Origin of the sequence: Bradyrhizobium sp. SZCCHNRI20481, from assembly GCF_032485055.1 — a bacterium.
Lineage (GTDB): Bacteria > Pseudomonadota > Alphaproteobacteria > Rhizobiales > Xanthobacteraceae > Bradyrhizobium.
Window position 1 is genome coordinate 56,915 of sequence record NZ_JAUEUE010000017.1, and the last position, 57,491, is coordinate 114,405.

Annotated in this window: 47 protein-coding genes and 1 pseudogene (2 of these 48 running past the window's edge); 16 read left to right on the plus strand and 32 right to left on the minus strand. The window is 65.6% G+C overall.

Features of this window, described 5'->3' with window-relative positions:
- From QX132_RS25690 to QX132_RS25710, 5 genes are all read right to left on the minus strand, one after another.
- Positions 1-9,171, minus strand: partial view of a LysM domain-containing protein gene (locus QX132_RS25690; RefSeq protein WP_316163205.1) — the 5' portion only. Its footprint begins 1,374 nt before the window's first position; 9,171 of the gene's 10,545 nt are visible here — the first part of the coding sequence; the start codon lies at positions 9,169-9,171; its stop codon lies off the left edge, out of view.
- 14 nt (positions 9,172-9,185) lie between these two features.
- Positions 9,186-10,601 carry a hypothetical protein gene (locus tag QX132_RS25695; protein WP_315737657.1) on the minus strand — a complete coding sequence of 472 codons (1,416 nt, stop codon included), beginning with the start codon at positions 10,599-10,601 and terminating at the stop codon, positions 9,186-9,188.
- Entirely contained in the window at positions 10,598-14,221 is a 3,624-nt protein-coding gene (locus tag QX132_RS25700) for a hypothetical protein (RefSeq protein ID WP_316163206.1), read from the minus strand. Before QX132_RS25700 ends, QX132_RS25695 begins: the two co-directional genes overlap by 4 nt.
- Before the next feature lie 7 nt (positions 14,222-14,228).
- On the minus strand, positions 14,229-14,981 hold the full coding sequence (locus QX132_RS25705) for a hypothetical protein (RefSeq protein WP_315737655.1): 753 nt from the start codon (positions 14,979-14,981) through the stop codon (positions 14,229-14,231).
- A gap of 224 nt (positions 14,982-15,205) precedes the next feature.
- Entirely contained in the window at positions 15,206-15,601 is a 396-nt protein-coding gene (locus tag QX132_RS25710) for a hypothetical protein (protein ID WP_315737654.1), read from the minus strand.
- 315 nt (positions 15,602-15,916) lie between these two features.
- Here QX132_RS25710 and QX132_RS25715 point away from each other — a divergent pair, with 315 nt between their 5' ends.
- The gene (locus QX132_RS25715) at positions 15,917-17,374 is read left to right on the plus strand and encodes an acyltransferase (protein ID WP_316163207.1); all 1,458 of its coding nucleotides are present in this window, start codon (positions 15,917-15,919) and stop codon (positions 17,372-17,374) included.
- 205 nt (positions 17,375-17,579) lie between these two features.
- Here the strand turns inward: QX132_RS25715 and QX132_RS33080 are convergent, their stop codons facing one another.
- On the minus strand, positions 17,580-17,819 hold the full coding sequence (locus QX132_RS33080) for a hypothetical protein (RefSeq protein ID WP_409997750.1): 240 nt from the start codon (positions 17,817-17,819) through the stop codon (positions 17,580-17,582).
- A gap of 472 nt (positions 17,820-18,291) precedes the next feature.
- Here QX132_RS33080 and QX132_RS25720 point away from each other — a divergent pair, with 472 nt between their 5' ends.
- On the plus strand, positions 18,292-18,474 hold the full coding sequence (locus QX132_RS25720; protein ID WP_315771202.1) for a hypothetical protein: 183 nt from the start codon (positions 18,292-18,294) through the stop codon (positions 18,472-18,474).
- A gap of 163 nt (positions 18,475-18,637) precedes the next feature.
- Entirely contained in the window at positions 18,638-18,832 is a 195-nt protein-coding gene (locus tag QX132_RS25725) for a hypothetical protein (protein ID WP_315737652.1), read from the plus strand.
- A gap of 63 nt (positions 18,833-18,895) precedes the next feature.
- Here QX132_RS25725 and QX132_RS25730 read toward each other — a convergent pair whose 3' ends face one another.
- The 4 genes from QX132_RS25730 to QX132_RS25745 form a co-directional block, all read right to left on the minus strand.
- Positions 18,896-19,342, minus strand: coding sequence for a host attachment protein (locus QX132_RS25730; protein ID WP_315737651.1), 447 nt, complete (start codon positions 19,340-19,342; stop codon positions 18,896-18,898).
- A 67-nt stretch (positions 19,343-19,409) separates the two neighbouring features.
- Positions 19,410-19,823 (minus strand): DUF3775 domain-containing protein, encoded by a 414-nt coding sequence (locus QX132_RS25735; RefSeq protein ID WP_315737650.1) that lies wholly within the window; start codon positions 19,821-19,823, stop codon positions 19,410-19,412.
- 204 nt (positions 19,824-20,027) lie between these two features.
- Positions 20,028-20,480, minus strand: coding sequence for a hypothetical protein (locus tag QX132_RS25740; RefSeq protein ID WP_315776591.1), 453 nt, complete (start codon positions 20,478-20,480; stop codon positions 20,028-20,030).
- 114 nt (positions 20,481-20,594) lie between these two features.
- The gene (locus QX132_RS25745) at positions 20,595-21,299 is read right to left on the minus strand and encodes a hypothetical protein (protein ID WP_316163208.1); all 705 of its coding nucleotides are present in this window, start codon (positions 21,297-21,299) and stop codon (positions 20,595-20,597) included.
- Positions 21,300-21,520: 221 nt separating this feature from the next.
- On the opposite strand from QX132_RS25745, the gene QX132_RS25750 reads away from it, so the two are divergent.
- Positions 21,521-21,904 (plus strand): VOC family protein, encoded by a 384-nt coding sequence (locus QX132_RS25750; RefSeq protein WP_316163209.1) that lies wholly within the window; start codon positions 21,521-21,523, stop codon positions 21,902-21,904.
- Positions 21,905-21,920: 16 nt separating this feature from the next.
- Here QX132_RS25750 and QX132_RS25755 read toward each other — a convergent pair whose 3' ends face one another.
- The 9 genes from QX132_RS25755 to QX132_RS25795 all read right to left on the minus strand — a co-directional run bounded on the left by QX132_RS25755 (position 21,921) and on the right by QX132_RS25795 (position 32,218).
- Positions 21,921-22,382, minus strand: a complete 462-nt coding sequence (locus QX132_RS25755; protein WP_409997751.1) for a hypothetical protein — start codon at positions 22,380-22,382, stop codon at positions 21,921-21,923.
- A 145-nt stretch (positions 22,383-22,527) separates the two neighbouring features.
- Positions 22,528-25,209, minus strand: coding sequence for a PAS domain-containing protein (locus tag QX132_RS25760; protein WP_315754293.1), 2,682 nt, complete (start codon positions 25,207-25,209; stop codon positions 22,528-22,530).
- A gap of 113 nt (positions 25,210-25,322) precedes the next feature.
- Positions 25,323-26,126 carry an NUDIX hydrolase gene (locus QX132_RS25765; RefSeq protein WP_316163210.1) on the minus strand — a complete coding sequence of 268 codons (804 nt, stop codon included), beginning with the start codon at positions 26,124-26,126 and terminating at the stop codon, positions 25,323-25,325.
- A 2-nt stretch (positions 26,127-26,128) separates the two neighbouring features.
- Positions 26,129-27,082 (minus strand): dihydrodipicolinate synthase family protein, encoded by a 954-nt coding sequence (locus QX132_RS25770; protein WP_316163211.1) that lies wholly within the window; start codon positions 27,080-27,082, stop codon positions 26,129-26,131.
- A 75-nt stretch (positions 27,083-27,157) separates the two neighbouring features.
- A complete protein-coding gene (locus QX132_RS25775; protein ID WP_315811460.1) occupies positions 27,158-28,036 on the minus strand; it encodes an SDR family oxidoreductase in 879 nt (292 codons plus the stop codon).
- A gap of 140 nt (positions 28,037-28,176) precedes the next feature.
- Positions 28,177-29,037 (minus strand): MaoC family dehydratase, encoded by an 861-nt coding sequence (locus tag QX132_RS25780; protein WP_315771176.1) that lies wholly within the window; start codon positions 29,035-29,037, stop codon positions 28,177-28,179.
- A 324-nt stretch (positions 29,038-29,361) separates the two neighbouring features.
- Entirely contained in the window at positions 29,362-29,751 is a 390-nt protein-coding gene (locus tag QX132_RS25785; RefSeq protein WP_316163212.1) for a Zn-ribbon domain-containing OB-fold protein, read from the minus strand.
- Positions 29,751-30,899: a thiolase domain-containing protein gene (locus tag QX132_RS25790; protein WP_316163213.1), complete on the minus strand. Its 1,149-nt coding sequence runs from the start codon at positions 30,897-30,899 to the stop codon at positions 29,751-29,753. The genes QX132_RS25785 and QX132_RS25790 overlap by 1 nt, the downstream gene beginning before the upstream one ends.
- Positions 30,900-31,714: 815 nt before the next feature.
- Positions 31,715-32,218, minus strand: coding sequence for a DUF4262 domain-containing protein (locus QX132_RS25795; protein ID WP_316163214.1), 504 nt, complete (start codon positions 32,216-32,218; stop codon positions 31,715-31,717).
- Between the two features lie 181 nt (positions 32,219-32,399).
- Between QX132_RS25795 and QX132_RS25800 the strand changes: the two genes are divergently transcribed.
- Both QX132_RS25800 and QX132_RS25805 read left to right on the plus strand, forming a co-directional pair.
- Entirely contained in the window at positions 32,400-33,452 is a 1,053-nt protein-coding gene (locus QX132_RS25800) for an alpha/beta hydrolase (RefSeq protein WP_316163215.1), read from the plus strand.
- A gap of 102 nt (positions 33,453-33,554) precedes the next feature.
- Positions 33,555-34,532 (plus strand): sensor histidine kinase, encoded by a 978-nt coding sequence (locus QX132_RS25805; protein WP_316163216.1) that lies wholly within the window; start codon positions 33,555-33,557, stop codon positions 34,530-34,532.
- A gap of 61 nt (positions 34,533-34,593) precedes the next feature.
- Here QX132_RS25805 and QX132_RS25810 read toward each other — a convergent pair whose 3' ends face one another.
- From QX132_RS25810 to QX132_RS25820, 3 genes are all read right to left on the minus strand, one after another.
- Entirely contained in the window at positions 34,594-34,788 is a 195-nt protein-coding gene (locus tag QX132_RS25810; RefSeq protein ID WP_316163217.1) for a hypothetical protein, read from the minus strand.
- Between the two features lie 76 nt (positions 34,789-34,864).
- Positions 34,865-38,356, minus strand: coding sequence for an indolepyruvate ferredoxin oxidoreductase family protein (locus QX132_RS25815; RefSeq protein ID WP_316163218.1), 3,492 nt, complete (start codon positions 38,354-38,356; stop codon positions 34,865-34,867).
- 317 nt (positions 38,357-38,673) lie between these two features.
- Entirely contained in the window at positions 38,674-39,318 is a 645-nt protein-coding gene (locus tag QX132_RS25820; RefSeq protein ID WP_315737635.1) for a trimeric intracellular cation channel family protein, read from the minus strand.
- A 155-nt stretch (positions 39,319-39,473) separates the two neighbouring features.
- On the opposite strand from QX132_RS25820, the gene QX132_RS25825 reads away from it, so the two are divergent.
- Together QX132_RS25825 and QX132_RS25830 are read left to right on the plus strand one after the other, a co-directional pair.
- A complete protein-coding gene (locus QX132_RS25825; RefSeq protein ID WP_316163219.1) occupies positions 39,474-39,878 on the plus strand; it encodes a hypothetical protein in 405 nt (134 codons plus the stop codon).
- Between the two features lie 172 nt (positions 39,879-40,050).
- Positions 40,051-40,368, plus strand: a complete 318-nt coding sequence (locus tag QX132_RS25830; RefSeq protein ID WP_315714522.1) for a hypothetical protein — start codon at positions 40,051-40,053, stop codon at positions 40,366-40,368.
- A gap of 103 nt (positions 40,369-40,471) precedes the next feature.
- On the opposite strand, the gene QX132_RS25835 is transcribed toward QX132_RS25830, so the two are convergent.
- Entirely contained in the window at positions 40,472-41,290 is an 819-nt protein-coding gene (locus QX132_RS25835; RefSeq protein WP_316163220.1) for an isocitrate lyase/phosphoenolpyruvate mutase family protein, read from the minus strand.
- A 48-nt stretch (positions 41,291-41,338) separates the two neighbouring features.
- Positions 41,339-41,653, minus strand: coding sequence for an NIPSNAP family protein (locus tag QX132_RS25840; protein ID WP_315780857.1), 315 nt, complete (start codon positions 41,651-41,653; stop codon positions 41,339-41,341).
- A 75-nt stretch (positions 41,654-41,728) separates the two neighbouring features.
- On the opposite strand from QX132_RS25840, the gene QX132_RS25845 reads away from it, so the two are divergent.
- Entirely contained in the window at positions 41,729-42,427 is a 699-nt protein-coding gene (locus tag QX132_RS25845) for a winged helix-turn-helix domain-containing protein (protein ID WP_315737631.1), read from the plus strand.
- A 124-nt stretch (positions 42,428-42,551) separates the two neighbouring features.
- Positions 42,552-42,678: pseudogene (locus tag QX132_RS25850) on the plus strand (alpha/beta hydrolase); the annotation flags it as partial.
- A 62-nt stretch (positions 42,679-42,740) separates the two neighbouring features.
- On the opposite strand, the gene QX132_RS25855 reads toward QX132_RS25850, so the two are convergent.
- The 3 genes from QX132_RS25855 to QX132_RS25865 form a co-directional block, all read right to left on the minus strand.
- On the minus strand, positions 42,741-43,100 hold the full coding sequence (locus QX132_RS25855; protein WP_315780855.1) for a twin-arginine translocation signal domain-containing protein: 360 nt from the start codon (positions 43,098-43,100) through the stop codon (positions 42,741-42,743).
- A gap of 448 nt (positions 43,101-43,548) precedes the next feature.
- Positions 43,549-44,013 carry a hypothetical protein gene (locus tag QX132_RS25860; protein ID WP_315780852.1) on the minus strand — a complete coding sequence of 155 codons (465 nt, stop codon included), beginning with the start codon at positions 44,011-44,013 and terminating at the stop codon, positions 43,549-43,551.
- Positions 44,014-44,244: 231 nt separating this feature from the next.
- Positions 44,245-45,777 carry an acyl-CoA carboxylase subunit beta gene (locus QX132_RS25865; protein WP_315776609.1) on the minus strand — a complete coding sequence of 511 codons (1,533 nt, stop codon included), beginning with the start codon at positions 45,775-45,777 and terminating at the stop codon, positions 44,245-44,247.
- 125 nt (positions 45,778-45,902) lie between these two features.
- On the opposite strand from QX132_RS25865, the gene QX132_RS25870 reads away from it, so the two are divergent.
- Together QX132_RS25870 and QX132_RS25875 are read left to right on the plus strand one after the other, a co-directional pair.
- Complete coding sequence (locus QX132_RS25870; RefSeq protein WP_315780850.1) at positions 45,903-46,340, plus strand: DUF4260 domain-containing protein; 438 nt, start codon at positions 45,903-45,905, stop codon at positions 46,338-46,340.
- Positions 46,341-46,382: 42 nt separating this feature from the next.
- Complete coding sequence (locus tag QX132_RS25875; RefSeq protein WP_315780848.1) at positions 46,383-47,984, plus strand: alkaline phosphatase D family protein; 1,602 nt, start codon at positions 46,383-46,385, stop codon at positions 47,982-47,984.
- Between the two features lie 630 nt (positions 47,985-48,614).
- Here QX132_RS25875 and QX132_RS25880 read toward each other — a convergent pair.
- On the minus strand, positions 48,615-50,231 hold the full coding sequence (locus QX132_RS25880) for an IS1182 family transposase (RefSeq protein ID WP_316160100.1): 1,617 nt from the start codon (positions 50,229-50,231) through the stop codon (positions 48,615-48,617).
- A 290-nt stretch (positions 50,232-50,521) separates the two neighbouring features.
- Here QX132_RS25880 and QX132_RS25885 point away from each other — a divergent pair, with 290 nt between their 5' ends.
- The 3 genes from QX132_RS25885 to QX132_RS25895 all read left to right on the plus strand — a co-directional run bounded on the left by QX132_RS25885 (position 50,522) and on the right by QX132_RS25895 (position 53,181).
- On the plus strand, positions 50,522-51,361 hold the full coding sequence (locus QX132_RS25885; RefSeq protein ID WP_315771166.1) for a DUF3883 domain-containing protein: 840 nt from the start codon (positions 50,522-50,524) through the stop codon (positions 51,359-51,361).
- A 211-nt stretch (positions 51,362-51,572) separates the two neighbouring features.
- On the plus strand, positions 51,573-52,595 hold the full coding sequence (locus QX132_RS25890; protein ID WP_409997752.1) for a dienelactone hydrolase family protein: 1,023 nt from the start codon (positions 51,573-51,575) through the stop codon (positions 52,593-52,595).
- Positions 52,596-52,695: 100 nt separating this feature from the next.
- Positions 52,696-53,181, plus strand: coding sequence for a hypothetical protein (locus tag QX132_RS25895; protein ID WP_315811469.1), 486 nt, complete (start codon positions 52,696-52,698; stop codon positions 53,179-53,181).
- A gap of 158 nt (positions 53,182-53,339) precedes the next feature.
- Here QX132_RS25895 and blaOXA read toward each other — a convergent pair whose 3' ends face one another.
- The 4 genes from blaOXA to QX132_RS25915 form a co-directional block, all read right to left on the minus strand.
- The gene (gene blaOXA, locus QX132_RS25900) at positions 53,340-54,158 is read right to left on the minus strand and encodes an OXA-1091 family oxacillin-hydrolyzing class D beta-lactamase (protein ID WP_315771164.1); all 819 of its coding nucleotides are present in this window, start codon (positions 54,156-54,158) and stop codon (positions 53,340-53,342) included.
- A gap of 79 nt (positions 54,159-54,237) precedes the next feature.
- Entirely contained in the window at positions 54,238-54,519 is a 282-nt protein-coding gene (locus tag QX132_RS25905; RefSeq protein ID WP_315714536.1) for an EscU/YscU/HrcU family type III secretion system export apparatus switch protein, read from the minus strand.
- Positions 54,516-56,165, minus strand: coding sequence for a flagellar hook-length control protein FliK (locus QX132_RS25910; protein WP_316163221.1), 1,650 nt, complete (start codon positions 56,163-56,165; stop codon positions 54,516-54,518). The genes QX132_RS25905 and QX132_RS25910 overlap by 4 nt, the downstream gene beginning before the upstream one ends.
- A gap of 61 nt (positions 56,166-56,226) precedes the next feature.
- Entirely contained in the window at positions 56,227-57,009 is a 783-nt protein-coding gene (locus tag QX132_RS25915) for an ATP12 family chaperone protein (RefSeq protein WP_315780838.1), read from the minus strand.
- Between the two features lie 89 nt (positions 57,010-57,098).
- On the opposite strand from QX132_RS25915, the gene QX132_RS25920 reads away from it, so the two are divergent.
- Positions 57,099-57,491 carry the 5' portion of a hypothetical protein gene (locus tag QX132_RS25920; protein ID WP_315776614.1) on the plus strand. 48 nt of this gene lie beyond the right edge of the window, so the window shows 393 of its 441 coding nt (coding positions 1-393); the start codon lies at positions 57,099-57,101; its stop codon lies off the right edge, out of view.

A 57,491-nucleotide genomic window follows, 5' to 3' on the forward strand; every position in this document is an offset into this window, starting at 1 on the left:
GCTGAACGGCCCATTGACGAAGGCGAGCCATCGCGAATCGACATAGCCGTCGATACCGGGGACAGTCCGCCGCTCGAACTCGAGATGGGTGAGCGAGAGCGTGAGCTCGAGCGGCACATAGGCCTGGTCGACGACATTCTTGGTGGCGAACACGAAGGCCAGCCGCGGATCGTACCAGGTCTTGCTGGCGGAATCGTACACCTCGCCGAGCGGAATGCGCGTCGGGGTGAGCGTGAAATTCTGATTGTCCGCGACGCCCTTGATGCTGCCGCCCGGCTGACCGTAGAGGTTCGGCGGACCGGCCGGGTTGCTGTCGCCTCCGCCGGTCACCTCGGTCAATCCGAACACGACGGCCGCACCGGCGCGATAGGCTGCGCCGAGCTGATTGAGCAGCTGCTGGCGCAGCTTCTCGCTGGCGGCGAATCCGGTTGAAGGATCGCCCGCGCTGGTCGACAGCACCGGCAGCGTCTTCAGGCCGATCGTATCGGCCAGGGATTCCTTGGCCGACAGCACGCTTCCCAGCGAACCGTCCTTGAGCGGATCGGTCACGCCGTCAATCCGGTCGAGGATGAAGGCGTGCGGCGCGTAGTCGGCCGACAGGAACTGATCGATTGCATCCAGCGCGCTCTGGAACCACTGGTTCAGGTCGACGCCGTCGAGATGCAGCGTGTCGGTGTCGCCGCTGTCATAGCGCGTGATCGTCGCATCGCCGCTGGCCAGCGCCTTGGCGATCGGCTTCGGCGCGAAATAGCTCGGTGACGTGCCGAGCTTGAAATGGATGCCCTGCCCTGTGGCCTTGCCGAAGCGCACCGCCCAGAGCTGCTGAGCGCCGTCGGCCGCATCCTCGCCGTCGCGGGACAGCCCCTGCCCGACCTTGAGATACCAGTCGGCAGTGGCGAACACGGCCTCGACCGCTTTGCTGAACACGGTATAGGACACATTGCCGTCGCCATCGGCGCGCGGCAGGATCGCCGCGGCCACGCCGCTGCCGCCCTGCAACGCCGCCACCGCCGGATCGACCAGCAGCGGATTGCGGCTGAACGCGAGCGTGACATCCAGCTCGAGGATGTTGCCGGCGGCGATCGCATTGACGTCGACCTGAAGCGACAGGGTCACAGCCGGGGCTGCGGGCACCTGGCCGCGCGTCACGAGCTTCAGATACAGCACGCAGGCACGCACATAGCCGCGAATGATGTCCGCCTGCGGGTCGCTGAGGTCCACATCGGGCTTGGCCATCAGCGAATTCGATAGCCGCATTGCCACCGCGTTGCCGGAGACGCCCGGCACATGCACGGCGACATCGGCCGAATAGTCCTGATGCAGCTGATAATAGATCCGGGTGTAGAGCGAGAGATCGTCGGCGGCCCGGGCCGCGCCGTCCGGCCCAGCATAGGCGGCGGCGTTGAGGGACAGAACGAGCTTGAACGCGGCACCGGCCGTGCCGTCATAGCTGTAGCTGGCGTTGGTATTGATCCAGGACCCCAGCCCGATCAGCTCGTCGCGATACAGCATCGGCACCGCCGCACCGTTGAGCGCGCCGCGGTACCCTTGCGGCGGTGCCTCGAACGGCGTCACCGTGGTGTTGCCGAAGATGTCGCGCCATTGCAGCGCGACCTGCGCCATGGTGCCGACGCCGAGATAGGGGTTGGCTGCCTTCGGCGGCAGATCCGGATCAGACGGGTCCGGCGCGGCGTTGACCAGCGCGAACTGCGCGCCGATGCCGATCGATTGGCGATAGTCGAAATCGGCGAGGGCAACCTGCGCCAACCGGTTGCCGCGCGTCCGCGCCGAGCGCGCATGGCTCTCGAACGCGCCGGACTGATCGTCGTCATGGTCCTGAGGACCGAACGGCATGCCCAGCGGAGTAGCCTTGTAGAAGACGTTGCCCGCGAGCCCCGCGGCCAGCGAGGTGTAGAGCTGATACATTGTCTTCTTGGCAAAGTCCGGCGCCGCTGGATCGTCCGGCGGCAGGCCGAGATTGTCGCGCGTCAACGAGAACCCGATGTTCTGCGGCGGCAGCTGGTCGCGCAGCGAGAACAGCTGCGGGTCGAGATCGAGCACGGCATTGACCGGGAACAGTCCGGGCGCTGCGCTGGCGCCACGGGCGATCAGGTCGACATCCAACCCGTAATAGGCGGCCATGCTGGCAAAGCTCATCCCGGGCGCGGCGGAGGAACTGACCTGATAGGTCAGCGGCGGGATGTAGAAGACGGCCGCGAGCGCAACAGCGACTTGCGGATTGAACGCGGCGATGTCCTGGCCGCTGATGGAGTGGATGGCGCCGGCAGAGAACAGCCTGGCGAGCTTGTCGAGGGTGGCCTGCGCGTCGATGGACCCGCCGGCACCGCGGACCAGATCCGCGTCGGTCAGTTGGCGCACCGCGCCCACGATCGGCACCAGCGCGCCCGCGGCGAGCGGCTTGGTCGCGTTGACCTCGGCGATCCGCCCGGGCCCAGGGCCGTAGATCGCCGCGAGCGCATCGAGCGATGCCCCCGCCGCAACCGGCGCCGTCTGGTCTGTCGAGGCGAGCGACACCGTCTGTACCAGATCGCTCTGCGGATCGACGGCGTCGGTCGTCACGAAGGCGTTGACGAAATCGGGAAGCGTGGTGCCGAACGACTCGCTGCCCTGCGTCGCGAACGTCACGACCACCGTCACTACGCCCGAGCCGGAGGAATCGAAGACGGCGGCCGGCAAGCCCTCGCCGCTTTCGACGTTCTCGTAATAGAGATAGTAGCCGCCGCTGCGGACCGTGCTGAGCTCCCACATCAGGCGGATGAACTGCGCCGGGGAGTTGGCAATGCCGCGCGGCGGAGCGTCCTCGGTAGCCAGCGTCAGCCGGAGCGCCGCCGCCGGATTGGTCTCGGTCGAGAGGTTGGTCTGGGTGATGAAGGCGAGGAAGTTGGCATCCGCAGGTGTCACCAGCATCGGCGCGCCAGGTCCGGACTGGTTGTAGAGCAGGAAGACGGCGGAGGCGATGCCTTCGCCCAGGGCGTCCATGGCGGTCAGGATGCGCTGCAGTCGCACCGCATCCTCCGAGCTGGGGCCAACCAACTCATAGACGAACGGCAGCGACGGCGCGGACGCCGGACCGCTCGGCAGATCGCCTGCGCCCACGCCCTGCGCGGCCAGCGCCGCCGCGTCGGGCAGACGCTTGATCTGAACGTCGAGCCGCGTGCACCAGGCCCAACGTGCGATGTCGGCATAGTCGGTGCGTCCCGTAGCAGGATTGCTGCGGCCGGTCTGCGGCTGGAATTTCGGCAGCAGCGCGTAGGTCGAACGAAGATCCGGCATGACGGCGCGGATCGACTGCTCCCGCGTGGCGACCAGATTGGTCTGCGCCGGCGGCAGGCTCCACAGCGTCGGCTGCACCTGCGCGCCGGCATCGGCCGCCGCGGCCACGCCGCTGCGGTTCGTCAGGGCCAACAGGCTCGCGACGGAGCCGCTCGACCAGCGGGCGTAGCCGCTGGCGGTAAACGGCCGCGGCTGGCGCTCGGCGAGCGGCAGCGCCGCGAATGTCGGGCTCGGGACGAAATTGCCCGGCCCCCTGGCCCAGCTGACGACCACATCGAGCGCCGCATAGGCCTGGCTCAGATCAACCTCCATGCTGAGGTCGGTGCCGTCGTTCAGCAAGATGAAATCGAGCGGGACGCCGTGGCTCTGAGTCTCGCGTGCGAAGCCGACCTTGTAGCTCGTGGCAGAACTGGGTGTTGGAAACTGCTGGCCGGTGAGCTGATAGACTCCATAGGCCGACTGCGTCCTCGGATAGAGGAACGCATTGGACAGCGTCAATCCGTCCTGGACCGGCAGCCGCAACCCATAGACCAGGAAGCGCGAGACCATGCCGGCGGTCTGCCCGACCTGACCCGTGGCCGCGATGGCCGACCACAGCGCGCCAACCGACAGGGCCTGAAGATTGGCGACCGTGAGCAGGCCGCGCTCCGCCTGCACGGAGAACAGGCCGGCGACGCCGCGATTGGCGTCCGCAACCGCAACGGCGGTGGTCTGGAAGAGGCTCGCCACCGTCGCCAGCGTATCGGATGACGGGCCGGATGTCCCTGCGGTCTTGTAGGCGATCGGCCAGATCGCGAGCGGCAAGGTCGGCTGCAGCAGACCGGCGACGCCGTAGAGCACGCTCTGCGCAGCGAGCGCGTCGATCGAGATCGCGCCGAGTTGCAGCGCGACATCGTCGAAACTGTCGCCCTGCCGCGTCACATAGATCTGCTCCTGACCCTGGCTGTTGGTGAGCAGCAGGACGACGCCGCCCTGCAGCATGTGGCGGGACCGGTTGGCCACGATCAGGCGGTCCGGCGTCGTGGTCCAGCGCGGAGGCGACGCCGCATCGGAATAGCGGCCAGCGATGCCTTGCAGCGTGTCCCCGCTTTGCACCACATATTCGAGGCCGTCGACATGCAGCGACAGCCCGGCCCCCAAGGCATGATCGACGTTGGGCTGTACGATATCGGCAATCGTCAAGGAATTGCCGGCGATCCCGTTCAGCTCATCCAGGATACCACCGACGTTGCTCGTCGGTGTCAACGGATAGGCATAGCTCTGCAGCGCGTCGGCCGCGGCCTGGAGCAATTGGCGTGCGATCAGGGTGAAGGTGTCGACGAACACCAGGGCCGCCATCGACTCCGCCGAGCTGGTGTCGTCCTCCGCGGCAAGCCGGCGCGTTTCCTTGTTCTGGGCCTCGATGTTCGCGGCGACCTGCGCGAATATCTTGCTGACCGCGCTCGCGTAGCCGGGCGTGGCCGTGGTGTAGGTCTCGAACGCGATCGGCGAGGTCTGGCCACCGGACATGCCGGGGACCTGCAGCTTCAATCCGTCGAACACCGGAAACAGCACCGAACCGGCATCGAGCTTGGTCTTCAGCCCCGACGATTGCGCCGTCGCCGGATTGAAGATGTCGAGCGTGAATCCGTCGGCCAGGAACTGCAGCAGGCCCTTGATCGACAGGAACGGATCGGCCGTGTCGGCGAGACGCGCGACATAGGCCTCGAGCTGGGTGAGCGTCACCGACATGGCCAGCGTCTCGCCGAGCTCGGCCGCATCCCCGCTCTCGTTCCCCAGTGCGTCGATGATCCAGGGGAAGTAGACCTCGGCCAGCACGTCGAAGGACGTCTTGGTGGCGGACGGCGCGCTCGCCGCGGCATCCGGCGCGTCCATTGCGAGCAGGAGCACAAATGCCCCCTGGTTCGAGGCTGCGTCGGTGGCTGCCTCCGGAGCAAGCACGGTGTACTGCGCGCCCGCCATCAGCGACAGCTTCGGCTTGTTGCCATCTGCGGCGGCAAGGCCCATCCGGCGAGCGGTAGCGGGCCCGAGCCGCTTCGGTCGCGGCTTCAGGCTGCGCGCCAGCCGCATGGCCGCGTCCGGTCCGCGTGCGTGGGCCCGCTGCATCAGCAAGGCATCCGCGCGCGCCCCCTGGACCTCCCACGGCGCCGTGCTGGTCTGTCCGATCACGAAGGTCGCGGAGACCTGAGCCGAGAACGACAGGCTGATCGAAATCGAGAACAGGCCGAGGTTGATCTTGACCTTGAGGCTGATCGTCACGCTCGCGCTGGCGATCACTGGAATCTCGCGATAGCTCTCATAGGTGAGCTGGATCGACAGCACAATCTTGACATTGACCGAGGCCGAAATGATCGCGAAATCGACGCTGCCGTACAGCAGGCCGATGATGCCGACCGTTCCCGACAGCTTGAAGTAATAGTCGCTCTGCAGCGCACCGCTGCTGGCGCGCGATGCCAGCGTGCGCGCGGGATTGTAGGGATGCCACGGCGCCACGACGCCTTCGACGATGCCGAACACCGTGAGCGCGAAGCCCGCCTTCAGAGGCCCCTTCTCGAAATTGTAGCCCAGGCCGAGCTGCAGCCCGATGCCGAACTCGATGACGGGATCGAAAGTGCCGAGGTTGGTCTTCGGGATCTTGGTCGATGTCGCATTGGAGAGCTTGCCGATGTAGAAGCCACCGGCGCCCAGCACCGGCACGCCGTACACGATCACCGAGATCGAGAAGGAGCGGCGGAAATCGAGATTGTACGGGAAGCCGATGTCGATGAAGAAATCGCCGTTGGTGTAGACCTTGATCCCGAGCTGCGGCAGCGTGATCGACACCGCGCCGAAATTGAGGTTGCGAATGATGTCCGGGAAGGTGAAATCGATCTGGTAGACGCCGATATCGTCGGTGATCTTCTTGTAGAGGATGTCGACGACGAGATTGGCGAGCCCGCCCATCTTCTCGCCGGCAAGCGCCAGCCGCAAGCCGTAGAGATTGGGGTCGTTGAACACCAGCATGGCATCGATCGACCAGGCGCCGGCCACTTTCATCAGGCCGAGATGCCCGGCAATGAGCCAGTTGTTGGACTGGTCGTAATAGGGCAGGCCCGGCGCGCCGCCCTCGTCCGCATTTGGATCCACCGGATTCATCTTGCCCGTCGTGCTTGGGACGGACTGCAGCGCGCAGATCACTTCCTTGGTGCTGTTGAAGCTGGAATGGCCGGTGATGCCGATGCGCTGTCCGAGCACCAGCAGGAACAGCTTGAACCATTCCTCGCCCCGGCCGGGCACCGACGGCAGGTTCTGCACGTCCTGCCCCTTGGCGGGATCGAGCAGATTCTTGAATGCCGGATCATCGGCGACGAGCGGGCTCGAGCCCTCGATGGCGAGGGTCACCTTGCCGTCGGTGCCGCGGCGGAAGGTCAGCGCCGTGATGCTGATGAAGCCGAGATTGATCGGGCTCGACAGCTCGTAGCTGGCCGAAAGGCGTTGCGAGAAGCTCTCGCCGCTCTTGAGCGAGACGTTGACACGGAGCGCATCGAGCGAAATCTGGTTGAGCAGGTCCCATGGCGAATCCAGCGTGAAGTAGGGATTGCCGAGCGTACGCACCAGCGCCTGCACCAGCGACCCGATGCTCCAGCCCTTGAGGCTGAAGGTGACCAGCTCCTTGCCGCTCTCCCAATCCGCGCGGAATCCTTCCCACTCGACGAACAGAATGTTGTTGGAGCCCGCCTCCGTCGTCTTGAACTCATAGCCCATCGTGAGCTTGAGGTTGATCGCCGAGTAGACCCAGGTTCCCTGCGCGAAGCCTGAGAACTGTTGCTGGGCCGGCTTCTGGCCGTCATAGCTGACGCCGAGCCGCGCCGGATCGATGCCGACGGTCTGATCGCCGAAGGTGAACGTCCAGCTGAAGCCGACGGTGATGTCGTAGCTCGTCTTCAGCTCGCCCTGCTCGGCCGGAATGGTCGCGGTGATCGCAAATTCGGAGATGATGAGATCTCCGGGCAGGAAGCTGGGGAATCCATAGGCGCTGCCGGGCGAAAAGAACTGGTTGATCAGTTCCGAGACCTCGAGCGGCTCCTCCAGCGAGGCGGCGAGGTCCCACCGCTTCGGCGTTTCGAACCCGTCATAGGTCACGCTGACCTTGGTGTGCAACGGCCCGACATCGAGGAAACCTCCGACGCTCGACTTCCATTGCGTCTGCGAGGCGGTCTGCAGCGCGACCACTCGCGAGGTCCAGAGCATCGGCAGCGGCGCCGCCCGCAACAGCGTCGTCGCATTGCCCCCGTCTGGCGTCTGCGTCGGAGTCTGCGCCGCGATTGAGACCGTTCCCTCCCGCACGGCAAGGATCGGCTGGTTGTTGATCTTGAGCAGATTGAGCGTCAGGCTGAAGCCAGCATCGAATTGAAAGCTCTGCGCGCTGTAATCGACCGCGACCGCGATGTCGCCAAGTTCGAAATCGCCGACATTCTCGACGTCGAGCACGACGGCACCGCCGGACAGGGCCGTCAGGAAGTCGCTCAGCTTCGCGGTCCCGGCGAAGGACGCGAAGAACTGCTTCGCGGAGGTGAACTGGACGGTGAACACGCCGTCGCCCTCGCCGTCCGGCCCCTTGAAGACGCTGGGCGCCAGTACGAACTCGGTCGTGAAGTCGTAGGTCTGCTGCCGCTTCGTGCCGTCGAACGGATAGGCCATCGACCATTGCAGCGCGAAGCTCGTGATCTTGAAGTCGAGGACGCCGGTCGGCGGCAGGACCTGCCAGCTCGTATCCTTCGAGCTGCCGATCTCGATCGAGACCGCCGTGATCGTCGGCGAGCGGCCGAGCGTGCCGGCGATCGAGAAGCCGTTGAGACCGACGAAGGCAAGGAACTGCTGCAGCACGTCCGGGGTCGCGGCGAGATAGCCGCCGTTGCCGCCCATCACCTCGATCACCGTGGCCGGCGTCAGCGGCGCGCCGCCTTCGACGACCGCGAGCGCCACCGAATAGCTGGTGTCCGCGCCGGGCGTGATCTCGACGTCGAGCTGATAGGAGCCGGTGCTGCCGACGTCGAACTGCGAGGAGATCGCGAGCGTCGGCGCCTGATCGCCGGCATCCGGATCGGCGGGATCGGCCAGCACCAGCACGCCATCGACCTCGTCCGCGCCATCGGGCGCGGGAATGGTCAGAGCCAAGCTCGGATCCTTGACCGTGAACTGCGACGCGAGCTTGAACGTGCCGTCCTGGATCGCGGCCCGCAACTGCCCCGGCGGGAACAGCACGGTCTCGCCGTTGAAGATGCCCATGTTGAGCGCGCCGCTCAGCAGCAGATCGCCGGCCGGCGCGGTGAGGCCAGGAAACAGCAGCAGGAACGGCTTGGCGACATCCGGCAGAGCGACCTTGGCAACGAAATTCTGCACCGCGCCGCCGCTCACGGCACGCCCTGCGGAGTCACCATACGGGTAGGTGCCGGTCGCCGTCGAGAACACGAAGCTGACGTTCTTCAGCGTGCCGAACTGATTGAACGGGAAGCCCCCCATGAAGGCGAAGCTGCTGGTCCAGGTCCAGTTCGACGGTGTCGCCTCGGCCTGCACGATCAGTTGGTCGCCGTCCACGGTGAACACGAGCGTGGCCTTCGCGGCCAGCGGGGTCGCGGCGCCGATGAACGGGATCGTCGCCGACTGCATCGTGAACGCCGTCCCCTCGACCGGGCCGACATCGGATTTTGCCACCGTCACCTTGAAGTCGGCCGCGGCCTTGAGGAAAAAGGCCTGGCTCAGCCAGGTGTCGTAGTCGGCGGGAACCTTCACGGCGGGATCGGCGAGGCCTGCCGTCAGGAACGCTGCATCGAGCGCGAAGGCGGTGTCGCCGGCGGCGGCCTCGACAGCGGCGCGAAGATTGTCGATAGCGCTCATGAGCCGGCGCTCCCTCAGATGTCGGCAGAGATGCCGAAGTGATCGCTGGTGTTGCGAACGCGCCCGTAATTGCTCCAGCCGGTGAGATTTCCGGCGCCGCCGATCCCGGGATAGTTCGCCGCCGTCGGCGCGCCCGGCCACCCCATCGGCGCCGCGGTGAACTGGTGGGCCAGCGCAACCGCGCCCGGGGGAGGATTGTCCGGCGGCGCCATGACCGCGTTCATCGGCGTGCCGGTCACCGTGTTCATGATCGTGGTCTGATAGTTGTGCATGCCGTTGTGCGGCCAGACCAGGATGTTGTCGATCGAGTAGAACGGCGCAGCGACGAAGTTGGAGCCGACATAGCCGTAGCCGGGATAAAAGCTCTGCCCCGGGCCGCCGCCGTTGGACCAGAGGAATTTGGAGGCCGCCGTCTTGTCCTTGCCGCGGATATGGGTGGAGAAATAGCCCTTATACTGGTCGAGATTGACAGGAACTCCCACCGCCGTCGGACTGACGAGCAGCGTGTAGGCACCGGGCCCCCCGGTGAGCGGATTATAGAGGCCCGAGGCCGTGCCGTTGACGGCGAACAGATTGACGTTGAAATCGCCGCCGATCACCCGCGTCTCGTTCACTCCCAGGGCGCCGACGATATCGTTGATCGTCGACAGCGTGGTGATGTAGTTCGCCGCCGCGGGATTGTTCGGCGGGGAATGGATGCCGAAGATGGTGAGGTCTCGCTGCACGACGCCGAGATTATCGGTCTCGGTGAACGTTGCCATGAACGGCTCGCGCAATCCGCCAAAGGCAACGGGCGCACCGAGCGTGGTCGTGAAGGCGATGCGCGCGGCGACGACGTCCTCATTGAGGCCGCCATTGTGCTGGGCGCCCGCAGGAATCTGGCGCACGCCGCCAAGCCCCGGCGGCACCAGCATTCCGTTGACGTTCACGGCACCGATAGGCACCACCATGCCATTGTACGGCGCGGCGGCGCCGCCGCCCGGCGGCACCGACAGGCCGCCATGACCGCCGGTCCAGATGTTGGGCCCGGTGAAATAGCGACGGAGGTTGCCTGCAGTGTCGGTGCGGCGATAGAGAATGCCGACCGTTTCGGCGCGCCCGCCGGTCCCGGTGTAGAGCGGCGGCACGGCGTTCCAGCCGCCTGCCACCATCGTGGCGGGGTTGTTGAGCCCGAACTGCACCATGGCGAGTGCATTGATGCCGCCGGTCTGGCTCGCCAGCGCGTTGGGCGCATTGTCGCCGGAGCTCACCTCGATGATGACGATGATGTCCGGCTGCGTGGCCGTCAGCACGGCATTGATCACCGCGCGGCGCTGGATCGCGCTCTGCATGTCGTTGAGGCCGCCATGGCCGCGCTGCCGCTTGATCGACGCGGAAAAGATCTTGTTGACCGAGAAGCTCTCGATATTCCAGAACAGGATCCGCGTCATGATGACGGCTCCTGCAGCTCGGGCTTGCGTGGGGCGAATGCGAGCGACTGCTCGCAGCCCGGATTGTCGTCGGCGACATAGGCCGCGTACCAGCCGAGGCTGCCGGTGTTGTCGGGATCGCCGAACAGGAAGAACTGGATGTTGGCGGACGGCGGCAGCTTGGCGATGCCGAAGATCTTGATGGCGATATCGTCGATCCGCAGGCAGTAGAACCACTTCGGACCGTCATCAGACAGCTTGCGTCCCGATGCGGTCGGGACCGGCTGGCGCAGGATCGAGATCGCACCGACCGCAACCTTGATGACGCCCTGGATGCTGAACAGGCTGGCGCCGGGCGCCGCGCCCGGCAGGCTCATGCCGATGAAGACCGCATGCTGCGCATCCGAGCCGGTGGTGATCGGTGACCATGCCGCGAGCAGCTGCGACTGGAAGCCGACGCCCGAGGCGAGCGCCCCCGGACCGCCCAGCGTGATGTCATAGACGACGCCGAACCAGGGCCCCTCGAGTTCGGTCAGGTTGAGCTGCGACGTCACCGGCAGGAAGCCGAGATCGGACGGCTTCTGATCGCCGGTCGCGTTGACGAAGCTCTTCAGCTGCAGCGCGAAGCCGCGGAACAGGCTGGTGTCGCGCATCGTCGAACCGTTGAGATTCCAGGCCAGGTTGCCGGTCGCGACCTCGAACCGCTTGGCGCCAGGCGTCGCCTGCGGATAGGTCATTCCGACGGCGAGACCGGAGAAGGCGAGGCCGGCGCCGAGCGCCGCCTCTGGCGTGTCCGGCGGACTGCCGAACGACAACAGGTCGAGCGTCTCTTCGGCGGTGCTCTGAAGCGCCGTGAAATCGAGCTGCCCCCAGATGAGGAAGTTGCTCGCCACCGTGGCGCCCTGGTCCTGGGTGCCGATCGTGTTGAACTGCACGCGGTCGAAGGCGACGGCAGGCAGCACGTTCGACGGGCTGGTCAGCACGTTGGTCGTGTTCTGCTCGAAGACATAGGCGCCGCGGCCGCCCTGATCGACATAGCTGCCCTTGAGCACGATTCCCGTGAAGGGCTGTGGCTTGCCGCGCGAGTACAGCCGCGACACCGGCGCGCCGAACAGCGCGGCGACCGAGAGCTGGACGTGGCTGTCGAACCGCGTCAGCCTGGCGTTCTCGAACAGCGACTGCAGCTGCAGCACGGTGAAGTCGAACTCGCCGCTCATCTGCACCGCCACGGGCACGTCGGGCGCAACGCCGCTCGAGACGTTCGCCGCATAGCGCGGATCTTCGTAGTCGATCAGGCCGAACAGGCTCGAGCTGCCCGCGGGCATCGTGATCCGGCCGCTCCGGCCGTCGACCGTGACGCGGCTGACGGTGAAGCCGAAATGATGGGCGTTGAAGCGCGTGAAGTCGATGCCGGCGGCAAGACCCGCAATCTCCGGCGGCATGTCGCGCTGGCCGAGATCGGCCGCGAGCACGATGACGCCGGTCCAGTTCGGGTCCTGGGCAATGCGCGCGAAATTCTCATAGAATGGGCCGGACGCTCCCTTCGACCGTGCGATGGCGTCCGCAATGTAGTCCTGCAGCCATTGCGAGAGGCCGGTGTAGGACAGCGCGGCGGTGACCGGCGGTGTGCCGGGCAACAGCGAGAACTGCTCCGCGGACGTCCAACGATTGGCATTCGTGACCCGCTCCAGCAACGAGCCGGAGCAGAACTTCATGATCATCACGTTGCGGTAGGCGGTGGCCGACGCGCCGGCGCCGACCGCCGCGGTCATGGTCCAGCCCGCAATGTTGACGGTATTGGCGAACTGGGCGCCGGTGCCGAACGGCTCCGGATTGACAGCGACCAGAAAGAGCTGGTTGGTCTGCAAGGCGTCCTGCATCGCCTGGGTTGGAGCAGATAGCGCGAATGGCAGGGTATTGCCGTCGCGGTCGAGCGATTGCGCCATGCTGACCTTCAGATAGGCCCCCGTCGCCGGATCGCGCTCGATGATGAAGCCCTGAGGCGTCGTCCCATCGGTGCTGGGGCCGTCCGCCAGCGTGCCGTGCAACGCGTGAGCCCGCGCCGCCTGCACCCGCGCCGACCACGTCTTGCTGCCATAGCCCGAGATCAGCGACTTGCGGGTTGCGGCCACGATCTGGCTCTCGAACTGGACGAGCGTCGCGCCATCGAGGCCGCTGCTCGCAGCAGCGCCATAAGGCGCCAGCGGGAACGTCTTGTCGCTGCCCTGGGCGAGCGGCATGAACGGCGGCGCGGATTGGAGTATCTCCGCATTCGCGGCGCCGGCCGCGGCCGCACCGTAGATCGCGCTGCCTTCGGGCTCGGCCAGATAGTCGACGGCCCCGCCCCCGGCGACGATGGTCACCCAGGAGGTCTGGTGGTCGTCGGTCAGGCGCGGCGCAACGGCGCCGCTCGCGGGACGGTTGAGATCCGCCGTCTCGAACGGGAACACCGGCGCGTAGCCTGGTTTCGAGGGGATCGCGTTGAGGCGATCGTTTTGTGTTGCAGGCAGGCTGACGTCGTACGCCTTGAAGCTGAGCGCTTCCGATCCGAACAGTCCGCCCATCAGCTTCGCGACCTGGCCGGCCGCGCTGCCGTCGGCACTGAGCGCATAGTGGCCGGCCAGGCTCAGATAGGCAGTGCCGGTGTCGGTCTTGGCCGATCTCGCGACACTGGTGGCAAAGGCGAAGCCCCCGGCGCCGAGCGCCGGCGCCGTATCTCCGCTGCCAGCCCCGAGCGGTGTCAGTTGCACGACACGCCCGCCGGTCGTGCGGAATTCGCTGGTCAGCGCAGGCGCCCCCTTTATGGCAAAACCGGAACGCAGATAGCCCTGTTCGAGCTGCTCTCGGCTGATCACGCGGTTGGCCGGATCGCCGAGGTCGAAAGCGCCCGCGATCGAAAGCTGCGATGGCAACGCCGCCACCGTCATGGCTGCATACTGCGCAGCTTGCAGCGACGCCGTCGCATTGTTGTTGATGACGTAGCGGACGCCCTGCCCCAAGCCCTGGCTGACGAACGCCTGTTTCGAATCGAGCAGCCCATCAAAGGTCACGCAGCCGGTGTTGGCGCCGCCGAAGGGCACGTAGGCGTAGATGCGATTATTGGAGGCCGGCGCAAGCCGAATGCCGAGCGGGTTGTCGCCCTTGCCCGCGAAGCCGATGAACGGAGGTGAGCTCAGCGCCGAGCCCGACAGGCGCAGCGCCCCACCGTCAATATCGATCCGGCTCTGATCGAGGATGTAGAATTTGGCGTTGCTGGCGAACCAGAGGTTCATGTTGCCCGAGACCTGGTAGACCGGCGGCAGATTGATGAAGGAGACGCCATAGCGCTCGAAGTCGCCAAACACGACCGGATTGGCCGAGGCAAGCCAGACGACGGCGCGATTGCGCGTCGCCTTGCTTATATAGGTCCGTGCACGCTCGGCGAACCCGCCGGGATCCCGATCGAGATCGGCGGGCCGCTGTGTCGCGAACAGATAACTGCCACCGTACTTCTTCAGCGAGTCATCGTAGTCGATGAACGGTGGCAGCGACGAGCCCGCGCCGAGAAGGTAGCCGGCCCAGCCAACCGAGCCGGCAACCCTGGTCTCGTAGATCGCGGAGGAGTCGACCTGCTCGAACTGCGCTGACGCGGACGCGTCCATGCTCGTATCACCCGATCGGGAAGATGCCGAGCAAGGTGCCCGCCAGTGAATAGAGGGCGCGATCGTCGATGATGTCGCCCTTGATGATGGTCACCGTATATTGCGTCGAGCCCAGCGCCGCATATTGCACCGTGATGCCCGCCTTCCACGTCGTCGCCCCGATCGTGATATCAGCACCGAGGACCGCAGTGATCTGCGACTGCGAGACGATCGGCGTCCAGACCGGGATTCGGCCCTGATACTGGAACGAGACGTAGGTCGTGTTGTTGGTGTCGCCGCTCGGCGTCGTCACCACGTTGCTGTTCGGACTGGTCGGGGTGTTCACCGTCGGCAGCGCCGTGAAGGCCGCGCGCGGATACTCTTCGGTCCGCGTCGCCGCGGGCGCCGCTGACTTGACGGACGAACTGATCGGGAAGATGCCGAGCGTCACGCCCTGGAGCGAGTAGAGCCCACGATCGTCCACGATCTCGCCCGAGATGATGGTCACGGTGTACTGGGTCGATCCCAGCGCCGCATACTGGACCGTGATGCCCTTGCGCCAAGTCGTTGCGCCGATCGTGATGTCGGCCCCCAAGACGACTTGAGGTTGAGCCTGCGAAACCACCGGCGTCCAGACCGGAATGCGGCCCTGATACTCGAAGACGAGCTGCGTCGTGTTGTTGGGATCGCCCGTCGGCGTCGCGACGACATCGGTGTTGGGACTCGTGGGGGTTTTTACGACGGCGGGAGCGGTGAAACGAATACCTTCACGATCAGACATGACTATCTCCTTTTGTAAAACACAGGTCGAAACCTGCAGCGCGCAGCTGCTGAGCCCAGCTGAGGCGAGTCGAAAATCAATAAACTACCAATGATCGAAATCTATCAGAGGTTGCATCGTGTAACAGAGTTCGCAGGGGCGGTCAATCGGGCCAGATCACAGTCCTGCCCCCCACGCCCGATAACATTCTGGTGTTTACATTTCACGCGAAGCCGGGCCGGCCCTCAGCGGCTGCCTTGTCTCCGAAGCATTTGCATCGCACGCTTCATCGCTGCGGACCGGGTGAACGAGCCGAGCACGATTCCGGTAAAGCTGCTCTCCTTTCCGGAATCGACGATCGCTCCTGTCATCGTGACCGTGTAGTAGGGACCCATGGGGTTCATGGTCACGGTCAGCCCCTTGCACAGGACAATGCCGGCAACAGCGACATCCTCGGCCAGCGTGACCTTCACCTCGCCAATCGACACGAGCGTCCTCCAGCACGGGATCGTACCGTTGACGAAAAAGGTCACCCAGGTGCTGTCGTTGGTGTCGAACGTTGCGGCCACCTGCGCATTGCAATTCGTCGTCAGCTGGGTGTCGACGGTTTGATCGGTGAGCTGAGATGGCGCAGCGGGCAAGGCGGCTTCCGTCCTCGTTCAAACGCTCAGCGTCATGCAAGATGACCAGCCGGAGGTGACAAATAACTAGCCGCCGTTGGTTTGCGAGTCCATTTGCAATCCGGCCCCTGCAGCAATCCGGCCGGGGCTCCGCATCCCACGCAGGTGCGACCAAGGCCCTGGCCGTAACCTCCCGCTGGCCAAGATTCCCGGCGGGGTTTCGCAACAGGCACGATCCGCTGCAAAAGCTGCTCTTCCCGGATTTCTTCAAACCCTACCAGCCTGTTGCCCGCCCCTCCCGCCAATCGCATGCCGCACCGGGAAACGCCTCGCCCCTTGGGTGGGACGCCGCCGACGCCAAGGCTGATTTCTCTTTATTTTTCAGCTCGTTGTTGTCGACAGCAATGTGAGACGCCGCCGCGTCGGACGCCGCAAACGGCAGACGCCGGACCGATCGGGCGCAGAGTCATCTCTGGTCTGAACGCCAGATCGTCGCTCGAGCGGGCGGCAATCCCGTCTCCGGCCGGCGTGCGTCGGGTTGCCTCCGGACCCTGCTGTTTCTACAACAGCCGGAGCGCCTCCCAAGTATCAGGACCATCCCTCAAAGTGAACGAGCAACGCTTCATCGGCTCGCTGACCGGCTTACGCTTCGTCGCGGCTGCAACGGTCGCCATCGGCCACGGCGCCCCGTCGTTGGCGCAAGGCCTGCTGCCGGAGCTCATCGCTCAGGTCAGCAGCATCGGAATGACGATGTTCTTCGTGCTGAGCGGATTCGTCCTGTGGCTCAACTATGCCGCGCGCTTCCAGTCGCAACCGTTCGGAAACGCTCTTCGCGAATTTGCCATCGCGCGATTCGCCCGGCTCTACCCGATGTACGCCGTGATTGTGCTCGCGGTCGTCGCATACGTCGTGATCGCGCGAGACCTCTCCGCGCCCTCGCTCGGCTTCATCCTCACGATGACGCAAGCCTGGTTTCCCGTGCAGAACGGCACCATGCTGGTCGCGGTCGTGCCGTCGCTGCAGCACCTCTGGTCCATCAGCGTCGAGCTGTTCTTCTACCTGCTGTTTCCGTTCGTCTGCCTGCTGTTTGCAGGCGTCGCCAGGCTGCCCACGATCATCTGGATCGCGCTTGCGAACATCGTGACTTTCGCGCTGACGATCGCCGCCGCTTTCACCTTTGGCGATGCGTTGTTGCGGGCCGCCGCGCCAAGCCTCACGCAAAACGGGATGCAGTGGCTCACCTACTACTCTCCCTATCTTCACATCGCTCAGTTCCTGGCCGGCTGCCTTGCCGCCATGATCTACAAGAACCGCGCCGATGCCAGCATCGGTGACGGGGAGCGACGCTGCGTGAGGCTCCTGTTCTGGCTTGCGCTGGTGAGCCTCATCTGTGCGCCTGTCCTGCTGTTTCTGCAGCCTCGTCTGCCCGGCTGGTCGTTCGCGATCGAACTTGCCGTACGTCTCATCGAGATCTCGGGATTTTCGATCGTCTTCGTCGCCGCCAGTCGGTACGGCCATGCCGCTTGGCTGTCGTCCAGAGCCCTGATCATTGGTGGCGAATGCAGCTATTCGATCTATCTGCTGCATCCCTTTCTCATTCGGCTTGCGATGATCGGAAAGTCAGATGCTCCCGGCGCTCTCGAGCTCGCACTGCGGCTCGGTCTGTTCGTTGCGATTGCGACGGCGGTGGCCTGGGTCACCTACATGCTCATCGAGGCGCCCTCGCGAACATGGTTACGGAGAGCCTTCCGCACCAGTGCACCGCGCGACGTGATCCATGCGACGCCGGTCTGAGCGCCGTGTCACCGGCCCGTCCGTGCTTCGCGGTGCGCCTCTACCAGCGGCTTATCCGGAGCCTTGCCGTACCTTGAATCAGGAGCCAGACGAAGCTGCCGCCGCTAACGACAGGGCGCGACGTCCAACGTGAACAATCGCTGATCCCCCGCGGCAGCCGGCAGCCCGGTACACGCTCCCGCGGCGATGATCAGCCATCGCATGTTCACCTGCTGACACAGGCCCTCGCCTGTCTGCTCCATTTGAACGCGGTTCCGCATGGCGGCCTTGGCCGAGCGCCCGCAGGGCATTCGTTCCACACCGGCGCTCCCACCTCCCAGCCATTCACGACGCAGCCGCCATTGGGCGCGACGTGGCACCCTGGGCCGCAGGACTCGTTGGCGACCGACCGGCCGCCTCCTGCCGCAAGGCCAGTCAGCAGCACAACCCAAAACATCAGCCTCATCGCTTCGCTCCATTGGCTCCGAGGCGACGAGCCCCTGCGACCGCGCCCCAGCGGAAACCATGAACGTATCAAACCGTTCCCCCGTTGATTGCAGCCTGCTCGCGCTGAGATCTCGTCGGAGATGGTCGCCGCCAGCCTGTGACGAAACACCGCGCCGCCACCACACTCTAGCCCTACTACGCGCACGACCGCGCCATATCCGTGCACGGAAATGGGAAACCATCGTAGCGAGAAGGTTTTCACCATGTTGGGCGATGATTGCGCAGCCTGGGCGAGCGATAAGCGGAAAAATCACCTCTCCACGCCAATCTGATCGTGGTGAGCCAGCAAGGCGTTGGGGCGCGCGCGCTTAGAAACGTGACGAGCCGAACAACATCAGGAGCCGGCGGCACGAACTGCCGGCCAGCCTTGGATCGTCCGGATGCGCGCCGGACGAGCCCGTGGCGAATGCAGGGAGCGATAGATCGACATGATGGCACGAAAGCTTTCAGTCCGCGAAGTCATTGCCAGATCCTATCCCAGCTGGGACTATGCCATGGCCGACCGGTTGATCGCATGGCTCGATCATTGTGGGTACGAGATCGTGGAGAAGAAGCCGGAGCGCACCGCGGCTCCCGTGACCGACGACGCGCAGCCACACGTGATCAGCGTTTGATGAATTCTGCCCCGTTTCGCCGAGGCGCTGTGAATGATCAGCGCTCCTCAAGCGGCAGCGCTCGGGCGCCGCAGGAACCGCGCATCGCGTTCTGGGGTTCAAGATGACAAGACCAGACGCTCGACGTCTCATCGAGCACCATGAGATCAGGGAAGGATCACCAATGTCTCGCAAGCTCACGCCACGCCAGGTCATCGCACGCTCCTACCCGACCTGGGATTACGCCATGGCCGATCGCCTGATCGCCTGGCTGGATGATTGCGGCTACGAGATCGTCGAAAAAGGAGCCGCGCACCTTGACACAAGTCTGGTGCCTGCTGCGCCGGAATCGACACCGTCGCATGAAAGCACACATTGATCCCGTCGCGGTCGAAACCGCGAACGGGGCCTCCGGGCGCTCATTGGTATGAGAAAGCCGGCCTCAGGCGAGCAGCTGCTTCTCGATTTCGTAGACCGGAAGCTTGACCAGATCCTTGTGGACCTCGCCATGCAGCACCTTTCGTACCGCGTCGGAATAGTCGGCGCGGATGATCCCGAGCGCGCGCGGCGACGCCACCATCGTGACGGCTTTGGTTTCGCCCGACAGGACAGCCTGATGCAGGCGATCAGCAAGCTGCTTGAGAAAGGCGCGCTCAGCCTGATCATGCCAATCCGTCTGATCCACCGAACTCCGAGCATTGCCAAATGACTGCTGCACCGAGCCGGGCGCATCAGTGCCCTGAGCGCTCGTGCGGTCGTTCTCCTGCTCACGGACCTCTTTGGTGTGCAGGTTCGGAAACATGCTGTCACCGACGTTCTCGAGGATCAGTGCCTTGCGGCCGTCGCACACGACGATCCAATCACCGGTTCCGACCTTCAGCTTGTCCATGAGATTACTCCATCATCCGAATTGCAACGAAGAACGTGCTGGGAATCCATCGGGAGACGCCGCCCAGCTATATGCCTTCTTCGAAGTCTTCCAAGGAAAGGCCGAACTCCGAGAGAGCCTCCTCCAGATAGTCGCCAAGCATCGGAGTTTCGATCAGGTACGTCGCGGTGCGATTGTTGTGCGCCTGAGCGGCCTGCGCACGAAGCTCATCCCAATTGTCCAGCGAGCCGTCACCCCGGCCCAGCCACATCAGCGTGACCAGATCGATCTGTTCGTCGACATTGAGGCCCCTGATGAAGCTGACGAGCTCCGACCTGTCCGTGTTCAAACCTCGCCCACCGGTACCGGGCGCCGCGTCGTCATCCGCCAAATCTGCCAGCAATTCGGGTTCGGCCGCTTCCATTTCATGCTTGTGGATCTTGGTCACGACGAAGGCGACCTTCTCCGGCGAGATCGAGAGGGTGGGCGTGGTAGTCGTCATTCAGCGTCTCCTGGGTCCCCGGGCAAACGCTCCCAGGTCCCATGCAAGGGACGCTAGGCGTTCCGGAAGGAGCGCACTTTGCGCAAGATCAAGGCAGCGCGGCGGCGTGAAAAACGGCGCAGCAGCCCACGTCAGTTCGACCGCCCCCGGCGCGCGATTGCACCGGGACTGCTTGGATCGACCAGGGACTGCGGGCAATCGATACTACCAGGTCCAAGCGAAAGGGCCGACATGCGGCTGCTGCGCGACCAGGATCATCGGTCTGCCCAGATGAGCTCTTGCGACCTTTCGCTTCTTCGCCTTGCTCGTGTCGGCAATCCGCGTCGCGCGAGGCTTCTCGGCGGCCTTCACGGCCGCAACCTGCGGGTTGGCTTCGACGGCGCTCATCTGCGCGAAGGCGTCGCGGAGACCGTTCTTGGCCACTTCTGCCGGAGGCTGCTCCGCCTTCGCGAGCTTCACCGGAGCTGGCGTGGCGATCGAGGTGTCCATCACGATCCGCTCCGGCCACTTTCGCGTCGACTGAATGCGCACCGGGGGAAGATCCGACGCAGACGACAGGCTTGCAGGCAATGGCACGCTGGGAAGCACGGCATCCGCCAGGACGAGCAGCGCCAGCAGAGTTCCACCGACGAAAAGAAAGTAACGGAGAATGGGCATAATTTACCGCTCCGTCGGCACCTGCGCCGACATCCACCTAACGGAGGATCATGACAGTATGTTCCCGCGTCGAACGCTCGGGTTCAAAGACCGTGGGAGACTAGCGCGACATAATTAGATTTTGGTCGCTGCAACCAGCGCGCATTTGGCCGCGCTGACGTTAACGTTGACGAATCCGACGTGGACCGCCGCGAAGGTCTTGCGGCTGCGCGACCCGACTTGGCCGGGCACGATCCGTCGGCGGTCGGTGACGTGACTGCCGTCGCGCCGGCTGAAGGCGCAGCTGATTTCGACGTCCTTGACTGCGAAACTGTTGGCATTCCGTAGCGTGAAGGTCACCAGCGCCTTCGATCCAAGCCCGCCGCGCCGCCAGGACTGGGAACTGATCCGCAGGCCGGACAGAGCGGCCGGGTCGAGCGCAGTGGATGACACAGGTAGCATCGTCGGCGACAGACTGGCATGCGCATCCATGACGTTCCGGCCGGAGCCGACCACCGGGGACGAATCGGGGTGCGCATTGGACCCCAGACTGGGCACCACGGACGAGAGCCCATGCGATGGCTCCGTCCCGTCTTCATCTCCTTCATACCGGCCGCTGGGGGAGGCCGATGTGACTTGCGCAAGGCGGGGATCGGCCATCTCCTCCTCTTCGACCGACATGATCAGCCACCCGACTGCGCCGAACATGATCAGCGCGAGGATCGCCAACCCCGACACGGCGGCTCCCAAAGGGATGGACGCTCCGCCGCTTCGGCGCATGGCCAGCGACGCCGCGGCATCGGGCTTGCGTCCCAGCAAACGAGAGAGACCCGCGCTCATGTCTGCACCATCGGCTGCCCGGCGGGGGCATCTGGAAGCTTCAATCGGCAAACATCGATAGGGTTGCATGCAAAGCCGACAATTGGAGGGCAGGCCCGGATACCGGTCGGTTTGCCGGCTGGCGCGGCCGGCGACGGGCCGGTAAACATCCGCTCCGCTGCCGACGCCCCAAGGAACGCCGCCGCGCCGCAAGCGGTTCACTCTTTCGAAAGATCTCGACGATGTTGAATGTCACGTGGGACCATATCCATCTGCGCAGCCCTGACCCGGAAGCCACCGCCAACTGGCTTCACGACATTCTCGGCGGCGAGATCGTCCGCAATCCCGGCCGCATCGACGTCAAGCTTGGCGGCGCCAGCGTGTTCATCGCCAAGGTCGAGCCGGGCGACGGAGTGAACGAGCCGCCGGTGACCCCGCACCAGGACCTCGATCATTTCGGCCTCACCGTGAAGGACATCGACGCAGCGGCCGCCGAGCTCAAGGCCAAGGGCGTCACCTTCACGACCGAGCCGACCACGATCCGCCCCGGTGTTCGCATCTGCTTCATCCGCGGGCCCCAGGGCATTTCCATCGAGCTCCTGGAGCGCGACAAGAAATACGTCTGAGCGCCGCCCCGCTCGTCTACGTCATGCTGCCCGGCATGAAGCAGCGGATCGAGAGGCCCTGATAGCCGCGCATCGGCCACACCATGGTGCGCCCGACGCGGTTGGGCTCGGTGATGACCGCCTCGTCGGGAACGTCGAGCCATTCCCCCTCGATGCGGACGCGGTAGTGACCGCCCCTGCTCTCCCAGTCGACATCGCTGACGGCGCTGCCGTCGGCATCCGAGCAGCACGGGCCCTTGCCGCTGCGCAGGCCGTCGAACCATGCCTTGATCTCCGGCGACGAGTTCGCATACTGGCCGCGATCGCGCGCCAGTGACGGTGGCGCGCAGAGTGCGATCAGCAGCGCCGCACCGCCGACCTGGATGGGCGGCTTCCATGGAGCGACCGCCGGTCGCCTCGAACCCGTGTTGCTGATGTCGGCACGATCAGCTCGATGCGGCTCATGGCCGCGGGACACGATCCATTTGCTCATTTCCATCTGGTCCATCTGGCTCCTGCACCACCCCAGGGTGCACGGATAATGATGCATCAACTGGGCCAGATTTCGATTCGATCTCGGCTTCGTGAGAGTCAATCCGGAGTTTCACGCAGCGGCGCGGCATCCCCGCGCATTGCGGATCTCCCTACTCGGCCGCCTGCTCGAGAGGCGCGACCCGCGGCAGAATGATCTGGACGCGCGTGCCGGCGCCCGGCTCGGAGTCGAGATCAAGCCGGCCGCCGAGCCGGTTGGTCACGATGCTGTAGACGATGTGCAGGCCGAGGCCAGTGCCGCCCTGGTCGCGGCGCGTTGTGAAAAAAGGATCGAAGGCGCGGCGGCGAACGTCGAGCGACATGCCGCAGCCATTGTCGGAAAAGATGATCTCGACATTGTCGCGCCCGGATTCCCGCGCCCTGATTTCGATCACACCGCTCCTGCCGTCCGGAAACGCGTGCGCGACCGCATTGAGGAAGAGATTGGTCAGAACCTGCCCATAAGGCCCGGGGTAGCTGTTCATCACCAGATCGGGCTGGCAATCCACATTCACCGTCAGGTTCTGTCTGCGCACGCCCGGGCGCAGACTCATCACCACCTGCTCGGTGAGATCGGCGAGATCGAAGGTGCGCTTGTCGGAGTAGTTGCGGTCCGCTGCGACCTGCTTGAACGACTGGATCAGCTCGGCCGCGCGATTGAGATTTGCGACGAGCTGCCCAGCCGCACTGCGGCTCATCTCGATGAACTCGTTGAGGCTCGACCGCCGCAGTTCGCCCCGCGTGACCGCCTCGCTGAAGCGCTCGGTCTTGCGCTCGAGCGCGGAGGCGACCGTGAGGCTGATGCCGACGGGGTTGTTGACCTCATGGGCAACGCCGGCGACCATGCGCCCGAGCGCCGCGAGCTTCTCAGCTTCGATCAGCGAGGCCTGGGTCTCGCGCAGGTTCCGGAGCGCCGTCTCGGCGGCCTCCTTGGCCTTGCGCATCTCCAATTCGCTCTTCTTGCGCTCTCCAATGTCGAGCGCCACGGTGACGATCTTGTCGACCTCGCCGTCGGCGTCGAGAAGCGGCAGCTTGTTGACCAGCCATTGCCGCATGACGTTGCAAGAATCGAGGTATTCCTCCTCGTAGAACCCGAGGCCGGCCTTCGTCGCCAGCACGCGCTTGTCGTTCGAGTCCGTCTTGTTCGCACCGTAGCGCGACATCAGCTCGCCGGTGGTGCGGCCGAGCGCATCCTCGGGCTCGACGTTGAAGATGCCGGCCATGTAGCGGTTCATCAGGACATAGCGTAGCTCGCTATCCTTGACGTTGATCACCGCCGGCACGGTGTCGATGACCTGCTGCAGCAATCGCCGGCCTTCCGCGATCGCGTCCTCGGCACGCTTCTGATCCGTGATATCGCGAACCACGCCTTCGTAGCGAATTACCTCGCCGTTCTCATCCCGCACCACCGTGGCGCTGTCCGAAAGCCAGCGGATCTCACCGGTGCGCCGGCGCACCTGGTATTCGAACTCGCGCACCATGCCGTCGCGCCGCATCAGCCGCTGGTAGCGTTCGCGCGCCAGGGGATGGACATAGATCGTATCCGCGATGTCGTTGACGCTCTGGATCAGCTCGCTCGCGGATTCGTAGCCCATGATGCGCGCGAGCGCCGGATTGGCATTGAGCACGAGACCACTCGGTGTGGTCACATAGATGCCGTCGATCGAAGCTTCGAACAGCTTGCGATAGCTCTCCTCGGCCAGCCGCTGCTCGGCCAGCGCGCGGACGGCCGCCTCGCGCGCCGCGTCGGCATCCTGCAAAGTCTGCCGAAAGACTTCTGCCGCCCGCGCGATGTCGCCGATCTCGTTCTGAACGTCGGTCTGCGGGATCGACGCAGCTTTTTCGCCCGCCGCCAGCGCCCGAATCGAGCGTGCGATCGAGGCCAGCGGCTTCACCGTGCGGCGCACCACGAACGAGGCAGCAAAGATGCCGATCAGAACGCCCGCCGTGCCGAAGATGATGCTCTGCCATTTCGTCTCCGCCAGCGTGCGGGCGAAGTCGCGCGACAGCACCTTGCCCTGGCTGGCACTCAAGGCGCGCAGCAGCTCCGTGACCCGGCCGATCAGCCGCCCCTCGATGCCCAGCACCTCCTTGTCGAGGCGTGCGATCTCGTCCTCGGTGCCGGCAATGGCGATGATCGCCTCGGCGTAGCGGTCCGCTGCCGCGCGCAGGGCGCTGTCCTCGATCGGCATTGCGCGCATGCTGCGGGCGGCCTGCTCGGCGCCAGCCGGGTCGCGCGCCAGCAACGCCGCGCCGACCTGGTTCTGCACTTGGAACAAGGCCCGCGCCGTGGCGCGATCAGTCAGGCCGGCGATGGCGTCCTCGAAGCTCTCGCGCGCCGCCGGCAAACCCGACAGCAGCTCGGCACGCCGGGCGATCAGCGCACTGATCCGGTCGATGCCCTCGCGGTAATTGGCGAGCCGCTGGGACACACCATCGATGGTCGCCTGCTGCTCCGGTGCCAGCTGCAGGCGCGTCTTCTTCAGGAGCGCGCTGAGCTCGGTCGCCGCCTCCATGGCACGGTCGGAGCGCGAGCCGGGATCGGTGACGAAATCGCGCGCCGCGAGCCGCAGCTCGTTCATGCGCTGGTCGATCTCCTCGGCGAGATCGCCGACGCCCTGCAGCCGCTGCAACTCGGCAAAGGTCGAATCGATGTGGCGAATGGCGATCACGCTCGCCATGCTGGTCGCGGTGATCACGGCAAGCAGCAGCAAAAAGCTGCCAAAGATCATCCGCCCGATCGTCATCGATCGGAGGCTGCTGCAGGCCGTGTCGAGGTCCGGTAATCTACTCATGGGATCCGATGGTCGGAACCGCACTATATACGAGCCGCCGGGCGGCCAAATGAACATATAGAGAACAATTCTCGTCCGCGCATCATCCGCCGGACGAAAAATAGCCTGTGCGGTTAACCGGCCGCACCGAACTCGAACACCTCCCCATCATAGCCCGCCTCGCGCGGAATGCGCAGCTGCCGGCCACCATCGGCAGTCCTGGTCATCACCGGCATCACGGTGACGACGTCCATGTTCCGCGCCACCGCCAGGGCCTCGGCCACCGCCGGCTGCTTGCCAAGCCGGATCAGGTTGCGCGTGGTCGGGAACGGCAGCTTGAACCGGCCATCCTCGCCGCCGGCCAGCGCCTCGCGCGGCGAGACCCAGACGGAGTCGGTCGATTCCCGGCCGTCATGGGCGCCGAGTTGGTCCGGCGGCGCCGCCGCCAGAAAGAACCAGGTGTCGAAGCGCTTGGGCATGCCTTCGGGCGTGATCCAATGGGCGTAGGGAACGAGCGCATCGAGTGCGAGCACGAGGCCGTGAGCCTCGAGGACCTGGAAAAAGCTGATCTTGCCCTCGCACAGCGCCAGACGATGCGCAGCCTCGATCTCGCGGGCGGCAGCGGCATCGATCAGCGCGTCCGATCGGCGCAGCCGCGCCAGCAGGATGCCGCTCTCTTCGAAAGTCTCGCGCACCCCGGCGATGCGGAAGCCGAGCGCCTCGGCCTCCAGGCCCTCATCGCCGGCATAGAGCTCCGGCCTACCGGCGATCTCCTGATCGCCTCTGTCGACGCTGCCGCCAGGAAACACCAGGGCGCCCGAGTTGAACTCGATCTGATGGTGACGCACCATCATGAACACCTCGATCTCGCGTGCGGCCGCGCTGTCGCGCAGCAGCAGCACGGTCGAGGCGGGACGGACGGCGGCGGCGTCAGCCATGGTCACTCCGCGGCGGTGGCACGAGGTTGCAGGTTGGCGCGGGCATCATAGCGCGCCACGCGCGACAAGAGATAGTCGACCTCGGCCTTGGCCGCGGCGCTGATGCCGGACGCCGGCTTGCGCTGGGCGCTGCAGGCAATGGCGCCGCGCTTCTGCAGCACGTATTTGCGCACGGCAAGCCCCGCCCCCGGCTGCTGCTCGTAGCGCACGAGCGGCAGATGCGCGTCGAACAGGTCGTGCGCGGCGTCGCGTTTTCCGGCCTGCGACAGCTTGACGACATCGACCAGCATTTCCGGGAAGGCATAGCCGGTCATGGCGCCGTCGGCGCCGCGCTCCATCTCGAAGTCCAGGAACAGACCGCCATTGCCGCACAGGATCGACAGCGGCCGCAGCGAGCCGTCCTTCTGGAACGCGCGCAGCGTCGAGATCTTCTCCAGGCCCGGCCAGTCCTCATGCTTGAGCATCACGCAGGAGGGGCTGTCCATGACGATCTTGCGGATCACAGCCGGCGTGAACTGGACGCTCAGCGTCAGCGGGTAATCCTGCAGCACCCACGGAATGTCCTCGCCGATGGCCTCCTGGGCCTGCTTGAAATAGCCCGTGATCTGATCGTCGGTGCGGAGCGACGGCGGCGGCGCGATCATCACGCCAGCGGCGCCAGCATCCATGGTGGCGCGGGCCAGCGCGCGCATGGTGGCAAAGCCCGGCGACGAGACGCCGACGATGATCTGCAGGTTCTTGGCTCGCTTGGCAAAGCGCACTGCAACCTGCTCGGATTCAGCGGCGTCCAGCTTCGGCGCCTCGCCCATGATGCCCAGCACGGTGATGCCGTCGCAGCCGGCCTCGGCATAGAAATCGACCAGACGGTCGATCGAGGCCTCGTCGATGCGACCGTCATCATGGAACGGCGTCGGCGCGATCGCGAAGGTGCCTTTGGCGGCGGCGGTGAGCTTCATCTCGTCTGGTCTCCAATCTCTCTGGCGTCATTCCGGACGCGCCAAGCGCAGGCCCGAAATGACGTCCTGAATACATCAAAACCGCCGTGCGGACTTGGCTATATCGGCCTCCGAAAAGAATATCTCCTCTGCGTGCGCGGCGATGTCCTGGGCGTTCCAAGCCGAGGACGGTGGCTTCCAGCCCTCCATCTCCATCATCCGCATCTCACGGACGCCGCGCGCGGCGGACACGCCGAGCACCTTGCCGGTCTGATCCCCCGAGAGTCTGCTGACCATGTAGAGCACGGCTGGCGCGATGCCCTCGGGCGTCAGCGCCGCGTCCGGGTTCTCCTTGTAGCGCGGCAGGTCCGCGGTCATGCGTGTCAGCGCGCCCGGCGCGAGCGTCCACACCCGGATGTTGTACTTGCGGCCCTCGATCGCCAGCACGTTGGACAGGCCCCAGATACCGCCCTTGGCGGCGCCGTAGTTGGACTGGCCGAAATTGCCGATCAGGCCCGAGGTCGAGGAGGTGTTGACGATGACGCCGCCGCCGTTGTCGCGCATCCAGCGGAACACCGGCAAGGTGCAGCAGAACGTGCCCTTGAGGTGCACCTGGATCACCTTGTCCCAGTCGGCCTCGCTCGACTTGGCGAAGGTCTGGTCGCGCAGGATGCCGGCATTGTTGATGAGGATGTCGGCGCGGCCGAAATGGCGGATGGCGTCGTCGAACACCGATTGCCCACCGGCCATGGTCGAGATGTCGGCGCCGTTGGCGACCGCGCGCCCGCCCTCGGCCTCGATCGCGGCAACCACCTGCTCGGCCATCGACAGGTCCGAACCGGAGCCGTCGCGCGGCCCACCAAGGTCGTTGACGACGACCGCCGCGCCCTCGCGCGCGAACAGTCTTGCGTAGGCCTCGCCGAGACCGCCACCTGCGCCGGTGATCAGCGCCACCTTGCCGTCGAGCAGTCCCACGTGTGCCTCCTCCGCTGTCTTCTTTGCTCTTGTTCGTCATGGCCGGGCTTGACCCGGCCATCCATCTTCGGAAGCGGATGGATGCCCGGGTCAAGCCCGGGCATGACGACAACGAACAGACGTGTCTCACATGGCAAGTATCAACCCAGCACCGTCTTGCCGTTCTTGATCACGGTGACGTTGCGCGCGGTGACCCGCGCCTCGAACGAGATCACGTCGCCGTCCTTCCAGAGATCGACCGTCACGGTCTCGCCGGGAAACACCGGCGAGGAGAACCGCGCGGCGTGCTGCTGGAACGCCGAGGCGTCGTAGTCGGCATAGGTCTGCAGTACGGCGCGGCAGGTGAGACCGTAGGTGCACATGCCGTGCAGGATCGGGCGCGGGAAACCGGCGCGACGCGCGAATTCGGGGTCCGAATGCAGCGGATTGCGGTCGCCGCACAGGCGGTAGATCAGCGCCTGGTCCGGCCGCGTGGAAATGTCGACGCTGCGATCGGGCGCGCGCGACGGCACCGGATGCGGCTCGGGGATCCCGCCGGACGGGCCGCCGAAGCCGCCGTCGCCCCGGGCGAAACGGGAGGCGACCAGGGTCGCCAACGGCGCGCCGCTCTCGTCGCGCAGGATCGTCTGATGGCGAATGACGGCGCCCTTGTCCTTGCCCTTGTCGGACACCGCGAGCACGGAGGAGTCCGCCGTGATCTTCGCGGCCGTCGCCAGCGGCTGGTGAAAGGTGATGTCGCGCTCGCCGTCGACAACCAGCACCCGGTTGAGCTTCATGTCACCAGGGCCCGAACCCCACGCGGCGACGGAGGCAAAGGTCGGCACAACCTTCAGCGGCCGCGGCTCGGCGGTGGCCTCGTTGACGAAGGCGAGCTCCCTCTCGTCCATCGGATCGGCGCCCATGCCGATGCCATAGGCGTACAGCATCACCTCGCGATCGCTATAGGCATATGGCTGCCCGATCGCCTTCATCGCCATCAGCTCATCGTAGTTGATCGGCATGTTGCCTCCCTCGTCTCATTCTTCGTAGGGTGGGCAAAGCGAAGCGTGCCCACCGCCTTCGTCGTCAAGCGACGGTGGGCACGGCGCTCCGCGCCTTTGCCCACCCTACGCGCCTGTCGTTGCGCGGCGCCCATTGCTGCGCCCTCTCCCCCAAGCGAAGCGGAGCTTCGCAAGGGCGGGAGAGGGCTCCGCCGACGTCAGCCCCACACTCACTCGGTCGTCATTGCGAGGAGCGCAATGACGAAGCAATCCAGAGTCTTGGAAATAGCCCTGGATTGCTTCGCTTCGCTCGCAATGACGTCCACCGGCATTGTTGCTCCTCAACTACACCGGCGTGAAGAACGGCAATGGCGCGCCGTCGGTCGGCTTGAACACCACCTTCACCTTCTGGCCAATCTTCAGGCTGTCGAATTCGCAGTCGACGAAATTGGTCTGCAGCGATGGGCCCTCCTTCAACGTGACATAGCCGATCGCGTAAGGGCCGGTCGGCGACTTGCGCATGATCGAGAATGTGTAGATCTCGCCTTCGCCTGCGCTTTGCTCCCACACCGTCTGGTCGGAGAAGCAGAACGGGCAGATCGAGCGCGGAAAGTAATGCGCCTCGCCGCAGGCGGCGCAGCGCTTGATCATGAACTTGCCCTCGGCGGCGGCATCCCAGAACGCCTTGGTCTCGGGATTGGTGACGGGGGCCGGCAGCTTTTTCGCTTCAGACATCACACGCGCTCCAGAATGCAGGTCGAGGCGGCGTGGCGCACGCCGAGCAGGCCGCCGGTGCCATGGGCGATGGCAAGATCGCAGTTCGGCACCTGGACCTTGGGATGAGCCTCGCCGCGCAATTGACGCACCGCCTCGATCACCTTGGTCATGCCACCGCGGTTGACGGGATGGTTGCTGCACAGGCCGCCGCCATCGGTGTTGAACGGCAGCTTGCCGACGCCGGAGATGAGGTTGCCGTCGGCGACGAACTTGCCGCCCTCGCCCTTCCTGCAGAAGCCGAGGTCCTCGAGCTGCATCAGCACGGTGATGGTGAAGCTGTCATAGATCGAGGCGTATTTGATGTCCTTGGGCGTGATCCCCGCTTCCTCGAAGGCACGCGGGCCAGACCACACGCCGGCGGAATAAGTGAGGTCGAGATCCTTGCCGCCGCGCGGCCCCTTCATCGCCTCGCCATGGCCGATCAGGCGCACCAGCGGCTTCTTAAGGCTCCTGGCAATCTCCGGCGTGGTCACGATCAACGCGCCGCCGCCATCGGTGACGACGCAGCAATCCATGCGATGCAAGGGATCGGAGATCATCGGCGAGTTGATGACGTCCTCGACGGTGACGACCTCCTTCAGCATCGCGTGCGGATTGTACTGCGCGTGATGCGAGGCCGCGACCTTGATCCAGGCGAGCTGCTCCGACGTGGTGCCGTAGTCGTGCATGTGGCGCATTGCGCACATGCCATAGGCGTTGTGCGTGGTGGCGCCATAGGCCATCTCGAAGTCGGCCTCGGCGCCGGCGGCGCGCGGCGGCATCGGCCCGGTGCGCGGCTTGCCCGCGAGCGTGATCAGCGCGATCGAGCATTTGCCCGCCGCGATCGCCTCGGCGGCGTGGCCGACATGGATCAGATAGGAGCAGCCACCGGTCTCGGTGGAATCGATGTGCCGGACCTTCAGTCCGAGATAGTCGACCATGGGCCAGGCGCCGCCCGGCGCGTCCCCGCCGCAGAAATAGCCGTCGACATCCTGAACGCTGAGACCGGCATCCTCGAGCGCGCCCTTGGCGACCTCGGCATGCAGCTGCGCCGTGGATTTGTCGGGTGCATGCCGGGTCGGATGCTCGTAGATCCCGGCAATGTAGGCCTTGCCCTTGATGGTCAATTCCGTCTCCGCTTCTCGTCGTTTCGTCCCAAATGTTGGAGATTTTTTGGACCGTTGCAGGAGGCTTGGCAAGCGCGGAAAATATTCCGCGAGGTGGAGATGAGCCGTGGTCGTGCCCTTCACTCCGCTGTCGTCCCGGGCTTGACCCGGGAGCCATACCCACCGACCAATGTTGTTAAGCGCGATGGTCGACCAGCGTGCGCGACAACTTCTCCCTGTGGATATGGGTCCCGGGTCAAGCCCGGGACGACACCGGTGATGACGAGCGATCACGCCCATATCGAACTACGCATGACATCGCAGCCCCGCGGCAGACTCTGCCCAGGTCATGCTCGTCTCGTTCACCCTCATCAGGTCGGAGGGCGCAGGGAAGGCCAGGCGTCGGCTGACGCCTGCGGCCCGCCTGCGAAAAAAATGCAGGCGGCAGGTACCACAGGTGCAGCCGAGAACGCCCGGCCTTCCCTGCGCGACGGTTTTCACGTTTACTTCGTGCTCTCCCCGGGGACCGGCTTGATTGCCCCCGTCATCGACGCAACGCGCGAGCGCTGGCGTCAACTTGACCTCGGCACCGGGAGGTCAGGACCACACGACTTCACGTCCGCACACTACCGTTCGTCCGCACGCTAGAAGCATGCTGCGGCAATCCGCGGCCATCGCATCCCCGCCTCGCGTGTCGTGACGATCGCGCGCAACGCCCCTCCGAGTGAGGCGGGATGGCGCATCAAAGCATGATTTCTGAAATTCGTAAAGACAAATCTGCCCGACGGGCATTCTGCGCATGGCGCCCATGCCGCGAGTCTTGCCGACGGCTCCCACTAGCGAGCGCAGAGGCCGAACCAATTGCCCTCGGTGAGATCGGGCTGGGCCGCCCGGATGTCGATCGATATCTGGGGCGACCATGGAAAGTGTCCATCACGATCGGGATAGAGCAACTGCAGACATTCGAAACGATCACCGGCATAGAACCAGCGGCTCCACCCGAGGTGATCGCGATAGTGCCGTTGGGCGACCGGGAGCAGCACGGCAGGTGCATTCTCGAAGACATCGCCCGTCTCGCTGCCGACAGGCATCCGCCGTCCAGCTTCGAGCTCGCGATACAGATGCCAGAACGTGTCATGCGCGGTCTGCCCGGGCAGCGAGAACACGATCAGCTCAGGATGACCGAACTTCAACCAGAACCCGGTCGTATAAGCGAATCCCGGTCCCTCATCGTCCGCTCCGATAGAGGTCGTGGCCCAGCCGTGCTGACGAATCTTGGCAACGAACGTCCGGTCTCCGTCGTCGAGCTTCTCCGGATCAGCGTCGAGCGCCGTGTACATAGGTCGTGCGTCCTCCATCCCATCATCGAGATATCACGGAATGCTCTTCCCGGTCATCCACGAGCGCTCATACCATGCGACCGGCGCAACGGAACGAACCGCGTGACCGGCCGTTGCCCCTCCGCTGCATCATTTCTCGGATCCTCCGGTTGTCGTGCACGCCTTTCCATGAGGGCAGATGATGACCGCAGCCCGGACCACAGCGCGCGCGCTCGCTGCGTCGACGCCCAGCCGCCTGACCAACTCGACACCGTCCCTCCGGCCGCTGGCGCGGCGCAGCCGGTCGCTGGCGAAGACTCATCCTTTTCTGCTGGCGGCAGCGGCGGCCACGGCCGTCCTGGCCGTCACAGCGCTGATCAATCGCCGGCTCGCCAAGTCGGCCGAACGGGCCAATCCCCCCGCCGGCCAGTTCGTGGACGTCGACGGCGTCCGGCTGCACTATGTCGAGCGCGGCACCGGCGTGCCGCTGGTGCTGCTGCATGGCAACGGCAGCATGATCCAGGACTTCGCCTCCAGCGGCCTGATCGATCTGGCGGCGCAGAACTACCGTGTCATTGCATTCGACCGGCCTGGCTTCGGCCATAGCGACCGGCCGCGCAACGTCGTCTGGACGCCGACGGCGCAGGCCCGGCTAATCAAGAGCGCACTCGACCGCCTGGGCGTATCGGAGGCCTTCGTGCTGGGTCACTCCTGGGGCGCATCCGTGGCGGTGGCGCTCGCCCTCGAACATCCGGCCATGGTCAAGGGCATGGTGCTCGCCTCCGGCTATTACTATCCGACCTTCCGGTCCGACGTGGTGGCCGGATCGGCTCCGGCCATTCCGTTGCTGGGCGATATTCTGCGCTACACGATCTCCCCTCTGATCAGCCGGATGATGTGGCCGCTGCTGATGGCCAAGCTGTTCGGCCCGCGGTCGGTTCCGGCGAAGTTTGCCGGCTTCCCCAAGGAAATGGCGGTTCGCCCGTCGCAGATCCGCGCCTCCGCTGCGGAGGCCGCGCTGATGATTCCCGATGCGTTCCGGTTCAGGAAAGCGTACGGTGAGCTGAAGATGCCGGTCGTGATCGTCGCCGGCGATCAGGATCGCCTGATCGACATCGACGCGCAGTCCAGACGGCTTCATCACGACGTCAGCCAGAGCACCTTTCGCCGCGTGCGCGGCGCCGGCCACATGGTGCATCAGACGGCCACCGAGGCCGTCATGTCCTCGATCGACGAAGTCGCAGCGGCGGCGTAGTCGGAGGGCGAATATGGCTGCGGCTGCCGGATTGCGGGATCCGTAGCTTGCGGAGCAGCGACGAAAGGGGGAATCGAACTCATGCCGGCCGAGGACGCGTGCATGCCGATCTGGCACGAAAAGCATCTGCGGGCCGCTACCAAAGCTGCCGGCGTGGCCTTGTGGTCGTGGAACGTCGACACCGATGCGATCACGATGGACGAGCGCGCCTATGAGCTGTGGGAGGTGCCCAAGAGCAAGAGCAGGATCACGTTCGAGGTGCTCTCCCAGAACATTCACCCCGCCGATCTCGAACGGGTGAGATCGGCGTTTTCAGCGACGCGGGCGATCGTCGGCGCTTATGAGATCGATTTTCGCATTCTCGCGGATGGCGAAATCCGCTGGATTTCCGCCCGCGGCCAAGGTGACGATGCCGACATCGCCGAGCGGCTGATGTTCGGCATCTTCCTCGACGTGACCCAGCGCAAGCAGGCCGAAGAAGCCAACGAGCTGCTGGCGGGCGAGATGAGCCATCGGGTCAAGAACCTGCTGACGATCGCCACCGCGCTGACGCAGATGACGTCGCGCACGGCGGCGACAAAGGAGGACATGGCCCACGAGCTCGCCAGCCGGCTGATCGCGCTAGGCCGTGCCCAGGATCTGATACGTCCGCGGCCGGGCGGGACGAACCAAGCAGCCCTGCTCGGCGATCTCGTCTCGGTGCTGCTTGCCCCCTATGACGAGAAAGGCGCCAGCGTCCGCATCCGTGTGTCGGTGCCCAAGATGAATGTCGGAGAACGCTCGAGCACGACATTGGCGCTGGTGATCCACGAGCTCGCGACCAACTCGGCGAAATACGGCTCGCTGTCGGTTTCGAGCGGCACGCTGGACGTGTCATGCAGCGCGCATGACGACGAGGTCGCGATCACGTGGACCGAGCGCGGCGGGCCGCCGAAGTCGGCCGACACCATCGAAGGCTTCGGCAGCAAGCTGATCCATCGCAGTATGAACGCCCAGCTCGGCGGCACCATCGCCTTCGACTGGTCCGACGAAGGCCTGGTCGTAACGCTGCGCATGAGCCGCGAGCGGATGGCGAATTGAGTGTTCGCCCTCGGGACAAACGTCGTGGGGTGGGCAAAGCGCAGCGTGCCCACCTGACTTGCTAAGGGCGATCCTGTGCAGACAAAATAGCCGCCAGCATCGCAGCAAGCGTTTCTCTGCTTGTGCCCACCCTGGTCTCGAGCTCGAACAGCTCGATTCCGTTGCACACTTCGTTCAAGCAGTTTCCCAATGCGATCAGCTCATTGGGCGCTGCAGTGATCGCAAATCGACCGTCTGCCATACGCTCAATCGTCATCACGGCCGCTCCGCTGCGGAGGGAGATGGTGGGCACGCTGCGCTTTGCCCACCCTACGAACTTGGCTCGTAGCGCCCTACTCCGCCGCCATCTGTCGCGGGGCTGGCGGCGGATTGGCAAGGTCGGCGGCGAGCTGGGCGTAGCGCGCTTTCGCGTCGTTCACCGCCTTCTCCTTCACGGGACCGTAGCCGCGGATGCGATCGGGCAGCGACAGCAGCTCGACGGCGATCTCTGCATTGGCGGGCGACAGCAGGCTGAGAACGGTCGCGACGTCCTTCTCGTAACCGGCGATCAGGTCGCGCTCCATCTTGCGCTCGGCCGCGTAGCCGAAGACGTCCAGCGGTGTGCCGCGCAGACCCTTCAGCCTCGCCAGCAGGCGGAACATCTTCATCGTGCCCGGCCCAAAGCTGCGCTTCTTCGGCCTCCCTTGCGGATCGAGGCCGGAATTGAGGATGGGCGGCGCGAGGTTGAAGCTGATCTTGTAGTCGCCCTCGAACGCGTCATGGAGCTGCTTCTCGAACGTGCCGTCGGAGAACAACCGCGCCACCTCGTACTCGTCCTTGTAGGCGAGCAGCTTGGCATAATTGATCGCCACTGCGCGCGGCAGCGCCTCGCCGTACCCGCCCTTGTCGGCGGCCTCTCGCACCTGATCGACCAGCTTGCGGTAGCGCTTGGCGAGCCGCGCATTCTGATAGCCGGTGAGCAAGGCCATGCGATGGGCGATGATCTCGTCGAGCGTCATCGCCTCCAGCGACTTCGGCGGCACCGCCTCGTCCTTGCCGGTCATCATGTCGGCGAGCCGCTCCGGGTTGACCACCGCGAGGCGGCCGAGCCGGAACGCCTCGGTGTTCATCTTGATCGCGACGCCGTTGATCGCGATCGCCTTCTCGATCGCCTCCGCCGACAGCGGCAGAAGGCCCTTCTGATAGGCGTAGCCCATCATCATCATGTTGGTGGCGATGCTGTCGCCAAGCAGCGCCTCGGCCGGCTTGGTGAAATCGAGGAAGGTCGAGTCCTTGTGCAGCGCCGTTTCCAGCAGGCTCGTCACCTTGCGGTTCTGGAAATTGAAGTCGCGGTTGAGCACGAAATCGGCGGTCGGGATCAGATGGCTGTTGATGACGCCATGGGTGCGCTCCGCATCGCACAGCGTGATCGTCTCCTTGGCACCCGCCACCACCTCGTCGGCGGCGATGACGAGGTCGGCAGTCCCCGTGACGATGCGCGAGCAGGTCACGTCGGCGGTGTTCTCCGACAGGCGCACGTGGCTGAGCACCGCGCCGCCCTTCTGCGCGAGGCCGGACATGTCGAGGATCATCGAGGCCTTGCCCTCGATATGGGCGGCCATGCCGAGCAGCGCGCCGATCGTCAGCACGCCGGTGCCGCCGACGCCGCCGACCGCGACGTTGTAGGGCCGCTCCAGCGACGGCTTGGTCAGGGGCTCCGGCATCACGCCGATGTCGCCGAGTTCGGCTGGGGCGCGGCTGCGCGGCTTGCCGCCGTCGATCGTGACGAAGGACGGGCAGAAGCCCTTCACGCAGGAATAGTCCTTGTTGCAGGAGGACTGGTTGATGACGCGCTTGCGCCCGAGCTCGGTCTCCAGCGGCTCGACCGAGATGCAGTTCGACTGCACCGAGCAGTCGCCGCAGCCCTCGCAGACGGCCGGATTGATGAAGACGCGGCGCTGCGGATCCTCCATCGTGCCGCGCTTGCGGCGGCGGCGCTTCTCGGCGGCGCAGGTCTGCACGAACACGATGGCCGAGGCGCCCTTGGTCTCGCGCAGCGTCTTCATGACGTTCTCGAGCTCGTCGCGATGCGCCAGCTTGACGCCGGGCGCGATGCTGTCGGCAGGATAGGCGTCGGGATTTTCCGAGACCAGATAGATCTCGCGGATGCCCTCGGCATGGAGCTGGAAGGTGATCTGCTGCGGCGACAAATCGCCGTCATGGCGCTGGCCGCCGGTCATCGCGACCGCGTCGTTGTAGAGGATCTTGTAGGTGATGTTGGCCTTGGAGGCGATCGACTGGCGGATCGCGAGGCTGCCGGAATGGAAATAGGTGCCGTCGCCGAGATTGGCGAAGATGTGCTTCTCGTCGGTGAACGGTGCGATGCCGACCCAAGGCACGCCCTCGCCGCCCATATGGGTGAAGGTCTCGGTGTTGCGGTTCATCCACAACGACATGAAGTGGCAGCCGATGCCGGCGAGCGCGCGGCTGCCCTCGGGCACCTTGGTCGAGGTGTTGTGCGGACAGCCCGAGCAGAAATACGGGGTGCGCGCCACCGGCGAGATCAGCTGCATCTGCGAGGCGTCGCGGCCGTTGAACCAGTCGGCCTTGGCGCGCAGCATCGCCTTGATCTCGGGATTGAGGTCGAGGCGGAGAAGACGCTCCGTCAATGAGCTCGCGAGCGAGGCGACGGAGAGCTCGGTGGCGAACGGCAGGAAGCGCTTGTCGTGCTCGTCCATCTTGCCAACGATGCGCGGGCGGACGTCGTCGCGCCAGTTGAACAGCTCCTGCTTGACCTGGTTCTCGACGATCTCGCGGCGCTCCTCGATGATGAAGATCTCCTCGAGGCCGACCGCGAACTGCCGCACGCCTTCCGGCTCCAGCGGCCAGGGCATGCCGATCTTGTAGAGCCGCAAGCCGATCTTGGCCGCGACCTCCTCGGTGATGCCGAGCTCGCGCAGCGCCTGACGGATGTCCTCATAGCTCTTGCCGGACGCCATGATGCCGTAGCGGGCATTCGGTGAGTCCATCGTGATGCGGTTGACCTTGTTGGCGCGGGCAAAGGCGATCGCGGCAAAGCCCTTGTAGTCCTGCAGCCGGCGGTCCTGGTCGAAGCGATCGTCGGGCCAGCGCAGATTGAGACCACCCGGCGGCATCTCGAAATCGGAGGGAATGACGAACGGCGTCATCTCGTCGTTGAGGTTGATCTCGGCGGTGGTCTCCACCGTCTCGGTGATCACCTTCATGCCGACCCAGCAGCCGGAATAGCGCGACATCGCGATGCCGAGCAGGCCCATCTCGATCATCTCGTGGATCGAGGACGGGTAGAGATAGGGCATCAGCGCCGAGATGAAGGCATGGTCGGACTGGTGCGGCACGGTGGAGGATTTGGCGCCGTGGTCGTCGCCGGCCAGACACAGCACGCCGCCGTTCTTGGCGGAGCCGGCCGCATTGCCGTGGCGAAACACGTCGCCGCAGCGGTCGACGCCGGGGCCCTTGCCGTACCAGATGCCGACGACGCCGTCATACCTGCCGCCGGGCGACAGTGCGAGCTGCTGCGAACCCCAGATCGCGGTCGCCGCGAGGTCCTCGTTCACGCCGGGCTGGAACTTGATGTTGTACTGCTCGAGATGCTTGCGGGCGGAGAACAGCTGCTGGTCGTAGCCGCCGAGCGGCGAGCCGCGATAGCCGGAGATGAAGCCGGCGGTGTTGAGGCCGGCGGCGCGGTCGCGCCGGATCTGGGCCATCGGCAGCCGCACCAGCGCCTGGATGCCGGTCAGGAAGATGTGGCCGGAGCTTGCGGTGTATTTCTGGTCGAGATTGATCTCGCTCTCGTTGAGTCCCATTCCGCCCTCTTGCCGTGCTTTACCGGGGTGCGCGGCTGCCGCCGGCCGGCGGAAGCGCGCGTTCTGCCAATCATTTATGTCTGCTTTTGAAGAATGCGCATCACAAATCTCGTTTGCGCAGGGCAGCCAACCGAAATCGCAATTTCGTGGCGGGAGCCGGCCGCGGCTTTTGCGGTTTGTGTCGAAAACCCCCGCCGCCGCGAAATGGGATGATGCGTGCCATGGCTTTGGCGGCTCGGCGGACGGTTACTGAAGCGTTGTGGCCGGCGCGATTCCGGCACCAAACGAATTGTGCGATGCGACAAGACCGCCGCCGTTCATCCCCGATCGTCGCCCGCAAATACGAAGCGCGGCATGTTCCATTTGTAGCGGATCGCGAGCAGCCGGAACGACAGTCCGAGCGCGAAGGTCAGCGCCGTCCACCATCCGCTGGCGATGCCGAGCGACAAGCCGGTCGCATAGACCAGGCCCGTGACGAGGGACACGCTGGCGTAGAGCTCGGCGCGAAACAGCAATGGCACGTCATTGCACAGGATGTCGCGCAGCACGCCGCCGGCGCAGCCCGTGATCATCCCAGCGACGATGACGATGCCGATCGGCACGTTCATCTGCCAGGCGATGTCGCAGCCCGTCATCGTGAACACGACGAGGCCGACCGCATCGAGAACGAGGAACGCCATGGTCAGCCTGTGAACCAGGCGCGCCATCGCGATCGTCACGAACGGCGCCAGCACGGTCAGCAGCAGCAAGGACGGCCGCTCGACCCAGGCAAGCGGATAGTGGCCGAGCAGCACGTCGCGCAAGGTGCCGCCGCCGAGCGCGGTGATCGCCCCCAACAAGCAGACGCCCATCCAGTCCATGCTGCGGCGTCCCGCCGCCAGCGCAGCCGTCATCGCCTGCGCCGCCAGCGCCACCCAGGTCAACAGATGCAACACGCTGTCACCGGGCGGCAGGTTCCACATGAGGTGAGCTCCAGAAGTTCCAATAGAACGAGAATCGCAATGCTCGCGAGGAACCTTAGCGCGCCGTGCAACGATACAAATTGGGATTCGCGCAGGTTTCGCGGAACGGCCCGGAGCCGCCCTGGTTGTCAGGTGACAATCACCAGGAGGATGAGATGGCCAACGAACGGCTTCCCAACGAACGTTATCCCGACGGCATGAACCGTCCCGACATGTCCACACGTCCCGACATCACTGGGGCTGGAATGACGGGAACAGATTATGAGCGCACGCCGCCAGTGGACAACCGGCTGCAGCCCGATCTCGAGCCGACGAACGCCTCCAGCTCGACGGGCCGCATCGCGGCCTATGCCCTGGGCATCGCGATCCTGCTCGGCGCGGTGTTCTACGGCCTGAACAACATGTCGATGCGCAACGACCAGGCGAGCACCACACCGGCTTCGCAATCGGCCTCGACCACCAAAGATAACACCTCGACCGGCGTGACGACCGGCGCCGCGGGAGATCGCACCACACCGCCGCCGGCGGCCCCGAGCGACAAGCCCAACGCCGTCAAGTAGTCTCGCGGACGGCAATCAGCGGTCTCACTCCTGGGCGGCGGGTGAGCAATCATCCGCCGCCGCTTTTTTGGCGAGCCCTCCAACAAATTACGCGAAGTGTGCGAGGGCCGCCGTGGAACCATAGCAGCGCGAACCGATTGGCTCATTGACACTCTCACCCAGGAGATACGTAATGAAAGCTCTCTCCATAGCTATCGCAGCCGCGGCAAGCACGCTGGCCGTGACCGCCGCTTCGGCGGCACCGATCTCTCCCGCAGCCTCGGCGGTCCCGCAACGCGACATCCAGAACGTCCGGATGGTCTGTAACGAGGAAGGCCGCTGTTGGCGCGAGCGCAGTGAGCGCCGCGTCATCATTCAAGGCGAAGATCGCGATTCTTACGCGTACGCTCCGCGCGAGCGCTACATCGAGCGGCGCGGCTATGAAGACCGCGGCGGCATCGGCTTCCGCGCTCCGGGCGTGAGCGTCGGCATCGGGACGGATCGCTACTAAGCGATTTCCGCGAACTCAGACTGAAAAGCCGCGGCAGAGTCCGCGGCTTTTCTACAGGCGGATGAGATCGGGATCTGCGGGAGGCCGGGCGCGCAGCCTGATCTCAACCGAAAATCCTGTTCAGCTCGCCGCCGGGATAGCCGTTGGCCAGTTCGGTGAAGGTGCCCTGCTCGGCCATCTCCTTGGCCGCCCGGATGAAGCCGGCCCAGGCCATCCGGGCCAGCGAACCGCCGACGCTGATGCGGCGCACGCCGAGCTCAGTGGCTTGCCCCAACGACAGGCCGGAAGCGCCGATCAGAAGGTTGACCGGCTTGGGCGCCACGGCTTTCACGACCGCAGTGATCTCCTCGATCGACTTGATCCCGGGCGCGTAGAGACAATCCGCGCCCGCTTCGGCATAGGCTGTGAGGCGGTCGGTCACGAGCTTGAGGTCGGGCTTGCCCCAGAGAAACGCCTCGCAGCGGCCGGTCAACAGCACGTCGGCGCCGGTCGCATCGATGGCCTGCCGGGCCGCGCGGATACGCGCTATGGCGAGCGCGCGCTCATAGAGCGGATCATCCTTGTCGCCCGTGGAGTCCTCGATCGACAGACCGGCGACGCCGGTCGCGACCGCGCGCGTGACGTTGGCCGCCACACCCTCCGGCGCATCGGCGAAGCCGCCCTCGAAATCGGCATTCACGGGAATGTCGACGGCGGCGCTGAGCGATTTCAAATGGGCGAGCACCTCATCCAGTTCGACCTTGGTGTCCGCCTTGCCAATCGACCACGCGAACCCGGCGCTGGTGGAGGCGATCGCGTTGAAGCCGAGATGCTGCAGCATTTTGGCCGTGCCGACGTCGAACGGGTTCGGCAGCACGAAGCAGCCGGCCTCGTGCAACTTGCGAAAGGCTGCGCGCTTGTCCGCCGTGTTGGTCGCCGTCATGTCATCCTCCCATGCATCGTCGCGTTGTGTGGCAGCATAGAGCCGCGATCATTGCGCCGCCACGACATTGCGCAAGAATGTTCGCTCTTCGCCCAGAATGAGCTTGTGCTCCTCGGCCAGCGCGAAGTTCGCCCGGCCCTCGGCATCGCCGCGCAAGGTCGCGCGATAGCGCTCGTAAGCCGCGAGACTGTCGAATGAAATCAGGCCGTAGGCGATGTCGTTGGTGCCTTCATGAGGCATGAAATAGCCGATCAGGTCGCCGCCGCAGCGGGGAATAATCAACAGCCAGCGCTTCGCGTAGGCCTCGAACACGTCGCGCTTGAACGGATCGATGCGATAGCGGATGAAGACGGTGATGGTCATGACAACCTCCGGTGAGTTCTGTATCATCGACACTATCCGCTTGCCCGACGAGAATGCTTCGGCTAGCATCGAAGTATGAAATCAGGTCCGGACATTGCGATGGTGGCGGCGCTGGTCGGCGATCCCGCCCGCGCCAACATGCTGACTGCGCTGCTGTCGGGCCGCGCGCTGACCGCGACCGAGCTCGCCCAGGAGGCCGGCGTGACGCCGCAGACGGCGAGCTCGCATCTTGCCAAGCTCGAAGGCGGCGGCCTGATCGAGCCGGAGAAGCAGGGCCGTCACCGCTACTACCGGCTCGCCGATCCCGACGTCGCCGACGTGCTGGAGAAGCTCGCCGGCCTCGCCGCGCGCGCCGGCCACATGCGGGTGCGCACCGGACCAAAGGAGCCGGAGCTGCGGCGCGCGCGCATCTGCTACGACCACCTCGCCGGCGATCTCGGCGTGCAGATGCTCGACAGCATGACGCGGCAGAAGCTGGTGCGCCGGCGCAAGCAGGAGATCGTCCTGACCGAGGACGGCGAACATTTCCTGGCGCAGCATCTGCGGATCTCGCCGGAAATGCTGGCGCATCCCCGCCGGCCCGTCTGCAAGGCCTGTCTCGATTGGAGCGCGCGGCGGCATCATCTCGCGGGCACGCTTGGCGCAGCGTTGATGAAGCGCTTCACCGAGCTGAAATGGGCGGCGCGCGATGCCACCCCAGGCAGCCGCGTGGTGAATTTCAGCCGCGCCGGCGAAAAGCATTTCGCGGCGCTGTTCGGTCCGGCCGAAGACTGACGATCACGCGCTCTTTATCGCAGCGCCTTCCTGCCTTGCGGCCCAAACCAACGCGGGGCACGGAACGACCATCTCATCCCCGTCTTTCCTGGAATCTCCATGTCCCGTTTCGCCGGGCGCGACAATCGCCGCGAAAGCGAGCACCGCATCGCAGAGGACAACGCCGCGCGAGCCCTACGGCATCAATCTCGAAGGCTTCCCCTACCCCGTACCCGGTCAGCCTGCTGCCTCTGTTCAATGACGGCGAGCAGAACGCGCCGAAGAACCCACTCGCGACGGAAGCAGCGCTTGTCGTGAGGCAGCCGTGCCGACATCACCAGTGGTGACGACGGTGCCAACGGCGGCGCCAGTGCCGATGATGGTGATGCCAGCCCCAATGACGGCGCCGCCAACCCCAATGCCGCCGGCGCCAGCCCCAATGATGGCCGTGACCATGGTGTCCGTGATGATGACCGTGATGCCCCCAGCGAACCTGCTCCGGCGCGAGCCGATCGGCCTCATCCTGCGAACCGACCGCGCGCTCGACGTGCTGATCCCTTGCTGAAGGCGCCGCTTCGTTCAGCGGCAACGGCGAGAGCGGCGCAGCGACCGCATCGGTGGTGCGGAGCACGGCGCCGGCCGCCGCCGCGCAGCCGAGCCCGAATGCCAGCTTGAGGAAATTCCGTCGTTCCATCGCACGCCTCCATGATCCACGAGCCAGAGCATGAAGTGAGTATTCGGCCGATCACCTGAACGTGAGCTGAACTGGCGCATGCCCGCGACACCACCATGGCTCTGCCACCTTCGCCGATCTTGGTGCGCGCCGCCGGCCGATCACTCCTCGACCGCCTGCGCCAGCACGAAGCTCTCACGCGTCCGCGTCACGTACGACGAAGATGGCTGACGGCGTCGAGTTGCCTCCGGTCCGTGTTGGTGTCGTCACGGAGCACGATCAAAAACGCGACCTTGCCGTCGTCTCGATCATCGCCGCGCGATGACGGGAGACTATCAAAATCAACGAGGCCCGGAGTGCCTAGGAGTCCGGGCCTCGTCACCTCGCGACCTCGCGCGAGCGAAGCCGGTCGGTATTCAATAAAATCTAGCGCCTGTTCACACGGATCGCATTGAGCTGGCTCAAAACGTCAGTAGCAGCGCGTGATCGTGACGGAGTGATCGCCGCCGCGGCGGCCCGGTACCGTCACGGTCTGCATCGGACAGCTCGACACATAGGGGCGATCGGACGGCACGACATTCGGCGGATAGCGGTGAACCCAGTCCCACGGGACGTCATACGTATAAGTGTAGCGCACGTCGGCCGATGTGTGCTCGGGGATCTGCTGCGGCACGGGCTCGCCAGGGCCGCCATAGGCGAAAGCGCCGGCGGCCGGCAGATAGGAACGATAGCCGCGGTGGTGACGGACGAAGGGCCGCGCGCCAAGCGCCGGCGGGACGACCTGGCTCGGCCCCGCCTGACCGGCGGCAACGGGCGCAGCCACCGCGGCGCCGGACTGGGCCGACGCGGCCTCGGAGGAGAACATCAGCGCGGCGGCTGCCGCGCAGACGACCAGAACTCTGGAATTCCGATATGCCGATGTTCCGACAGCCATGATACGTGACCCTACTCTTCTGACCCACCAGCGATCGATAAATGCTAGGCCAGCGGCCCAGTTCCCGCAAACCCATCGTTAAAGGTTAGTTAAGCCGTAAGCTTAACGCCAGTGGGCGGAAACGGCGCAGATTGCCGCGCCGCTCCGGCGGCAGCGCGCTGCGGTCGCCGGACTTCGTCAAATACGAAGGCGACACGCCGGTGCACTGCCCTCCCACTTCGTCACTCCCCCTCAGAGCGGCAGATTGTCGTGCTTCTTCGCCGGCATCTCCATCTTCTTGTCGCGGAGCATCGCCAGCGCACGGGCGATGCGGCGGCGGGTGGAGTGCGGCATGATGACGTCGTCGATGTAGCCGCGCTCGGCGGCGATGAATGGCGACAGGAAGCGGTCCTCGTATTCCTTGGTGCGCGCGGCGATCTTCTCCGGGTCCGCCATGTCGGCGCGGAAGATGATCTCGACCGCGCCCTTGGCGCCCATGACCGCGATCTGCGCCGTCGGCCAGGCGTAGTTCATATCGGCGCCGATCTCCTTGGAGGCCATGACGTCGAAGGCGCCGCCATAGGCCTTGCGGGTGATGATCGTGACCAGCGGCACCGTGCACTGCGAATACGCGAACAACAGCTTGGCGCCGTGTTTGATCAGGCCGCCATATTCCTGCGCGGTGCCCGGCAGGAAGCCCGGCACGTCGACGAAGGTGACGATCGGGATGTTGAAGGCGTCGCAGAAGCGGACGAAGCGCGCCGCCTTGCGCGAGGCATCGCTGTCGAGCACGCCCGCCAGCACCATCGGCTGGTTGGCGACGAAGCCGACGGTGCGCCCCGCAATGCGACCGAAGCCGGTGACGATGTTCTTGGCGAAGCCTTCCGCGATCTCGAAGAAGTCTCCCTCGTCGACGACCTTCAGGATCAGCTCCTTCATGTCGTAGGGCTTGTTCGGATTGTCCGGGATCAGCGTGTCGAGCGACATGTCGACGCGCTCGATGTCGTCGAAGCTCGGCCATTCCGGCACGCCGTCGGTGTTGTTCGAGGGCAGGAAGTCAATCAGCCGGCGCATCTGCAGCAAGGTCTCGACGTCGTTGTCGAACGCGCCGTCGGCGATCGAGGAGCGCGTCGCGTGCACCGAGGCGCCGCCGAGCTCTTCCGCGGTCACGACCTCGTTGGTGACGGTCTTCACGACATCTGGGCCGGTCACGAACATGTAGCTCGTGTTCTTCACCATGAAGATGAAGTCGGTCATGGCCGGCGAATAGACGTCGCCGCCGGCGCACGGGCCCATGATGACGGAGATCTGCGGGATCACGCCGGAGGCCAGCACGTTGCGGCGGAACACATAGGAATAGCCCGCGAGCGCCGCGACGCCCTCCTGGATGCGGGCGCCGCCGGCGTCATAGAGGCCGATGATGGGCGCGCGCGCCTTCATCGCCATGTCCTGCAGCTTGGTGATCTTCAGCGCGTGGGTCTCGGACAGCGAGCCGCCGAACACGGTGAAGTCCTTGGCGAACACGAAGGTCTTGCGGCCGTTGACAGTGCCCCAGCCGGTGACGACGCCGTCGCCCGGGACCTTGGTCTTCTCCATCCCGAACTCGGTCGAGCGGTGCTCGACGAACATGTCGAACTCCTCGAAGCTGCCCTTGTCGAGCAGCAGCTCGATCCGCTCGCGGGCCGTCAGCTTGCCGCGGGCATGCTGCGCCTCGATGCGCTTCTCGCCGCCGCCGAGCCGCGCGCCGGCGCGCCGCGTCTCCAAGGTGTCCAGGATGTCCTTCATGCGCGTCCCGCCCATTCCCGATCTCGTGAGTGTTGGCGGCCTTCTAACACGGCTATTTCGGAGGCGAAAAGCGGCTTTCGGACGGGCCGCCCCTCCTCCCACAGTTCGGAATTGGAAGCAGAATCATGGATATGGCCGCTCGACCAAGCCTTGCCGATCCGGCTGACGACGCAGCCCGGGGCGCCGTGCGGGGCGGCGTCCGCCTGCTGTTGCGGCTCGAAGGGCTGGTGCTGGTGGCCGCGGCAATCGCCTTCTACGCCCATCGAGGGGACTCGTGGTGGCTGTTTGCGGCCCTCTTCCTGGGGCCCGACCTCAGCTTTGCCGGCTATCTCGGCGGCTCCCGGATCGGAGCGGCCGTGTACAACGCCGCGCATGCCACGCTGCTGCCGACCGCCCTGCTCGCGGTCGGACTGGCGCTCGGCGTGCCGCTGGCGACCCAGCTCGCCACCATCTGGCTCGCCCATATCGGCGTCGACCGGCTGGTCGGCTACGGCCTGAAATACACCGACGGCTTCGGCTTCACCCATCTTGGCCGGATCGGGCCTGCCGCGCCGCGAGGCTGAACGCCGGATGCAGGGACCTGCCGCGACGGGTAGGATGCCGGCATGATCCGATTCCGAGACATGGCCGGCCTGGACCGGCGCAGCCTGCTGCGCGGCGCACTGCAGGCCGGGCTGGTGACGTTCGGCGCGCCGCTGGCGCGCACGGCGCTCGCCCAGGCTCCGCCGCTGAAATCCAACCCGTTCACGCTCGGCGTCGCCTCCGGCGATCCCAGCCCCGACGGCTTCGTGATCTGGACCCGGCTCGCGCCCGAGCCGCTGCAGCCGCGTGGCGGCATGATCGCGCTGCCGCGCGAGGTGAGCTGGGAGGTCGCGACCGATCCGGCGATGACGACCATCGTGCAATCCGGCATTGCGATCGCCCGCATCGAGCTGGCGCACTCCGTCCATGTCGAGATCGAGGGCCTCGCTCCGGCCCGCGACTATTTCTATCGCTTCCGCCTGCCGGAGGCGGAGAGCCCGATCGGGCGTGCGAGGACCTTTCCCGCCGCCGGCGCCGACGTCGCGCAGATGCGGTTCGCTTCCGCCGGCTGCCAGGAATGGGACCGCGGCTTCTACACGGCGTGGCGTGCGATCGCGCAGGACCATCTCGACTTCGTCTTCCACTATGGCGACTACATCTACGAGAATGCGTACGCCGCCGAGTCCAAGGGCGTGGCGCTGCCGCGCACCATGCCGAAGCATTTCGCCACCTGCTACACGCTGCCGGAGTACCGGCAGCGCTATGCGCTCTACAAGACCGATCCCGACCTGCAGGCCGCGCACGCCGCCTGCCCGTTCCTGCCGAGCTTCGACGATCACGAGGTGATGGACAATTGGGCCGGCGATCGCGACAAGCGCGACACGCCGCCGGAGGCGTTCCTGTTCCGGCGTGCCGCCGCCTTCCAGGCCTGGTACGAGCACATGCCGGTGCGCCGCGCGCAATTGCCGCGCGGACCCGACATCCTCGCTTTTCGCCGCCTCGCCTTTGGCAGGCTCGCCGACATCGCCGTGCTCGACACCAGGCAATACCGCTCGAAGCAGCCCTGCGGCGACGGCATCAAGGCCTGCCCCGAGGCCGACGAGCCGAGCCGCACCATGATGGGCGCGCAGCAGGAGCGGTGGTTCGCCGAGGGTCTGCGCGGCAGCCGCGCAACCTGGCAGGTGCTGGCACAGCAGGTGATGTTCGCCCCGCTCGACTGGCGCTCGTTTCCGTGGCTGCCGTCGTCGGACGTGCCGCTGTGCAGCCTCGACAAATGGGACGGCGCCAGCGCCGCGCGCGACCGCGTCATGCAGATGCTGCGCGAGGCCGGCATCACCAACACCGTCGTGCTGACCGGCGACCTGCACAAGGGCGTCGCGCTCGAGCTGAAGCAGGATTGGCGCGATCCGGCCTCGCCCTGCGTCGGCGTCGAATTCCTGGCGACCTCGATCTCGTCGGACGGCGACGGCTTTGCGCGCTACGACAACGAGCCGACATTGTTCGCCAACAATCCGCATCTGAAGTTCTTCAGCAACCAGCGCGGCTATATCAGGCATGTCGTGACGCCGGCCCGCTGGCAGGCCGACTACCGCGTCGTCGACCGCATCAGCGTCGCTGACGGCACCGTGTCGACCGCGAAATCCTTCGTCACCCTGGCCGGCAAGCCGGGGCTGGCCGACGCCTGAGGCGACGCGCGCGCGGCAAGGCCGCCGCCGCGTCGTGTGGCGATCTGCTCGCTGACAGCAGCCGGTCGTCCTGCCGCGTAGGGTCGAGGTCATGACTGGGGCGCACCGTGCTTGGCGTGATCGCACCCGGAGAGATTTCGCTTGAAGTCGCCGCTTCGAGGCATGACGTCGCGATCCCCGCGGCGGAGTGCGCCCGGGCTTTGCTTGAGTTCGTCCCCTTCCGTGGAAGAAGAGGCGCAAGGAAGGCCGGGAGCCTGCCGCCCCCATGGCCCCCGTGCAGAGAAAATGCACGGGGCAGGAACCACAGGTTCGGCTGGGACTTCCCGGCCCTCCCTGCGCGATGGTTTGAACGGGTTATACGTGATCTCCCCGGGGACCGGCTTGATTGCCCCCGTCGCCAGCGGATCATCCCCACCGACTTGGCCTCAGCACCGGGAGGCCAGGACCACACGATTTCGCCGTCGCATCGCTCCGTTCGTCGGCCCGATCGTGAGACCAGGCTGCAGACCGACACGCCCACCGCATCCCCGGCCCGACGTTCGTGACGATCGCGAAACGTCCCTCTTGGCGGGCCGGGATGCGCGGAAATGTGGAGGTGATTTGCCCGACGAGGCTGGGCAAGAATCCGAATTAGGGGGGTGAGAGGGCTCGGCGCGGTGCAATTTCGAGCCATGACTGCATCATGGTCCAGAATCGGATCAGGGCAAGCGAAACCGCCTCCCATGCGCCCCTCGCTTCGCCGGAAGTGGCATGTAGAGCTGCAAGAGCCCATTCGGCGATGCGGGCGAGGAAGTCGTCGAAGCCGAGAATGTTGAGGGCGCGGGTGAGATTGTAGCAGAGCGCCATGAGGCTCCATTCCCCGCGAACCTTGTCGAAGCCGCGGACAAGGAAGTGCTGATAGCCGGCGCGGCACTTGAGCGTGCCGAACGGGTGCTCGACGATGGCCGAGCGGCGGCGCATCAATTGGCCGGCCTGTTCGCTCGCCATCCTCTGGCGGTGACGATCCAGCACCTCTTCGTGCTCCCATCGAGAGACGCGGCGGCTTTTTTCCTTCGCAGAGAGACAAGACGCCTTGAGGGGGCAGATGCCGCAAGTCGCCACGGAGGCCAGGTAGCGGCGTTCCATCCTGCCGCTCGTATTCTTCCAGAGCTTCTTTGTTGGATGCAGCGCTTGGTCTGCGGGACACTGGTAGGTGTCGGTCGCGGAATTGTAGGTGAAGTCACCTCGCGTGAAGCGACCGTGCTTCTTGCCATTGCCGTGATGCAGCGGGACATAGGCGGTGACGCCGTCATCCTCGCAAGCCTTGATATCCTCGCTGTTGTAATAGCCAACATCTGCCAGTATCTGCAGCGCCTCGACCTGGAGGCCCTCCTTGGCCGCCTTCGCCATCATATGAAGGTGTCCTGTATCGCTGCGATTGACGACCTCGCTGGCGATGATCAGCTTATGCTTGTCGTCGACGACGCTCTGGACATTGTAGCCTGCGATCGTCTGGTCGCCCTTGCTCAGCAGTCGCGCATCGGAATCGGTCTTCGACACCTGTCCCTTGTCGCCCTTGTCCAGGTTCTCCAGATCGGACTGTGCGCGTTCACGCCTGGCCATCAGCTCCTTGATCTTGTCCCCGACATCGCCGCCATCCTTGTTGCCATCCTTGCCGTCGTCGGGCTGCTTGGCTTCCGCCGCGTCGTTGGTGTCGAGAGACTTGCCGTACGCCTCAATCTCCTCATCGAGCTTGGCGATCTGTTTGGCGAGCTTCCCGCGCGTGAAGATGCTGTCCTTGCTGGCATTGCCGTGGAACAGCGCGCCGTCGACCGCGACCAGGGTCCCGCCGATCAACCCGATCTCCTGCAGCAACAGGACGAAGCTACGGTTCGCCGCCTTCAAGGCAGCCCAGTTCTCCTTGCGGAAGTTCGCAATCGTCCGATAGCCGGGCTTCAGGTTCCTCAACAACCAGATCAGCTCCAGATTGCGGCCGGCTTCACGCTCGAGCCGGCGCGACGATCTGACCTGGTTCAGATAACCATAGAGATAAAGCTTCAGCAGGTCCGCCGGATCGTACGGCGGCTGCCCGACACCCGATCCCCTCCGCTTGGCGTGGCGGAAGCCAAGCTTGGCCAGATCGAGAGCGTTGACGTAGCTGTCAATCGCACGAACCGGATTGTCCGGCCCGACATAATCCTCAATCCGAGGCGGAAGCAGGCTCTCTTGATCGCGGCTCTCGCCGCTCTTGAACGGCCGATTCGTCATGCCCCCAAATCTTACCGTGAACACTGAGTTCTTGCCCAGCCTCGACGGTGCAAGTGATCAGTCCGCGACAAACTGGCACGACGGGCAGTTCGGGCATGGATGATATGCGAGGATTGCCCGTCGGGCAGAGGCCTCCTCTCTGTCCATCGCTTTCTGGACAACTATGACGACGCCTCTCCACGCCATAATCGAATTCGCCAGCAAAGCTGAGCCTGCTGGCCAGCTCGGGCACCTTAAGCTATGGTTGCGTGTGAGGCAGGCGGCTCCTCACATCCTGCCGAAGGGCATCTATGGCTGGCGCCTGGACCGATGAGCAGAACGACGCCATTGTCGCCGATTATTTCGCGATGCTCGCGGATGATGTCGCGGGGAGACCGTACAACAAAGCCGAACGTAACCGTGCCGTGCAGGCATCGACCGGCCGAACACACGGTTCGATCGAGTACAAGAATCGAAATATCAGTGCCGTACTCAAGGGGCTCGGCGAAGAATGGATCGCTGGCTACAGGCCCGCCTTCAATTTTCAGTCCTCACTCGAAGTTGCCGTAGCTCGCTGGCTGGACCGCAACCCGGAATGGCTCGCACGAACGACGCGGGCAGCAGCGATCTCATTAGGATCAGGCTATGGGGAGCCTCCGCCACTGTGGATCGGACCGCCTCCAACACACAGCAACGCGCCTCCCCCTGAAGAGCTCGAACAGATGGTGGTGATTGCCAGAAAATATGATGTGGGGGCACGGGACGCGCGCAATCGCGCGCTCGGCCGCGCCGGTGAAGAACGCGTTCTGGCCCATGAGCGCTCAACTCTGCTGGCCGCAGGCCGGACCGATCTCGCGCGCCAAATTCGATGGGTTTCCGACGTCGATGGCGACGGCGCGGGCTATGACATCAGGAGCTTCGAACCCGACGGTCGAGAACGGCTCATCGAGGTTAAGACGACGAACGGCTGGGAACGCACGCCATTTCACATCACTCGAAATGAGCTCGCGATTGCCGAAGCGTATCGCGACGACTGGCTCCTGGTGCGACTATGGAATTTCGCCCGAGATCCGCGAGCCTTCGAGTTGCGACCTCCCCTCGAAGCGCATGTCTCGTTGATGGCGACGAGCTATCAGGCTAGCTTTCTGTAGCGATCAAGTCCCGCAGCGCACCACACGCTGCGTTGTCCACCAGTCTCGCTCTTCGCAGGTCGTGACGCCGTTTGACAGCTCCGTGATCCCTCGTTCTACTTGGTTGCCAAGCCGCAACAAGCGGCGAGCCAGGAGGACGGTCATGGAGCGACATAATAGTGCCGCGCCGTCGGCGCTTGATGCGCCCGCTCGTTTCAGACTTACCGACGCATTGCCTCGAGCCGCTCGACGATCGCTGCGGCTGACGGCAGCGACCGTCGTCACGATCCTGCTGACCGCGGCCGGTCTCAGCCTCTGCAGCCGCGCCCATGCCCAAGGCATCTCCAAGGACACGCCTGCCCGGATCGAGATGTATCCGATCCCCTCGCTCACGCTGTCCGACCGGCAGTTCCTGTCCGGCGACGACAATGGCAAGCCGGTCACGGTCGTGGGCGAGCTGCGCGTCGCGCAAGGCAGCGGCCGGCTGCCGGTCGTGGTGCTGATGCATGGATCGGGCGGCGTCGGCGGCAACATCGCGGCCTGGAGCCGCACCTTCAATGCGATGGGGATCTCGACCTTCGCGATCGACGGCTTCACCGGACGCGGCATCACCGCCACCAGCACCAACCAGGCGCAGCTCGGCCGGCTCAATTTGATCATGGACATCTATCGCTCGCTCGACGTGCTGGCGAAGCATCCGCGCGTCGATCCCGAGCGCATCGTGCTGATGGGATTTTCGCGCGGCGGTCAGGCGGCGCTGTATGCGAGCCTGGAGCGTTTCCACAAGCGCTGGAACAATTCCGGGCTGCAATTTGCCGCCTACATCCCGTTCTATCCGGACTGCTCGACGACCTATGTCGGTGAGACCGATGTGGTGGCGCGGCCGATCCGGATCTTTCACGGCGGACCGGACGACTACAATCCGGTGCGGACCTGCAAGGCCTATGTCGAGCGGCTGAAGGCAGCGGGCCGCGACGTTGCGCTGACCGAATATCCGGACTCGCCACACGGCTTCGACCTCGGCCTGCTCGGCGCCAACATGCTCGCCGTCGCGCCGAAGGCGCAGACCGTGCGCAACTGCCGCATCAAGGAGAGCGACGGCGGGATGCTGATCAATGCCGAGACGCAGCAGCCCTTCACCTATCAGGACGCCTGCGTCGAGCTCGATCCGCATGTCGGCGGCAATCCCGCCACCGCGGAGGCCGCGCGCCAGGCGGTAACGGACTTCCTGCGCACGCTGTTCAAACTGTCGTGAGCAAAAATAGAACGATTTGGATCAATTCTTGAGGTGACAGATCGAACGCATCGGGTGTTCCTGCGTTGTCGCTCACTTTTCGACGATGAAACGGAGCCCGATGATGCGCGCCTCTCGCCTTGCGATCCCCACTTTGCTGACTGCCCTTGTTCTAGCTGGCGCCGCCCATGCCGCGCCGGCCTCGCCGTTCCGGGGGCTGGAAGGCTCCTGGAGCGGCGGCGGCGTACTCAGCATGTCCGACGGCAACCAGGAGCGGCTGCGCTGCCGCGCGGCCTACGACGTCGGCGGCGCCGGCGAGCAGCTCCGCCTCAACATCCGCTGCGCCAGCGACAGCTACAACATCGATCTCTCCAGCGACGTCGCCTATCGCGGCGGCGAGATCACGGGGCAATGGAGCGAGGCGAGCCACAATGCGTCCGGCACCATCGAGGGCCGCGCCGTCGGCAACCGCATCGAGGCCCAGGCGCGCGGGCAGACGTTTTCGGCCGGGCTGTCGCTGACGACGCAGGGACGCCGGCAGACGGTGTCGATCCGGCCGGCGGGCACGGAGATCACCGGCGTCAACCTGGAGCTGTCGCGGCGGTGACGAGAATGTAGGGTGGGCAAAGGCGCGCAGGAGCGACGCTCGCGTCGCTCCGAGCACCGTGCCCACCGCGCCGGGCAAGACGGTGGGCACGGCGCGCGACGGCGTCATCTACGACTAAGAATGTGCCTCGCGCCTTTGCCCACCCTACTGTCAATCACCTACAGCGCTCCGATGTCCTTCAGGCAGGCTTGCGCCAGCGTCATGCGGTCCGCAACATGGCGCTCCTCGGGGCAATCCATGTTGAGCGCGAACACGGTGGGCTGGTCACCCTTGTCGACCCAGCCAACCATCCAGCCGAGCGCGCCCTGCTCCTTCCCCAGCAGCCCCGACTTGAAATGGATCACGGCCTCGCCGACCTTGGTGGTCGGGATGATGTCGCGGGTCAGATCCTGGCTGCGCTTCGACACCGGCAGCGCGCCGCGCCTGAGGCGATCGATGAAATCGACCTGCTCCACCGGATCGATGCGAAGCGCGCCCGTCAGCCAGAACTGGTCGATGCCGCCGCCGATATCGTGATTGCCGTAGTCGAGCTCCTCGAGATATTTCTGCATGCGCTCAGGACCGATCCGGCGCGCGATCTCCTGATAGACCGGGACGGCGGAGACCGCGATCGCGCTGCGCAAGGTGTGATCCTTGTTCCAGGCCTCGATCGATCTCGTGACGCCATCCCATTTGAACACGTCCTTGTCGGGATCCTCGACGACGCCGGTCTCCAGCGCGATCAGCGAATTGGCGATCTTGAAGGTCGAGGCCGGCAGCTTCGCCTCGCCGGAGCGATCGGTGTCGCTGGCGATGATGAGATACTCCTCGACCTTGTAGGCCAGGAACGTGCCCTTGGTGCCCTCGTCGGTGAAGCGCTTGACGAGATCGCCACGGACCTCGTTGCGCGGCGGGGCGACATGCGCGAGCGAGCGCGCGGGCAACAGGCTGGCGCCGGCCATCAGGGCAAGCGCATGGCGGCGGCTCATCATGGACATCGCAAGTCTCCGTCGTCGTTCGCCCTCCCTACCACACGGCGGTGACGACCGACGCATGACGGAGATCACAAATGCGGCGCTAGCGCATCGGACGCGACAGATTGAGCACGAACACCAGCACCTCGGCGACGGCCTTGTAGAGCTCCTCCGGGATCTCGTCGCCGAGCTCAACATTGGAGAGCGCGCCGGCGAGCACCTCGTTCTCCTCGATCGGGATGTCGTGCGCCTTGGCGACCTCGATGATCTTGGCGCCGATCGTGCCCTTGCCCTTGGCGACGACGCGCGGCGCGCCCTGGCCCTTGTCATAGTGCAAGGCGACGGCGAGCTGGGTCTTGTTGGCGGCCTTCACCTCGATGCTCATAGCGCGCGATCCAGGAAATGGCCGGCCTTGGGCGGCATCACGGCCGGCGGCGCGCCGTCCTGCACCACGAGATCGCCCGGCGACAGCTCCGCGCGGCTGAGGGCCTGGCTGAGTTCGGAGAGACCGGCGCGCAACCGCGCGGCGGTGACCGGACGCTCGGCCCACATCCGCACGGAGGTGCGCTCGGCGCTGAAGCTGATCATGGCATGCACCGGGCCGGCCGGCTCGACGTCGAGCGAGAAGCGCGCCCGCCAGACGCGCTTGGCCGCGTCCGGCGACTGCGTGCCGCCGTCACGCGAGATCTCGAACTGTGCCATCGCGGTCCCTTGCGGGGTGGTGAAGGGAATCTCGAAATTCCAGCGCGGCAGCGCCGGATCGGTGCGCGCGGTCGAGGCGTCCGGGCGATCCGGCAGCGAGGCGACCTGCAGCAAGGTCTGGCGCGACAGCGCCTGGTCGGTCTCGTCGAGCAGGCGGTGCGCGATCGCCGGCAGCGGCGTGTCCGGGCCGAGCGTCGCCGTCGCCACGGCCTGCGGCATCGGCGCAGCCCCGCGGAACGGCGGCGGCGGCGTGTTGGTGCGCACGACCATTTCGGCGCGGCCATTGGCGTTGCGTCCGGGAACGAGGCCGGCGGCACGCGGAATCTGCTGCTGCGCTTCCTGCAGCACGGCCAGCACCGTGCCGGGCGTGAGCGACTGCGCCTTGGCGCCCGTCAGGGTCTCGATCAGCGCCGAGCCGGTGAAGCCGGCAGACACGGTGTCGGGCCGCCCCATTGCCGTTGCCCAGGGCTGGGGCGGCAGCTCGATCTCGATGTCGGGCACCAGCGAGGGTGCAGCGCTCTGTTGTTGCGCGGCGGCGGCGCGGCCGGCCTCGGACAGCACCGAGGCATAGGAGCCTCCCGGCGACGCCGACGTCGAGGCCGCCATGCCGGGATCGACAGTCTGCAGCACCGTCGCCAGCGTCTGGCGCAGCACGATCAGCGCCGCCTTCAGGTCGGGCGTGCCGGCGCCGGCGGTGCCATTGGCGAGCGAGGATTCCAGAAACAGGCCGGAATGCCGCACCGCGCTCTGCACATCCTCCGCGGTCAGCGCCGGCGATAGCTGGGTCTGCTGCGCCAGCACCTGGGCCACGGCCGCGCGCAACGCCGGCGGAAGATTGGGTGCGTCGACGACGGCCTGGAGATCGGCGAACAATTGGCCCTGGCTGCCCTGGCGGGTCGCCGCCTCCTCGCTGGCGATCGACAATGCGAGCCGCTCCAGCCCGGTCAGCGGATCCGGCGTCGGGGGCAAGGTTGGCGCCAGCCGGCCGGTGACGTCGACGACGGTGGCCGCCGGCGTCGGCGTGCCACTGGTTCCAGTGGCAGCGCTGCCGCCCTGGCCGACGATGGCGAGCTGCAGCCCCTGCGCGGTCTGCGACACTGCGACCTGCACGGTCTGGCCGGCCTGCAGCGGCAGCTCGCTGGCGAGCTCCATCGACAGGTTTCCGATCGCGACCTGGACCAGGTTCTCGGCGAGCACCTGCTGCACCCTGGCGCTGAGCAGCGCACCGGCCTGTAGCGTGGTCGCGGCCTGCGGCGCGGTTCCGGCCGGCGAGCTGCCGACGCCGCGGACGGCGCTCACGGAAGGCGACGGGGTGACACTCTGGACCATGCGCGTACTCGGGTTACGCGCAGAGCCTAGCGGGTGCCCCTAAACCCGGCGTTAACCGGCCTCAGAGCACGGCGTCGACCGCCCGGAGGATGCGGACGGCGGCCTCGTAGTCGATCTGCTTGGCGGCGCGGCGGCTCATCGCCTCCTCGTCGGCCCCCCATTGCGCGACGTTCCAGTCCTCGTCGACATGGGCTGCCGCCCAGACCTGGCCGGGGTCGCGCACCCCATGCACCAGCGCCAGCGCCAGCAGCGCCGAGCCGGTCAGTGTGGTGACGACATGCGCCGCCGCCACCGTCCACGGGCCGGTCGGCAGCGCGCCCCGCGCCGCCTGCACCGCGGCGCCCGGCTGGGTCACATGCATGATGCCCTCGGACAGGATGAAATGCGCGCCCAGACGGTCGCGCGCCCAGTCCAGCACCGGGTCCCAGTGCTCGGCCTCGCGCGCGACCAGCCCCTCGGGATGGCCGGCGCGGTAGAACAACAGGTCGGACTGGAGATATTTGGCGATGTCCTCGCGCACGTCGTCGGTGCGATCGACCACTGACTGCACGACGCTGTTGGCGAACCGCGTCAGCGGCATCGTGGCGGGATCGATGCTGTCGCCCTGGGCCTGCCACTCGGCGGCCACGGCCTCCGCCAGCTCCCCGGCGGGAACGATGACAACGCGCCCCGACGGCGTGCGGATCGGCCGACCGTCAAGGGTCACGTTGAAGCCGCCCTCGGCGGCGGCGGTCCCGGCCTCCTTGTAGAAGCGCTTGCGCAGCGGCGTCCGCATCGCCTGGCGCGCCGATTCCTGCGGATCGAGCGGCGACCGGCCGACGACGTCGTCAAACAGTTCACGCATCAGAATTCCAGCCCTCTCACGGGATGATCACACGGGATCCGTCGTTTTCGCGCTAGATAAGCCCTGTCCGTCCGAAATGCGAGCTGCCGATGCGCGCCCTGCTGTCCGCCCTCGTCCTGATCGGCAGCGCCGCCCCGGCCGCGGCCGGCTTCCGCACCCCGGAATCGCTGGTCCGCAACGTCTATGCCCACTACGGCCAGGGCGCCCCGGAGCTCTCCGGCGGGCTGCCGCGGACGGCCGAGGCCGCACGGCAGTTCTTCGATCCGAGCCTGGCGAAAGCCTGGACCGCCCCGCGGCGCGAGCCCTACGACTTCCTGGTGCAGAGCCCGCGCTGGAAGCTCGGCCCGGTCGCGATCTCGATCCTGCGCCGGCAGTTCGACAAGACCTATGTCGCCGCCAGCTTCGACAATCAAGGCCGCCGCATCACCCTGAACTTCATCGTCGTCAAGGGACCGGACGGCTGGGTTATTCTGGACGTCGAG

What these genes read in the sequence shown, in the direction of transcription:
- QX132_RS25695 (WP_315737657.1), bottom strand. Translation starts at nt 10,601, where the DNA reads ATGACGCGGATCCTGTTCTGGAATATCGAGAGCTTCTCGGTCAACAAG.
- QX132_RS25700 (WP_316163206.1), bottom strand. Translation starts at nt 14,221, where the DNA reads ATGGACGCGTCCGCGTCAGCGCAGTTCGAGCAGGTCGACTCCTCCGCG.
- QX132_RS25705 (WP_315737655.1), bottom strand. Translation starts at nt 14,981, where the DNA reads ATGTCTGATCGTGAAGGTATTCGTTTCACCGCTCCCGCCGTCGTAAAA.
- QX132_RS33080 (WP_409997750.1), bottom strand. Translation starts at nt 17,819, where the DNA reads ATGAGGCTGATGTTTTGGGTTGTGCTGCTGACTGGCCTTGCGGCAGGA.
- QX132_RS25720 (WP_315771202.1), top strand. Translation starts at nt 18,292, where the DNA reads ATGGCACGAAAGCTTTCAGTCCGCGAAGTCATTGCCAGATCCTATCCC.
- QX132_RS25725 (WP_315737652.1), top strand. Translation starts at nt 18,638, where the DNA reads ATGTCTCGCAAGCTCACGCCACGCCAGGTCATCGCACGCTCCTACCCG.
- QX132_RS25730 (WP_315737651.1), bottom strand. Translation starts at nt 19,342, where the DNA reads ATGGACAAGCTGAAGGTCGGAACCGGTGATTGGATCGTCGTGTGCGAC.
- QX132_RS25735 (WP_315737650.1), bottom strand. Translation starts at nt 19,823, where the DNA reads ATGACGACTACCACGCCCACCCTCTCGATCTCGCCGGAGAAGGTCGCC.
- QX132_RS25740 (WP_315776591.1), bottom strand. Translation starts at nt 20,480, where the DNA reads ATGCCCATTCTCCGTTACTTTCTTTTCGTCGGTGGAACTCTGCTGGCG.
- QX132_RS25745 (WP_316163208.1), bottom strand. Translation starts at nt 21,299, where the DNA reads ATGAGCGCGGGTCTCTCTCGTTTGCTGGGACGCAAGCCCGATGCCGCG.
- QX132_RS25750 (WP_316163209.1), top strand. Translation starts at nt 21,521, where the DNA reads ATGTTGAATGTCACGTGGGACCATATCCATCTGCGCAGCCCTGACCCG.
- QX132_RS25755 (WP_409997751.1), bottom strand. Translation starts at nt 22,382, where the DNA reads ATGGAAATGAGCAAATGGATCGTGTCCCGCGGCCATGAGCCGCATCGA.
- QX132_RS25760 (WP_315754293.1), bottom strand. Translation starts at nt 25,209, where the DNA reads ATGAGTAGATTACCGGACCTCGACACGGCCTGCAGCAGCCTCCGATCG.
- QX132_RS25765 (WP_316163210.1), bottom strand. Translation starts at nt 26,126, where the DNA reads ATGGCTGACGCCGCCGCCGTCCGTCCCGCCTCGACCGTGCTGCTGCTG.
- QX132_RS25770 (WP_316163211.1), bottom strand. Translation starts at nt 27,082, where the DNA reads ATGAAGCTCACCGCCGCCGCCAAAGGCACCTTCGCGATCGCGCCGACG.
- QX132_RS25780 (WP_315771176.1), bottom strand. Translation starts at nt 29,037, where the DNA reads ATGCCGATCAACTACGATGAGCTGATGGCGATGAAGGCGATCGGGCAG.
- QX132_RS25785 (WP_316163212.1), bottom strand. Translation starts at nt 29,751, where the DNA reads ATGTCTGAAGCGAAAAAGCTGCCGGCCCCCGTCACCAATCCCGAGACC.
- QX132_RS25795 (WP_316163214.1), bottom strand. Translation starts at nt 32,218, where the DNA reads ATGTACACGGCGCTCGACGCTGATCCGGAGAAGCTCGACGACGGAGAC.
- QX132_RS25800 (WP_316163215.1), top strand. Translation starts at nt 32,400, where the DNA reads ATGACCGCAGCCCGGACCACAGCGCGCGCGCTCGCTGCGTCGACGCCC.
- QX132_RS25805 (WP_316163216.1), top strand. Translation starts at nt 33,555, where the DNA reads ATGCCGATCTGGCACGAAAAGCATCTGCGGGCCGCTACCAAAGCTGCC.
- QX132_RS25810 (WP_316163217.1), bottom strand. Translation starts at nt 34,788, where the DNA reads ATGACGATTGAGCGTATGGCAGACGGTCGATTTGCGATCACTGCAGCG.
- QX132_RS25815 (WP_316163218.1), bottom strand. Translation starts at nt 38,356, where the DNA reads ATGGGACTCAACGAGAGCGAGATCAATCTCGACCAGAAATACACCGCA.
- QX132_RS25820 (WP_315737635.1), bottom strand. Translation starts at nt 39,318, where the DNA reads ATGTGGAACCTGCCGCCCGGTGACAGCGTGTTGCATCTGTTGACCTGG.
- QX132_RS25825 (WP_316163219.1), top strand. Translation starts at nt 39,474, where the DNA reads ATGGCCAACGAACGGCTTCCCAACGAACGTTATCCCGACGGCATGAAC.
- QX132_RS25830 (WP_315714522.1), top strand. Translation starts at nt 40,051, where the DNA reads ATGAAAGCTCTCTCCATAGCTATCGCAGCCGCGGCAAGCACGCTGGCC.
- QX132_RS25835 (WP_316163220.1), bottom strand. Translation starts at nt 41,290, where the DNA reads ATGACGGCGACCAACACGGCGGACAAGCGCGCAGCCTTTCGCAAGTTG.
- QX132_RS25840 (WP_315780857.1), bottom strand. Translation starts at nt 41,653, where the DNA reads ATGACCATCACCGTCTTCATCCGCTATCGCATCGATCCGTTCAAGCGC.
- QX132_RS25845 (WP_315737631.1), top strand. Translation starts at nt 41,729, where the DNA reads ATGAAATCAGGTCCGGACATTGCGATGGTGGCGGCGCTGGTCGGCGAT.
- QX132_RS25855 (WP_315780855.1), bottom strand. Translation starts at nt 43,100, where the DNA reads ATGGAACGACGGAATTTCCTCAAGCTGGCATTCGGGCTCGGCTGCGCG.
- QX132_RS25860 (WP_315780852.1), bottom strand. Translation starts at nt 44,013, where the DNA reads ATGGCTGTCGGAACATCGGCATATCGGAATTCCAGAGTTCTGGTCGTC.
- QX132_RS25865 (WP_315776609.1), bottom strand. Translation starts at nt 45,777, where the DNA reads ATGAAGGACATCCTGGACACCTTGGAGACGCGGCGCGCCGGCGCGCGG.
- QX132_RS25870 (WP_315780850.1), top strand. Translation starts at nt 45,903, where the DNA reads ATGGATATGGCCGCTCGACCAAGCCTTGCCGATCCGGCTGACGACGCA.
- QX132_RS25875 (WP_315780848.1), top strand. Translation starts at nt 46,383, where the DNA reads ATGATCCGATTCCGAGACATGGCCGGCCTGGACCGGCGCAGCCTGCTG.
- QX132_RS25880 (WP_316160100.1), bottom strand. Translation starts at nt 50,231, where the DNA reads ATGACGAATCGGCCGTTCAAGAGCGGCGAGAGCCGCGATCAAGAGAGC.
- QX132_RS25885 (WP_315771166.1), top strand. Translation starts at nt 50,522, where the DNA reads ATGGCTGGCGCCTGGACCGATGAGCAGAACGACGCCATTGTCGCCGAT.
- QX132_RS25895 (WP_315811469.1), top strand. Translation starts at nt 52,696, where the DNA reads ATGATGCGCGCCTCTCGCCTTGCGATCCCCACTTTGCTGACTGCCCTT.
- blaOXA (WP_315771164.1), bottom strand. Translation starts at nt 54,158, where the DNA reads ATGTCCATGATGAGCCGCCGCCATGCGCTTGCCCTGATGGCCGGCGCC.
- QX132_RS25905 (WP_315714536.1), bottom strand. Translation starts at nt 54,519, where the DNA reads ATGAGCATCGAGGTGAAGGCCGCCAACAAGACCCAGCTCGCCGTCGCC.
- QX132_RS25910 (WP_316163221.1), bottom strand. Translation starts at nt 56,165, where the DNA reads ATGGTCCAGAGTGTCACCCCGTCGCCTTCCGTGAGCGCCGTCCGCGGC.
- QX132_RS25915 (WP_315780838.1), bottom strand. Translation starts at nt 57,009, where the DNA reads ATGCGTGAACTGTTTGACGACGTCGTCGGCCGGTCGCCGCTCGATCCG.